The organism is Pseudoclavibacter sp. RFBA6 (assembly GCF_002931575.1).
Lineage (GTDB): Bacteria > Actinomycetota > Actinomycetes > Actinomycetales > Microbacteriaceae > Pseudoclavibacter > Pseudoclavibacter terrae.
Genome location: NZ_PSUA01000013.1, coordinates 1 through 55796, shown reverse-complemented (window position 1 = coordinate 55796; position 55796 = coordinate 1). Strand labels below are relative to the sequence as shown.

Below are 55796 nucleotides of genomic sequence, written 5' to 3'. Positions count from 1 at the left end.
GCGAACACGTCCTGGACTCCGTGAACAAGCGTCGAGCCTCCGGGGCCCGCCTCGGAGGACGACCACGGAAGATCACGGACAGCCAACTGCGCAACGCTGCCCAGTTGATCGCCGCCGACGTGCCGGTGGCCGAAGTTGCCCGGAACCTCGGCATCTCACGCGCAACGCTGTACCGGCGACTACCAGAGACCAAACCAGCAGTCGTGGAGCTGCCTGAAGTCGCAGGGGGAACGCACCCTCCGGCACTTCACGGCCTGACTTAAGCGCCTGTAACCACATCACAGGCGGACACCACCCTAACCGCGCGCCGTTCAAGGCAGAGCATGCCCGGGCTGTCTCGAAACTTCGCTGCGTATGAGACACATGAAGACAGACTCCTGCATGCTCGGAGGAGGATGTGTTTTTGAGCTAGTGGCCGTTGGCGCGGGCGATCATGTCGCCAATCGCGCTCAGAACCGCCACGACGCGCTCGACGGGCTCACCGCTGGGTCCGAAGACGAGCATCGCGAGGAACGCGACGACGACCAGGAACACTCCGATGAGGGTTGCGAGCAGCGCGGTGGGGTTCACCTTGCCGACGAGCTCAGGCAGCAGGTTCATCATGTGGACCTCCACTGAGTTCGGCGCACGAGCGTGCGCCAGGATTCACCGCCTGGGACGGGCGGTGAGCTTGTCGAATGCTCGGCACTAAGCAATCGTGAATTCGGGGCTTCCGTCTGCATGACAGAAGAGCGAGCCAGCAGGGCCGCCTGCGCCCGAGCATGAAAAAAGCCGACACGAGGTGTCGGCGTCGCATCCGCGGGTAGACGGATCATCAATACAAAAAGAAAGTGCCGGGTTTGCCACTTTTCCGGTAGCCACACAGCTCCATGCTCACGGTAGGAAGTCGGTGCCGAGCAAGAGAACCTCGGGCCGTTCCTGAGGAACTGTGGCATCTGGCCCGTTCGGGGAGACGTCTCCCCGGAAGCTCGATCATCGCTCGAAAGGCAGTCACACTGCAACCCCCGCTGCGGATCGCCTCATCTTGAAGCTACTGGGTGACATCGCTCACGCGTCAAGACCTGCACCGATCGAGCTGGCAACGAAAAAGGCCAACCGCGAGGTTGGCCCTAGGCGGAGCGAACCAGCAATTCTATTGCAGAGGTGCGACATCCGCGCAAACAGTGGGATGTCTATCCCTCACATCTTCAACGTACTGGGTGAAGACAGTGGGGCGTCAAGGTCGCCCTGGAACGAGAAGAGGCCAGCTCGTGGCTGACCTTTGAGCGCAGAAATCCGCGTAGGGAGATTATCGCTCGATTTCCGCGGCGACGTCAAGACTCAACCTCGAGGCTGCGCTCGTTAGACCCGTGCGTGGAGAGCTTCGACGCGGGCGTGGATATCGTCGCGGACGAGGCGCATGCGGTCCATGCCTTCGATTCCGCGCTCGGCGGGCTCGCCGGTGATCCACGTCTCGATCACGACGCCGGGCGTCTCGGGGACGCGTGCTTCTGCGCCGAGCACGACGATGAGGTCGGCCGCGTCGATCATCTCCGGGGTGAGCTGCTTCGGGTGTTCGTCTCCGACGCTCACGCCGATCTCGGCGAGCGAGTCCACGGATTGCTGGTTGAGGGCAGTGCCGGGCTTGGTGCTCGCGGAAGTGACGCGCACCTCAGGGCCAGCGACGGAGCGCAGGAGAGCTGCGGCCATCTGGGACTTGCCGCCGTTTTTCTGGCAGACGAAGACGATGTTGCGGGGACTGGAGGTCATCGGGTCGCTCCGGTGATTTCGTTGCTGGTGAGGAGGCGGCGAGTGAGTCGAGCGCGCCGGGAACGAGGCTGAAGTAGGCCCACGAGCCGCGCTTCTCGCGGGCGAGAATGCCCGCCTCGACCAGGATCTTCAGGTGGTGGGAGACGGTGGGCTACCCGAGTCCGAGCGGCTCCGTGAGGTCGCAGGCGCACGCCTCCTCGTCGAAGGTGAGCTCGGTCACCTCTGTCTAACGTGTGGACTGCACAGCGAGTCGGGTTGCTCCGAAGGTCTGAAGCAGCTGTGGTGCCCCTGATAGGCGGATGCCTCTGATGCCTCAGCTGTGGCCTATGCATCACGCTGGCGCCACCAGCAGCTTCACCAGGACTAGCCGCGTAACCTGCGCCGCGCAGTCAGAGCGCCGCGTCGCTGCTGCGCTGTTGACGCGCCTCGGCTGTGCTTTGAGCGAGGCGGGGTCCTGCTGGCTACTCGTCTGAGATGTTTGCGGAGCTTTCCAACAGATCTTGGACGAATGACTTGTCCTCCGCTGAAACATCGGCCGTCCAGTGGATGATGAAGATCTCTCGCACCTGTATGTCGGTTTCTATCTTTTCCTTCGAGGCGTCCCGGCCCGAGGCGTATCTGAAAACTTCCGCTTGATCGCTCTTCGAGGCTTCAACGCAGGTGCTTGTGACGCCGCAGACTTCCGACGTGACATCCCGCTGAGAAGTCAGAATAGTGGGAGCCTCCGTGTCCCAGACTCCAGCCAATGTGACCTCGTGGCGCAACGGGCGCTTCCGTTCGTGGTCCATGCCGGGCCAGCGAAAGAGGGCGTTGCCGACACGAGGCTTGCACCGACCGCCCCAGCCGCCGGCTCAGCCCACCTTCGAATTGTGAAGTTCATATGCACCTATCGTTGGCGGCCGCCACTTCAAGTGCTAAGGAAACGGCGCGCCACTGTATCTTCCGCGTTGACGATCGACGGGCATCAGTGCCATGAAATATTCGGTACTTCTGTCCATGTGCCGAACTCGCCGGATTCGAGACGAATTGCGGTTTCCAGGACCTTCGATCGCACCAAGCCACTCGTTCAAGTACGGCCAGGGAAACCCTGTGGTCTGATCGATGACCCGAATGCCTTGTCTTGGGCCTCTCGTTTACGCCTCGGAAGCCAGGGCTTTGAGATCGTTGACGGATTTGCTGGAATGCTTGCCCGGTGGGACCGCAATAGCACCAGCCTTGTGGACCTGGTCGCGTGAGGTATCGAGTGGCCGTCTCGATGGTGCCGGACGAGTTCGTAGGGGCTGCCCAGCCAGCTGGACTACGATTCAGCTCAGCAAGGTCGCCCAGCCCCCGCGGCCAGGTCTGCTGCGAGCGAAGATGAGCTCGCGCAACCTGCCCCATCCATTTCGTGGAGCTGTGCCTGAAGGCGGACTCGACCCCCGTGTTGAACATTGATCCCTGCTGTGCAGCTGTTCCCCTCGTGGCGGCTCGACCGTCGCTGTTGTTGCGACTCCACCAGGCGTCGGCAGGCCGCCCACTGGTGATGGCAGCACGCGTCCCCGCAATGCACAGCGCCGCACTCAGGGCTGTCCTTGACCGACAGGACGCAAAGCGCAGGAAGAGCCGGGCCACAGGACGGGACCGCATGACGGTCGAAGGGATTCTGTGGTCCGTGTTCCACGAAGAGGGCTCGTGTGCGCTCGTGCGCCTTGGGCGGCTCGTCGTCACCCGGCGGATTGCATCCGATCCGGGTTGTGGCGTCGGTTCCGACATCCGCGAAGGGTCCAGTCATGGAACCTGTCGCAGTCGGGCTGTCCGAGCCTGTGCGCAGGGGCATCCTACGATGACCGCGCCGCGATGTCTCGGCCCGCCGGCTACGCCTGACGGGTAGTGCTGCGGGCCAGCTCGGAACGCTCTCCAGCTGCTGTACCCGTCAGCCACTGTTCGGATGGACAGTCTGTGAGCGGCGGAAGGGTGAATTCGTATCTGACGGTTTGTTCGGCCCGGTTTTCTATGGATCTCACGCTCAATTGAGTTCCATTCCTTATTGTGCCATTTTGGGCTTATCTGCGATCTTTTTGAATAGATGTCAAAGTAGCGAAGTCTGGTTATTCTTCTCTCATGCGAGTAGGGTTTTCGTAGAGCATCAGGTTCCACAGGTGGGGTGGCATTCGGGGGAATGCGCAGCCTGCGCCCGGCGCTCTGTGGGTGGATCTGCTCCGTTCAGATCCACCCACTTCATGGGTGTTGGATCGGAAGCGTTCGCAGCTCGGGTCCTTCTGTATGCATCGTCTCGATGCTGTGTCACTTGGGCGCGAACGCTGCGATTCCGCCTGGCCCGTGTGCATCGTTCGGCTTCTGCTTCGGAGAGCCAACTCAGTGTTCTGCGTGCCGCGTCCGGAGACCGGACGGCTGGAGCTGCCGATGCGCACGGTCGGCGCCGATGACCCGAGTGGCGTGGCCGCGATCAGGGCGTTGGTCGAGGAGGTGACCGGATGCGCGGCCGGCCTCACGTTCGCGGGAGCAGTGAGGAACGTTGTCTCGTCGCCGCGGGACGGGTACGAGTGCCCGACTCCGAACGCCTACTTCGGAGTCTGGGCTTCACCCAGCGAGCCGAGCGTCGACGGTGAACGGCTTGCGGTCGGTGTGAAGTCGAAGCTGCGCGGAGCGGTGTCGCTCGTTGCGCCCGAGGGAGAGCTGGGTCGCGCTTGGGGATCGTCTAGGTTTGTCCGGTGATGATGATGTCGAGGTGGGCAGCGTGTGCGCTCCTCGTGTCGCTTGCCGCCGGAGTCCTGGCGGTAGTGCTTGCCGCGTCTCGCCTGGACTGGGCGACGGGACTCGCAGTGTCCGTCGCGCTCGCGGCTGCCTGGACTTCCGTCTGGCTGGTGCTCGGCGACCACAAGCGCGATCGGGAACGGCTCGAGGACGTCACCGAGCTCAGCACGAGGCGCGCCGACCAGGCGTCGGTGCTCAGCCACGAGCTGCGCACCCCGCTCGCGGTCATCCAGGGGGCCGGCGAGCTGCTGGCCGAGGAGAGGGCTGGTCCGCTCACTGAGAAGCAGGCGGTGTTCGTGCACCGGATCGTCGACAACGCGGTCCGCATGCACAACTTCTCGGAGCAGCTGCTCACCCGCGCGCGCCTCGAAGCGGGCCTCGTGTCCATTGAACGCACCTGGGTGGATCTTCGGGTCCTGTTCCGCGGCGTCGTGGAGGAGCTGTCCGAGATCTCGGACGTCACGGTGGTGCTGGATGCGCCCGGCGCCCCCGTGAGCGCGTTCGTCGACCCGCAGCTCACGCGCCAGGTCATCACGAACCTCGTCAACAACGCGGCGAGAAGCGAATCCGCTGGCGGTCGCGTGGAGGTGCGTATCGTTCCAGGGGACGACGAGGTCATGATCTCCGTCAACGACGGGGGTACCGGCATGAGCGAGACGCAGCGGGAGCGGCTGTTCAGCCGTTTCTCGAGCGGTCGGCCGCTCGGCAACGGAACCGGGATCGGCCTCTTCATCTCGCAGCAGTTCGTGGAGCTCCAAGGGGGACGCATCCACGTCGACACGATCTCCGGGAAGGGGACCACCATGATGTTCACGCTGCCGCTGGCCGACCCGTCGCTTCGGCGGCGACGGCGGCGGCGATGACCGCGCAGAGCAGCCTCGCGTTCGTCGTCGACGACGAGCCTGCGATGCTCGACATCGTCACGTTCGCGCTCGAGACGCAGGGGTTCACGACCGAGTCGTTCCGTTCAGCGGAGGCTGCCTGGTCCGCGCTCGAGCGATCGCGCCCCGACCTCGTGGTGCTCGACATCATGCTGCCGGGCATCTCCGGGATCTCTCTCTGCCAGCGCATCAAGGCCCGATGGGAGGTGCCCGTCATGCTGGTCACGGCGAAGGGCGAGGTCTCTGACCGCATCGCCGGTCTGGAAGCGGAGGCCGACGACTACGTCGCGAAGCCGTTCCACCCCCGCGAGCTCGCCCTTCGAGCGCAGCGACTGGTGCGGCGCACGGACTCGTCCCGCATCGTCGTCACCGCTGGCATCCGCCTCGAACTCGACCCTGGCAGCCACGACGTGATCGTCGGGACCGAGCGGGTGTCGCTGACGAACACCGAGTACAAGCTGCTTGCCGCGCTGATCGCCCACCCGAATTCGCCGCTCGACTTCTCGCAGCTCCTGCTCATGTGCTGGGGCGAGTACGACCGCCACGGCGACCGGGAGATGATCAAGGCTGCGATCTACCGGATGCGCCACAAGCTCGAAGCCACGGTGCCTGGCAGCGCCGCGGCCATCGAGAGCGTGCGCGGCACGGGCTACCTGCTGCGTGCCGACCGCTGACGGCTGGCGACTCCCGCCGAGCGCCGGCCCGCATCCGCTTGGTGACGAAGCTGTCACCGAGCATCACCAAGCTGTCACGGACGCAAGCGCGCCCCGCTCCTAGCGTTGGCATGGTCAGGCACAGCGCCCTGATGCTCGACAGCACGGAAACAAGAACAAAGGAGTTCTCCCGCATGCAACGCAAAATGCTTCCCCTCGCGGTCGCGGCCACCGCTGCCACCGCGCTCCTGGCCGGTTGCTCGGCGGGCGCAGGCACTGAGGCTGGCGGCTCGAGTGAACCCGTCACGTTCATCTGCAGCCCGCAGGAGGACTGGTGCCAGCTCATCGCCGCCGAGTTCACGGCCGCGTCCGGGATCCCCGCGAACTACGTCCGCCTGAGCGGCGGCGAGGCGGTCGCGCGCCTCAGCGCGACCGGTGAGACTCCCGAGTTCGACGCGTGGTTCGGTGGAGGCGCCGAAGGTCACCTCGCCGCCGACGAGTCGGGGCTGCTGGAGACGTACACGTCGCCGAACGCCGAGCAGATCCCCGACGAGTACAAGGACGCCGACGGCACCTGGACCGGTGTATACGTGGGCGCGCTCAGCTTCTGCTCGAACACGGACGTACTCGAGGAGATCGGGGCCGAGGCGCCCACCTCATGGGAGGACCTGCTCGACCCCAGGTTCAAAGGCAACATCGCGATGGCCCACCCCGGAACCTCAGGCACCGCCTACCAGGCGCTGTGGACCGAGGTCGAGCTGAACGACGGCGACCAGGATGCGGCGATCGACTTCTTCGGGAAGCTCCACTCGAACATCCTTCAGTACTCCAAGAGCGGCAGCGCCCCCGGCCAGATGGCGGGCCGCGGCGAGGTCGCCACCGGCGTGATCTTCGCCCAGGACTGTCAGAAGTTCGTGAACGAGGGCTTCACGAACCTCGAGACGACGTTCCCGTCCGAGGGAACCGGCTACGAGGTCGGCGCCGTGTCCCTCATCAAGAACGCCAAGAACCCCGAGGGTGCCAAGGCGTTCATCGACTGGACGCTGACGGCCGAGGCGCAGGACCTCGCCGCGACGGTCGGCAGCTACAGCGTGCCGACGAACCCCGACGCGACGATCACCGAGGACATGGTCGACTTCGACACGCTCAAGCTCGTGCACGCCGACATCGACGCGGCCGGCAAGGCACGCAACGAGCTCACGGGCCGGTTCGACGCGGAGGTGGCGCCTGCTCCGAAGGAGTAGAAGCGCAGACGAGCAATGACTTCCACACTCGAAGCAGTCGCGGGCGGCGTCACGCCGCCCGCGACCCCTGCTGCCGCCAGGCGCGGCAAGCGCCCAGCTCCCCGAACTCGCGCTCGCGCAGACCGCAGCGTCGTGATCCTCGGTCTCGTCGTCGCCCTCATCCTCCTGCTGCTCATCGGCTACCCGGTGGTGAGCCTCCTCTCTGCGGCGTTCGCCCCGGACGGCCTCGCCGTGCTCGGCAGCATCGTCACCGACCCCGTCAACCACCGGATCATCCTCAACACCCTCACCCTCGGGCTCATCGTCGGCGTGGTGGGGACGATCATCGGCTTCCTGTTCGCCTTCGCCCAGGTGCGGGTCGCATTCCGCGGCAAGCGAGCGCTGCACCTGCTCGCGATGGTCCCGATCGTCGCACCGCCCTTCGCGGTCGCGACCGCCGTCATCACGCTCTTCGGGCGCAACGGCGCGATCAGCAACGGCATCTTCGGCATCAAGGGCGACATCTACGGCCTCACCGGCCTCGTGATCGTCCTCTCCCTCTCCTTCTTCCCTGTCGCCTACATGAACTTCCGGGGCATGCTCGAGTCGCTCGACCCGAGCCTCGACGAGGCTGCCGCCGGTCTCGGCGCGAGCAAGCTCAAGGTGTTCTTCTCCGTCACCATCCCCATGCTCGTCCCGGGCTTCGCAGGGTCCTTCCTGCTGCTGTTCGTGGAGTCCATCGCCGACCTCGCAAACCCGCTCGTCCTGGGAGGTGACTACACGGTCCTCGCCAGCAGGGCGTACCTCGCGGTCACGGGCGACTACAACACGAGTGCCGGCGCCGCCTACTCGCTCACCATCCTCGTCCCAGCGCTCCTCGTGTTCCTCGTGCAGCGCTACTGGGTCTCCAAGCGGAGCGTGGTGACCGTGACAGGGAAGCCCACCGGGCGGTCCGAGCAGATCACGGCCGCGAGCATCCGCGTGCCCATCCTCCTGCTCGTCGGCTCGATCAGCGCGCTCATCGTCACCATCTACCTGACCGTGCTGTCCGGCGGCTTCATGAAGGTGCCGGGCGTGAACAACGAGTTCACCCTCGAGCACTTCCAGTTCGTGCTCACGGGCATTGGCTCGAAGGCCATGACCGACACGGCGACCCTGGCCCTCATCGCGGCACCCATCGCGGGAATCCTCGGCATGCTCATCGCCTGGCTCGTGGTGCGCAAGCTTCGGCGCACGGCTGGCATCCTCGACTTCGTGGGGATGCTCGGGCTCGCCGTGCCCGGGACGGTGCTCGGCATCGGCTACGCGCTCAGCTACATCACGCCGACGACGATCTTCGGCGTGCAGATCCTGCCGGCGCTCGCGGGGGGCAGCGCCGCCTTCGCCGGTGGCATCGCGATCGTGATGGTCTACATCACGAGATCGCTGCCGTCCGGTCAGCGCTCGGGCATCGCGGCTCTCAACCAGATCCACCCCGCCATCGAGGAGGCCTCCACCTCGCTCGGCGCGGGATCCGGCACGACGTTCCGCAAGGTCACGCTGCCGCTCATCCAGTCGGCCCTCCTCACTGGCCTCACGTTCGCCTTCGCGCGGTCGATGACGACTCTGTCGCCCATCGTGTTCCTGACCACGCCCGGCATCAAGATCATGACCTCGCAGATCCTCGCCGAGGTCGACTCCGGCCGATTCGGGAACGCGTTCGCGTACTGCACGGTGCTCATCCTCATCGTGCTGACGCTCATCCTCATCATCAACTTCCTCGTCCGAAAGGTGATCTTCCGTGGTCGCACACACCGTCGTTGACTCCGTCGATGGCCTCGCCGAGGCCGTCGGCATCGACCCAGAGGCCGCGCTCGGCCGCATCACGCTCCGCAAGCTGACGAAGCGGTACGGCACGAGGTCCGACGATCCGCTCGCCGTCGACTCCATCGACCTCGAGATCGAGCCTGGGGAGTTCATCACCCTCCTGGGCCCCTCGGGCTGCGGCAAGACCTCGACGCTGCGCATGATCGCCGGCTTCGAGGAGCCGACCTCCGGTGAGCTGGAGCTCGATGGGGCCGACATGATCCGCGTCGCCCCCAACCAGCGACCCATGTCGATGGTGTTCCAGTCGTACGCGCTGTTCCCGCACCTGTCGGTGCGCGAGAACGTCTCGTACGGGCTGAAGCTCAAGAAGATGCCGGCGGCGCGGATGCGCGAGGAGGTCGACACCGTCCTCACGATCATGAACCTCATGAACTTCGCCGACCGGGCCCCTCACCAGCTCTCCGGCGGCCAGCAGCAGCGCGTCGCCCTCGCCAGAGCCCTGGTCATGCGGCCGAAGGTGCTCCTCTTCGACGAGCCCCTGTCGAACCTCGACGCGAAGCTGCGCGTGCTCATGCGCAACGAGATCCGGCGCCTCCAGCGTCGCCTCGGCATCACGAGCATCTTCGTCACCCACGACCAGGATGAGGCGATGACGCTCTCCGACCGGATCGTCGTGATGAACCGGGGCCGGATCGAGCAGGTGGACGTGCCGGACACCGTCTACCGTCGCCCGGAGTCAGTGTTCGTGGCCGACTTCATCGGCCGCGCCACCTTCCTCGATGCCACCCTGCTTGCCGAGCCGGGCAACGGCCGAGCACGCGTCGTCGCGCTCGGGCGCGAGTTCGAGACCGACTGCCAGGACGGGGTCACGATCGACACCGAGGTGCTGCTCATGATCAGGCCGGAGTCGGTTCGCCTCTCGGAGCGGGTGGAAGCGGCAGACGTGCACGGGGACATCGGTCGCGTGCTCAACGCGATCTTCCACGGCGACAGCGTCGAGTACGAGATCGAGACGGACACCGGCACCATCGTCGCGCAGGTGTCCGACCCCTCCGTCGAGGACATCCTCCGGCCTATGGACTGCGTCCGCGTCACGATCGCGCCTGACCGCGGGTGGCTGCTGCCGAAGACCGATTACGAGGAGGACGCCGCGGGGCACTAGTCACGTCGGCACCGTGAACTCGGGCCGTCTGCTCCTCGTGGAGCGGGCGGCCCGATGTTCGTCGCGGCGCTCACGTGGGCGCTCCGGGCGAGGTTCTTGCCCGTATCCGAACGGCTATAGTCGCGATCATGGAGCCAGAAGACACCTCGCCCGTGGGCATGGCCGGCATCGCCGCCGCCGCGGGCGTCTCCGTCTCCACCGTCTCCCGGGCGCTCAGCGGCGTGCCCGGTGTGTCCACTGCGAAGCGCGCGGAGATCCGCAGGATCGCGCGGGCCCGGGGGTACCTGGCCGACGATGCCGGCCGGGAGCAGAACCGGGATGCGCGAACCGCCGGGCGGATCACGGCTGTCATCCCAGAGCCCGACCGCTGGGTCTTCGGCTCCATCCTCGCTGGGCTGCACGACGTGCTCACCCCGACGGGCGCGACGCTCACCGTCTACCAGGGTCTCTCCGGGCGCGAGCGGGCGAAGCTCTTCGAAGCCACCGCGCTCTCCCGCAGCAGCGACGTCGTGGTGCTCGTGCCGATGCCGCATCGCATGCCGGTCCCTGACGTGCGACGCCTCGGCGTTCCCGTCGTCGTGGCGGGATCCGTCGTCGAGGGCATCGCGAGCGTCGGCATCGACGACGTCGTCGTCGGCCAGCAGGCCACGAACTCCCTCATCAACGGCGGATGCACGAGCATCGTCTACGCGTCGAGCACCGACCACGAGGGCACGCCCGGCAACGCCTCCCGCCGCCGAGCAGAGGGCTTCGAGTCGCGCATGCAGCGAGCCGGACTGGATCCGAGCTGGCAGGTGCAGGTGCCGTTCGGCCCGACGGCGGGCCAGGTCGCCGCGGAGCAGCTGCTGGCCGGGGAGCGACTGCCCGACGCGGTCTTCGCGTCGTCCGACGACCTCGCCTCCGGCATGATGTCCGCGTTCCGCAAGGCCGGGGTCCGGATCCCGCAGGACCTCTCGATCATCGGCGTCGACGACAGCCCCATCGCGAGCCTCATGCACCTCACCACGATCGCTCAACCAGCTCGCCAGCAGGGACACCTGGCCGCGTCGATGGCGTTGCGCGCCCTGCAGGGCGACCCGCCGAGCGAGGCGGTCACACTCGAGACGCGCCTCGTCATCCGCGAATCGACGGGGCACCCGACCGCGAGATAGCGCACGCTTCGCGGTATTGCGGGGTGCCCCGGCTTGTTGCGCAAAGACACGCAACAGTCGCGCAACCGCGCCGAATCACGTCGACCGCGGTCCTAGGCTTCTGCCGATGCGTACTGAATCCAACGGCGGCTTCCAGCAGAGCACCGTCTACCAGATCTACCCGAAGTCCTTCCTCGACTCCACGGGCAGCGGCGTCGGCGACCTCCGCGGTGTGATCCGGAAGATCCCGTACATCGCGTCGCTCGGCGTCGACATGGTCTGGTTCAACCCGTTCTTCGCGTCGCCGCAGGCCGACAACGGCTACGACATCTCCGACTACTACCGCATCGACCCTGAGATGGGCACGATGGCGGACTTCGAGGAGCTCGTCGCCGGCCTCAGGGCAGAGGGCATCGACGTGATGCTCGACATGGTGCTCAACCACACGTCGACGGAGCACGAGTGGTTCCAGCGGGCGCTCGCGGGCGACGACGAGTACCGCGACTTCTACTTCGTGCGGCCGGCGGGCGAAGACGGTGGCCCCCCGAACAACTGGGTCTCGAAATTCGGGGGAGCGGCGTGGGACCGCTTCGGCGACACCGACGAGTACTACCTGCACCTCTTCGACCGCACGCAGGCGGACCTCAACTGGCACAACCCTCGGGTGCGCCTCGAGATGGCCAAGATCGTCGAGTTCTGGCGCCTGAAGGGCGTGCGCGGCTTCCGCTTCGACGTCATCAACCTCATCTCCAAGCCCGTCGACCTGCCCTCAGCGCCCGAGGGTGCCGACGACCGGTACCTGTACACCGACGGCGAGCTCGTCACGACGTTCCTGCGCGAGCTGGCGGAGGCCTCCTACGGCAGGGACGCCGGATGCGTCACGGTCGGCGAGATGTCCTCGACCTCGATCGAGCGCTGCGTCGAGTACTCGCATCCCGAATCCGGGGCCCTCTCCATGGTGTTCAACTTCCACCACCTCAAGGTCGACTACATCGACGGCAAGAAGTGGTCGGTCGGGCGTTTCGAGCTCGACGAGCTGCGCCGTGTGCTCATGGAGTGGGCCGACGGGATGCAGGCTGGCGGCGGCTGGAACGCGCTGTTCTGGAACAACCACGACCAGCCTCGCGCGCTCAACCGCTTCGGTGACGCGGGCCGGTTCCGGGTCGAGTCGGCGATGATGCACGCCACGCTCCTGCACCTGTTCCGCGGCACACCGTACGTGTACATGGGGGAGGAGATCGGCATGACCGACCCCGAGTACACGTCGATCGACGACTACGTCGACGTCGAGGCGGTCAACGCGCACACGGCGCTCGTCGGCACCGGCATGTCGGACGAGGATGCGCTGCAGATCGTCCGCGCCAAGGCCAGAGACAACGCCCGCACCCCCATGCAGTGGGAGCCCGGCCCCACCGCCGGCTTCACCTCGGGCAGGCCGTGGCTCCGGCCCACGAACGCAGACCTCATCAACGTGGCTGCCGAGGAACGGAACGGGCGCATCCTGCCCTACTACCGCCGACTCATCGAGCTGCGGAAGGCGCACCCCGTCATCAGCCACGGCCGGATAGCCGGGTATGCGCCAGAGCACCCGCACGTCTTCGCCTACGAGCGCACGCTCGGCGAGACGCGCCTGCTCGTCCTGGCGAACTTCCTCGACAGCCCGACGCGCATCGACGTGCCGGCCGAGTTCACCTCGGGTCGCGTGCTCGTCTCCACCACCGACCGCGCCACCGCACCGAGCTCGCCCGACGTCGAGCTCGCGCCGTACGAGGCGCTCGCGATCCTCCTCGAACCTTCCGAACGCTAGGAGCAGCAATGTCCCAGACCGAACTCAGCGGAGGCATCGTCGCGCCGCTCGCCGGCACGATGGTCGCCATCGCCGATGTCCCAGACCCCATGTTCGCCTCGAAGGCCATGGGTGATGGGTTCGCCGTCGCGCCCAACGCAGACGATGTCGTCGCGCCGTGCAGCGGAACCGTCATCATGGTCGCCAAGACCGCTCACGCCTTCGGGATCCGGACTGACGACGGCCTCGAGGTGCTCGTGCACATGGGCATCGACACGGTCGAGCTCGAGGGAGCGCCCTTCTCGATGCACGTCGACGTCGACGACCGCGTCGAGGCCGGGCAGCCGCTCGGGCGCATGGACCTCGCAGCCGTCGAAATCGCGGGCAAGAGCACCATGACCATGGTGATCTTCCTCAACCTGGCCCAGAAGAAGGGCTCCGTCGAAGCCGCGACCGGCCCCATCGGGCTCGGCGAGCGGGCCGCGACCCTCGACATCCCCGAGCAGGATGCGGCAGCGCCGGCGACAGCGGATGCGCCGGCGGCAGCGGCACCCACGGAGGTGTCAGCGCAGAGCGCGGCTTCGCCCGCGACTGCGAAGACCGCCGCGGCCACCGGGCACGCCTCCGGCGCGACCGGATTCGACGCCCTCGCCTACGACATCGTCGAGGGCATCGGCGGCAAGGACAACATCCGCAACGTCGTCCACTGCATCACCCGCGTGCGCTTCACGCTGAAGGACACGGAAGCGGCCAACGACGACCTCGTCAAGAACCTCGACGGCGTCATCGACGTCATCAAGGCAGGCGGCCAGTACCAGGTCGTCATCGGCCCGGCCGTGGAAGACGTCTACGACGCCGTGGTCGGTGTCATCGGCGGCACGGGGGAGGCGTCGCCCGACGACGAGCCGGTCGAGCGGCCGACGACCGTCGTCGGGTGGTTCCAGTTCGGCTTCAGCTCGCTCATCGGCGTCATCACCGGCTCGATGATCCCCGTGATCGGGCTGCTCGCCGCATCCGGAATCCTGAAGGGCATCCTGGCCCTGCTGACGCAGTTCGGGGTCGTCGCGAGCGACAGCTCGACCTACGCGCTCATCGACGCGATGTCGTCGTCGATGTTCTACTTCCTGCCCATCATCATCGGGTTCACGGCGGCACGCAGGTTCGGCTCCGACCCCATCATCGTCGCCATCATCGGCGGCGTGCTCGTGTTCCCCTCGGTCGTGTCGATGTCGGACCCTGAGGCCGATGGCTACACGGTCGTCAGCCAGCTCGGCAACACGATCTTCAACGCCGACTTCTTCGGCATCCCCGTGGCGCTCCCGCAGGGCAACGCCTACGCGTACTCGATCTTCCCGATCATCGTCGCCGCCTACCTCGCGTCGCTGCTCGAGCCGCAGCTCAAGAAGCACATTCCGGCGGTCGTGCGGATGATCTTCGCACCGCTGCTCGAGGTCTTCATCATCTCGACCGTCATGCTCGTGGTCTTCGGCCCCATCATCATGACCATCTCGGGCGGCATCGCGAACGGCATCAACGGCGTGCTCGAGGTCAACTACGCAATCGCTGGCCTCATCATCGGCGCCCTCTACCAGTGCCTCGTCATCTTCGGCCTGCACTGGGCGGTCATCCCGCTCGTCGCCTCGCAGATCGCGATCGACGGATCGTCGCCGCTCAACGCGATCATCTCGGCGACCATGGTGGCGCAGGGTGGCGGCGCGCTGGCGATCTGGATCCGCACGCGCAGCCAGAAGATCAAGACCCTCGCGGGCCCCGCGACCATCTCAGCGTTCTGCGGCATCACGGAACCGGCGATGTACGGCTTGAACCTCAAGTACGGTCGGGTCTTCATCACCGCGTCCGCCGGTGGCGCGGTCGGCGGCTTCCTCACGGGGCTCATGGATGTGAACATGTACGGCTTCACGGGAGCGTTCGTCGGCTTCCCGTCGTTCGTGAACCCTGCAGGGCTCGACCACAGCTTCTTCGGATTCCTCATCGCCTCCACGGCTGCACTCGTGGTCTCGTTCACGCTCACCTACTTCTTCGGGTACAGCGACGACGACCTCGAGACGGAACGCGCCGTCAAGAAGGTTCGCCTCGGGAAGCGCGAGCCCGCCGGCGTCTAGAGTTCCCGCGCCGCCACGTCGTTGGCGGCGCGGGGCGACAGAGCGGAGACCCCGGTGGTCACCTCGAGGATGCGCCCTCGAGGTGGACACCGGGGTTCTTCGGTTGAACGGGGCGGCACTGACCGGCGCCTACTCGCGTTTCTTCTGCGTGTAGGCGACGGTGGCGGCGGCCGCGAGCGAGGCGCCGATGGCGACGAGCACCCCGCCGCCCCCGGTGAGCGGGGTGAGAAGCCCAGCCCCGGCCGGGATGAGCGACTGTGCGAGCCGATTGCCGACGAGTCGGAGCGAGAGAGCGAGGCCGCGCTGATCTTCCGGCGCCACGTCGGTGAGCCAGGCCATCGTGATGGGCTGCGTGACACCGATCGCGAACCCGTAGAGCACGGCCGCGACGACGAGCCAGATCGGGCCGATCGGGAGGCCCGTGAGGGCGAGCGTCACCGCCGCCGCTCCCAGCGAGATCAGCAGCAGCATGCGTCGGGAGAGCCGTCGACTGAGCGCGGGGAGGGCCGCTCGGGAGGCGAGCGTCGCGAGGGCGCGGCTCGTCAGCATGAGGCTCACGAGCGCCGCGGAGATACCAGGCTGCGTGCTGAGCGCGGGCCAGAACGCGAGCGTCACGTCGACGGAGGCGATGGCGATCCCGCCCGCGACGACGGCCCGGAACGCGCCTGGCTCGCGCAGGATCTTCCGGCTCGACGCGAACGACCCCGGCCGCTTCGCGGTGCTGGCGCCTCGCGACCCGCTCCCCAGGAAGAGGCTGGCGACGCCGAGCAGGACGGCGGCTCCCACGGCGCACCAGAACACGAGCGAGAGGTTCGGGCCAGGGCCGGCGGGGTTCGGGATGGCCAGCAGCAGCGGGCCGAGCGTCTGGCCGATGGATGCGGCGAGCGTGTAGAGCCCGAACGCCGACTCCCGAGACCCCACCTTCGAGCGATTGGCGACTGCGGTCTGCTCGCTGATGATGCTGAGCAGATGTCCGACGCCGAGGACGAGGGCCGCGACCATGAGGCCTGCGACGCTCTGCAGTGACACCAGCGCGATGCTGATCGCGGCGACGAGCAGGACGCTGCCGAGCACCGCGATGGTGCGCTCACCGCGCCCATCCGTGAGCCGACCGGCTGGCAGGGCGAGGAGGAGAGCTGGGAGCGCGAACGACGTAGCGAGCAGGCCGATGACGGCTTCCTGCCCGCCGGCTTCGAGCACTGCGAACGAGAGTCCGGGGCGAACCGCGTACGTGAGCACCTGGATGAGCACGGCGTGCACGATGATCCACGGCCACCGCGAGCCGGGTGTGCCCGGCATTCAGCGCACCTCCGACGGGCGTGTCACTCCGCGGTCTCGGAGTCGCGCGCAGCGCTCGGCTCGAGGGTGCCGATCGCGCGACGCCCGAGGCTGTGCGTGATGTGCTTGCGGGAGCGCTCGCGGGCCAGCTCCGGATCGCCGGCGACGATCGCGTCTCGGAGGGCGGTGTGCTGCCGGTGCACCCGTGCCCGGTCCTCCGCCGTCGGGGACCAGGCGCGCAGCGCCCGCTGTCGGTAGAGGTCGGTCTTGTCCCAGAGTCCCTCGAGGATGCCGAGGAGTGTCGGGTTGGCGGCGGCCTCATAGATGGCGAGGTGGAAGCGGCGGTGGGCGTCAAGCGCGTCCGGGGACGCGACCCCGGTGAGCGGTTCGAGTTCGCTGAGTGCCGCATCGATGCGCGCGATGTCGGCGTCGTCTCTGCGTTCCGCTGCGAGACCGCATGCGAGGGGGTCGGCGGCAGCGCGCACTTCGTACAGGTTCTGTGCCTCCGCTTGGGAGAGCGGGACGACCCGGGCATCCCGGTGCGAACCGAGCTCGACGAGTCCTTCGGTGGACAGGCGTTTGAGGGCTTCCCGCAGCGGGGTCGTGCTCAGGCCGAGTTCGGCGGCCAGCTTCGTCTGCCCGATGACGTCACCCGGTTCGATGACACCGGTCAGGATGCGGCGGCGGAGTTCCTCGTAGGCGAGTTCGCTCTTACTTCGGAACAGCGGCTGCAGTGGGGATGCAGGGGCGGGCATACGCCGATGGTAGCAACTACCACGGCATCGTGTAGCATCGAGCCTATAACCTACGACGTGGGACGAGACGGAGGAAGCGTGCTGACGGACGCCGAGACGACGACGGTCCTCGCCACCGCATACGGCGACCTCGAGATCTGGCCCCTCGCGGCGGTCCCCGGTGCGGAACGACTGCCGTTCGCGCACCGCATCATCCTCGAGAACCTGCTCAGGCACCAGGACGGTGAAGTCGTGACGCAACGTGACATCGACGCGCTCGTCTCCGGGGGAGCTGGCACGCACGATATCGCGTTCCATCCCTCTCGCGTCTTCCTGCACGACACCAACGGCGTGCCCGTGCTCACCGACCTGGCGGCGATGCGAGACGCCTTCGCGGCCAGGGGCATGGACCCAGGGCTGCTCGACACTCAGGTTCCAGCGCAGCTGACCGTCGATCACTCCGTCGTCACCGACTTCTTCGCACGGCCGGATGCCCCAGCACTCAACGTGCGCCGCGAGTATGAGCGCAACGCCGAGCGCTACCGCTTCATCAAGTGGGGCCGCGAGGCCTTCTCCGGGCTGGAGGTCGTCCCGCCGGGAGCTGGCATCATGCACCAGGTCAACGTCGAGTATCTCGCCGACGTCGTCACGGTGCGCGACGGCCGCGCGTTCCCCGACACCGTCGCGGGCACCGACTCCCACACCACGATGGTGAACGGCCTCTCCGTCCTGGCGTGGGGCGTCGGCGGCATCGAGGCGGAGGCCGCCATGCTGGGCGAGCCCGTCACAATGCTCATTCCGCCCGTCGTGGGCGTCGAGCTCATCGGGCGCCTTCGACCAGGCGTGACGGCGACGGACCTGGTTCTGACGCTCACCGAGCGGATGCGGGCACTCGGCGTCGTCGGGAACATTGTCGAGTTCCACGGGTCGGGGGTCGCGGAGGTCTCGCTCGCGACGCGCTGCACGATCGCCAACATGAGTCCCGAGTTCGGCTCCACCTCCGCGATCTTCCCGAGCGACGACGCGACGATCGAGTTCCTGCTCATGACGGGGAGGAGCGAGCGGCAGGCGAGCCTCGTGGAGACCTACGCTCGGGCACAGGGGCTCTGGAGCGACCCCGCCAACCCTGCCGAGTACAACCGTCGGGTCGTCGTCGATCTCGACAGCATCACGCCGAGCCTGGCGGGCCCGCGGCGCCCGCAGGACCGCATCGAGCTGGCAGATGCGCCCGCCGCGACTGCGCGTGCCCTCGCGGAAGCCCACCAGGTCGCGCCGCTCACCTCCGTCGAGGGCGAGCGTGCCGTTCCAGACGGCGCCGTCGCGATCGCCTCCATCACCTCCTGCACCAACACGTCGAACCCTGCGGTCATGATGGCCGCCGGACTGCTCGCTCGAAACGCCAGGGCGCGCGGCCTGCAGTCGAAGTCGTGGGTCAAGACGAGCCTCGCACCCGGGTCTCGTGTCGTCACCGACTATCTCGCGAAGGCCGGCCTCATGTCGCCGCTCGAGGAGCTCGGGTTCGGGCTCGTCGGGTTCGGCTGCATGACCTGCATCGGCAACTCGGGTGACCTCCTCCCCGAGGTGCTCAGCGGTGTCGAGCAGGACGGCATCGTCGTCGCCTCCGTGCTGTCGGGCAACCGCAACTTCGACGGCCGCATCAACAACGACGTCGGCATGAACTTCCTGACCTCGCCCCCGCTGGTCGTCGCCTACGCGCTCGCCGGCACGATGCACGTCGACCTGACCCGGGACCCGCTCGGGTACGACGGGGCGGGGGCCCCGGTCCACCTCGCCGACATCTGGCCAAGCGACCAGGAGATCCAGCAGGCCGTCTCGAGCTCCATCGACCCCGAGATGTACACCGACGCCTACTCGACCATCTTCGACGGCGACGAGAACTGGCAGGGTCTGGATGCTCCTGGCGGCGACGGCTTCGACTGGGAGGCGGATTCGACCTACCTGCAGCGGCCGCCCTTCCTCGAGCTCGGGGCCGCCGCGGGCGGCGCCGACATCGAGGGCGCGAGAGTGCTCATGTTCCTCGAGGACTCGGTGACGACCGACCACATCTGCCCCGCGGGGCGCATCCCGGCCGCCAGCGCGGCGGGCCGACACCTGACCGAGCTCGGGGTCGGCGCCCGAGACCTGAGCAGCTACGCCTCGCGGCGCGGCAACTGGCGCGTCATGAAGCTCGGCGGGTTCACGAACACCCGCCTCGTCAACCGCCTGGTGCCAGCAGGCAACGGCGGGAGCACCCGCGACTTCCTCGCGGGTGAGCCCGCGGCGACGGCGCCCATCCGCGAGATCCATGCCGTCGCAGACGCCGCGGCCGACGCGGGGGTGCCGCTCATCGTGCTCGCCGGGCGTGAGTACGGAACCGGGTCGTCCCGGGACTGGGCCGCGAAGGTCACCCGCCTGCTGGGGGTCCGGGCCGTGATCGCGCAGTCCTTCGAGCGCATCCACCGCTCCAACCTGGTCGGCATGGGCGTGCTCCCGCTGCAGTTCGAGGACGGGACGAACGCCGACACGCTGGGGCTCGACGGCAGCGAGTGCTTCAGCATCCACGGCCTCGCGGCCGACGCCGACGTGCCCGACCGTCTCGAGGTGGTGGCGGTGCATCCCGAGACCAGTGCGGTCACCTCGTTTGCCGTGCGCGCACGCGTCGACACCTCGCTCGAGCAGCGCTACCTCCGTTCGGGCGGCGTGCTGCCGTACGCGCTCGAGCGGGCGGCCTCGCGCCACGAGCAGAACCTGGCAACCTCCGAGAAGGGCGAATGAAGATGGCAGACAGTGCCCACGTGAGCACAACCGATCTCGTCGACGAGCACGAGGACAGCATCCAGTCGTGCGACGTGCAGCTCCGCGACCTCGGCGGACTTATTCGGTTCTCCGGACGCATCGCGACGTTCCGCTCTCCCGTCGACAACCTCCAGCTGAAGGCCATCGTCGAGGAGCCTGGCGACGCCCGCGTGCTGGTCGTCGACGCCGGAGGGTCGCTGCACGCCGCGATGGCGGGCGGGAACATGGTCGCGAGGGCCGCGGCCAACGGCTGGGCGGGGCTCGTCGTGAACGGCGTCGTCCGAGACACCGAGGAACTCGCCGCGCTGCCCATCGGCGTCAAGGCGATCGGCACGAACCCGCGGCGCTCGACGAAGAACGGCCTCGGTGAGCGGGACGTCGAGGTCGAGTTCGGCTCGGTCGTGTTCCGACCGGGGGAGTTCCTCGCCGCCGATGAGGACGGCGTCGTCGTCCTCACCACACCAACGGGCTGAACCGCCCACGCCACCCTCCCCACAGGAAACAACGGAGTTTCATGTCCAAGACACCCAGAACACCGCTCCGACGCGTCGTGAACGTCGTCGTCGGAGTCTGTGCCGTCGCGATCGTCGCCTCGGCCACGGCGCTCTCCATCAGCCGTTCATCGGCGGCGGAGGACGTCAGCGCGAACCTCACGCTCATCGCTCCAGCCGGTCCTGGAGGCGGCTGGGACGGCTTCGCCCGCGAGCAGCAGCAGGCACTGCGGGCGACTGGCCTCGTCGGCAACGTGCAGGTCGTCAACATCCCGGGTGCCGCCGGAACGATCGGGCTCGGCACGTTCACGACGATGACGGGCCGCAGCGACACCCTCCTCGTGACCGGGTCGGGAATGACCGGCGGCATCGCGCTCAACGATTCACCGGTCGGCTTCGACGACGTCCAGCCGGTTGCGAAGTTCGCCGAGGACTACGACGTGATCATCGTGCCGGCCGACTCCCCGTACACGACCCTCGAGGAGCTCGTGGATGCGTGGGCTGCCGACCCGAAGTCCATCCCGTGGTCGGGCGGCTCAGCCGGCACCATCGACCACCTCCTCATCGCCGAGCTCGCGCAGGCCGCTGGCATCCAGCCTGCGGAGCTGACGTACATCCCGAAGTCGGGCGGTGGCGAGGCCATCCAGGCGCTGCTCAATGGAACGGTAGACGCGGTCGCCACCGGCTACAACGACGTCTCCGACCAGATCGAGGCCGGTCGAGTGCGCGCGCTCGCGGTCAGCGGGGCGGAGGAGCTGGAGGGTGTCGACATCCCGACGATCATGTCGCAGGGGTACGACGTCGAGGTGGCCAACTGGCGCGGACTCCTCGCGGCCCCGGGGGTCAGCGATGAGGCCTTCCAGCAGCAGCTCGAGATCTTCAGCGAGCTGCGCGAGAGCGACGAATGGCAGGAAGTGCTGACTCGCCTGAGCTGGGAGGACTCCTGGCTGACGGGGCCGGAGCTCGACGCCTTCCTCGTCGAGGACATGGCGCGAACCGAGGCACTGCTTGAGGAGCTGGGACTGTGACCGCACACACCGAGACGCATCTCGACGACTTCGACACCGGAGGCGCCCAGCAGAGCTGGTGGACCGGCCGGTCCGGGCTCATCTTCCCCGGCATCCTGGCGGCCTCCGCCAGCTACCTCCTCTACGGGCAGCTGACCATGGACGTCGCGCCGGACACGGACCCACCCGGCCCCGGGTTCTTCCCCGGCGCGATCATCGCGCTCCTCTACCTGTTCGCGGTGCTGCTGGCCATCGGCATCATCCGCAAGCCGCAGCTGCCGGAGGACGTGCACAGCGACCTCCGCACCGCGGAGATCAGCGTGCTCGGCCAGGGCGGTCCGCGCTGGTACAGCGACTGGTCCCGCGTCGCGTGGGCCGTCGGCGGGTTCGTGGCCTTCATACTGCTGCTGCAGCCGCTCGGCTGGATCATCGCGGCCGGCCTGCTGTTCTGGACCATGGCGCGAGCGTTCGCGTCACCCACCCCCGTGCGGGACATCCTCGTCTCGCTCACCTTCTCATCAGTGCTGTACCTGCTGTTCGCCGGGCTCCTCTCGGTGAACCTGCCAGCCGGATCGATCTTCGGCGGAGGGATCTGACATGGACATCATCAACAGCCTCCTCGGCGGCTTCGAAGGGGCGCTGACCCCGATCAACCTCATGTGGGTGCTCATCGGCTGCCTCCTCGGCACCGCCGTCGGCGTCCTCCCCGGCCTGGGTTCATCCATGGCGGTCGCGCTGCTGCTGCCGATGACGTTCGCGCTCGACCCGACCGGGGCGTTCATTCTCTTCGCCGGCGTCTACTTCGGCGGCCTCTTCGGCGACTCCACGATGGCCATCCTCATGAACACGCCAGGGTCCTCGTCGGCGATCGCGTCGACGTTCGAGGGGCATGCCATGGCGAAGGCCGGGCGGGCGCCACAGGCCCTCGCGACGGCGGCCATCGGCGCCTTCATCGGCGGCTTCGTCTCCTCGATCGCGGTCGTCTTCCTCGCACCGGCGCTGGCGGAGCTCTCGTCGAACTTCGGGCCAGCCGAGTACGTCGCCCTCGCGCTCTTCGCGTTCATCGCCACGTCCTCGATCGTCGCCGAGTCGGTGGTGGCAGGACTGGCGAGCCTCACGCTCGGGCTCGGCATCTCCGTCATCGGCATCGACTCGGTCACGGGCACGGAGCGCTTCACGGCTGGCGTGCCCGAGCTGTTCGACGGCATCTCGCTCGTCACGGTGACCGTCGCCGTGCTCGCGCTCGGCGAGGTCTTCCGTGTCGCCTCCCGGGCCCGCCGCGAGCCGGCGAACGTCTCGATGATGTCGAGCCGCACGCCGCGCCTCTCACGCGTCGAGTTCTTCAACGCGCTCCCAGCGTGGATCCGAGGGACGGGTATCGGCCTGCCCTTCGGCGTCATCCCCGTCGGCGGTTCTGAGGTGCCGACGTTCATGGCCTACAGCCTGGAGAAGAAGATCGACAGCCGCCGGAAGGATCCCGAGTTCGGCATGGGCGCCATCCGCGGTCTTGCCGCGCCGGAAGCGGCAGGCAACGCGACGACGGGCACCGCCATGGCCTCGCTGCTCGCCCTCGGCCTCCCGGTCTCCTCGACCGCGGCGATCATGCTCGCGGCCTTCCAGCAGTACGGCATCCAGCCTGGGCCACTGCTCTTCGAGCGGGCGCCCGACCTCGTCTGGGGGCTGCTCGCGAGCTTCTTCATCGCCATGATCGTGCTGCTGCTGCTCAACCTGCCGCTCGCGCCGCTCTGGGCGAAGCTCGCCGACATCCCGAAGCAGTACCTGTACCCGGGCATCGCAGTGTTCTGCGCGATGGGCATCTTCGCGACGTCCGCCTCTATCTTCGACCTCTGGATGCTCCTGCTGCTGGCGTTGCTCGGCTTCGCGATGCGCCGGTTCGGCATCCCGCTCGCACCGCTCATGATCGGGATGGTGCTCGGGCCGCTCATGGAGACGAACGTGCGGGACGCGCTCCTCAGCTCAGGCGGCGACTACTCGGTCTTCTTCTCGAGTCCCATCGCCGTCGCGCTCTACATCGTGCTGGCAGGCGTCATCGCCTTCACGATCGTCGGACGGGTGCGCTCGTACCGGCCGAAGAACGTCGAGTTCCAGACCACGCGCGAGACGAACTTCGAGGTGTCAGGCAAGAAGCGCCGCGACTGACGTCCGAGGCGAGGCCGGCAGCGCATGCTGCCGGCCTCGTCACGCCTTTGCCCACTCGCCCCGCACGTGCCCGATGTGCCGCGCGACGATCTTCTGCATCCGCTCGCGGTCGCCGTCGAGGGCCGCCTCGATCATCTGCTCGTGCTCGAGGGTGGATGCGGTGAGCTGGCCAGCCTCGGCGAGCGGCACCAGGTTGTGGAGGCGACTGCGCTCGCGGGCGCGACGCACGATCTGCACGAGTTCGGGGTTGCCGTGAATGGCGAGGAACGCGGTGTGGAACTCGGTGTCGGCCGTGAGGTAGGCCACCATGTCGTTGGCCTCCTCCGCCCGCTTCATCGCCTCCACGAGAGGGCGAAGCGATCGGATGCGCGTGGCGTCGTCGTCGCTGCGGAACTCGGCGATGTCGCCCATGACAGGCGCCTCGAGCAGCAGGCGCACCTCCGCGAGGTTGTCGAGCTCCGCGCGTGTGACCTCCGTCACCCGGAAGCCGGTGTTCGGAACGACCTCGACCATCCCGTCGCGCGCCAGGTCGAGCATCGCCTCGCGCACGGGGGTCGCCGACGAGTCAAAGCGCGCGGCGAGGGCGGGCGCCGAGTAGACCTGGCCTGGTGCGAGCTCCCCGCCGACGAGCGCCGCCCGCAGCTCCGCCGCCACCCGCTGTCGCACGGAATCTCGGCGGCCCCCGCCGGAATCGCTGGAGCCGGCCGGGCTCATCCTCGGCGCCCATCGGCGTCGGCGATCGCCTGCGCGAGCACGAGGTCCTCCCACGACATGCCGGCGCTCTTGAACACGACGGGCCGCCCGCCGCGAAGGCCGCGGCTGCCTCGCACGAGGTCGCCCATCGGGATGAGGTCGTCGGCAGCGAGGTGCCCCTCGTCGATCGCCAGCACCACGTCGCCGCACTCGCGGAGCGCCGCGCCGATGTCCTCCACGATCACGTCCGACCGGCCGAGCAGGGCCCCCGGCAGCTCGCGCGCATCCGGCGAGTGCGAGCCCACGGCGACGACGACCGCGTCGTCGCGCACGACCTCGTCGTCGAACAGCGGAGTCGAGGCGGTCGTCGTGCAGAGGATGAGCCCCGCGGCACGGGTCGCGGCCACGGCCTCCTCGCTGCCCGCCGCCACGACCGCATCGAAGTCGGCACCCGTCGTCACGCGGGCGGGGGAGCGGACCACCGAGGTGACGCTGCCCACGAGTCGAGTGCCCTCGAGCACCGCGCGGACGGTGCGCACGTGCGCTCGGGCCTGCGGGCCCGCCCCGAACACGACGATGTCCAGCGTTCCGGAGTCACGCTCGAGCGCATCCCTGATCGCCGCGACCGAGACCGCGGACGTGCGGATGTCGGTGAGCGCGGGCCCGTCGATGAGCGCGCGCGGGCTGAGCGTCGCCGAGTCGAACAGCACGTAGAGGCCCTGGATGCGCGCGAGGCCCCTCGCAGGGTTGTCGGGCGCGATCGTGAGCACTTTGATGCCGGTGCTCGTTGCCGTCTCCGCGGGCATGAGCAGGAACTCGCCGCCATCGAGCTGCTCGAAGATGCGCGCGTGGTCGGCCTCGGGACGCAAGCCGTCCGCGAGGGCACGGCGCAGCGCATCCACGGCTGCCGTGGGCGTGAGCAGGGCCTCGACATCGCTCGCGTCGAGGAAGGGGATGCCGGCGCTCATCGCAGCACGAACCCGGGGGTCATCTCGTCGCTCGGGTCGACCTCGAAGACGTGCTCCCCGGTCTTGTGGGCGATGCCGGAGACCTGGGTCGTCGTCGCCCGGTGGCCGGCCTCGACGCCTTCCGCCACGACCCGAGCCAGGAACCGCGAGCCCACGATCGAGTCGTGCACCAGCTCTGCGCCGACGGGCAGCGTGCCCTCCTCGGTCAGCGTGGCGACCCGCGCGCACGTGCCGGACCCGCACGGCGAGCGGTCGAGCTCTCCGTCCGCGAAGATCGTCGCGTTGCGCTGGTGCACGACGCCGTCCGCGCTGTGGTCCGAGTACAGGATCGTGCCGTAGATGCCGCTCAGGCGTCGGTCGCTCGGGTGCTCGGCGTGCGCCGAGTCGTTCAGGAGCCACTTCACCTCGCGGCCGAACGCGATGACCGCGCTCACGTCCTCCGGCTCGATGGACAGCCCGACCGCGGTCGCGTCGACCTGCGCGTAGATGGCCCCTGCGAAGGTGATGTCGGCGAGCACGTCACCGCGGGATGTCTGCACGGGCACCCGTCGCGCGAGCACGTACCCGGGCACGTTGATGAAGTCGGCCCCGGTGACGGTGCCATCGGCGGCTGTGCGGACCCGGGCCGTCACTCTCCCCGAGGGGACGTCGATGATGACGTCCGTCGTCCCGCTCTCGTGGGCGGCCACGAGTCCGCTCTCGATCGCCCACACGCCGAGAGCGATCGTGCCGTGTCCGCAGGCCGTCGAGAAGCCGTCCTTGTGCCAGAAGAGCACCCCGAGGTGAGCGCCGGCATCGTCCGGCTCGACGATGAATCCGCCGTACATGTCGGCGTGACCTCGCGGTTCGAAGCAGAGGAGGCGACGGGCACGGTCGACCTCGGGGGAGGCTGCGGCGAAGACGCGCCTGCTGGCGACGTCGTCGCCGTCGATCGGGATGCCGAGGTCTGGGACGATGCGGAACGGCTCGCCGGCCGTGTGGTAGTCGATCGTCGCGAATCGTTCGCGCATGATGCCTCCCCCTCGATTGCAATTGCAATAACACTACGCGGTGTCAGGCGCACGAGCGAGGGGGCTGACACGCGACGCGCGCGTGCTTCGAAGTTGACCTAGAACATAGGTACGATGGCGGGGTCATGAACTCGTACCTGCTCCATGCCGACGCCGATGCGTTCTTCGCGTCGGTCGCCCTGCGGGATCGGCCGGAGCTCGCGGCCAAGCCCGTCGCCGCAGTGGCGCACCTCTTCATCGCGAGCGCCAACTACCCGGCCCGCGAGTACGGCATCCACGCGGGCATGCTCGTGACCGAAGCGCGAGAGCTGTGCCCGCGCATCCTCCTCGTCGAGTCCTACCGGCAGGAGGTCGAGGCGGTGGGGGATGCGCTCTTCGCCCTCTTCGACTCGGTCGCCAGAGGTATCGAGCCCGGCTCCATCGAGGAGGCGTTCCTCGATGTCGGAGCGACGACGCCAGAGGCAGCGCTCGAGGTGGCGCACGAGCTGCGACGGCGTGCCGCCACCGAACTGCGCATCCCGGTCAGCGTCGGCATCGGCCGCACGAAGCTGATGGCGAAGCTCGCGTCACGCAACGCGAAGCCCGACGGGGTGCACGTCATCGACCCGGTGCGCGAACTCGAGCTGCGCACGGAGCTGCCCATCGGCGACGTCTGGGGCATCGGATCCCGCACCGAGGCGAGGCTCATCAAGCTCGGCGTCGCGCGCATCGGCGACGTCGACGTCATCCCGCGCGACGAGCTGCTCCGCGTGTGCGGCACGGCCATGGCGAGACGGCTGTGGCGCATCCGCGCCGGCACCGACGAGGCCATGATCTCGCCCATCAGGCACCGAACGACGCTCACCTCCGAGTCGTCGACATCCGGGTACGCCCGCGCGGATCGCACGCCCGTCGAGGTCGTCGAGGGCTGCGTCGAACGCGTCTGCCACCGCGCCACCCGCGCCGGCCTCAGCGCGACCGGCATCAAGCTGGAGCTGCGCCCGACCGGTCTCGGCCCCATTCGTGAGAAGTACCAGGGCATCGACTCCAGCGCTTCGTTCGACGTGTGGATGCCCGTGGCCGAGCGGCTGCTCGTCGCCTCGAAGGCGACCGAGATCGAGTCGGCCAGCGTGACCCTCACGGGCCTCCTGCCCGTCGAACTGGTGCAGCCGACGCTCTTCTGAGGCATCCGCGCGGTTTCGTCCGCCCGCCACCCTGCCTCTACGCTGAACTGCAGATCGCGGGATGCGCGAGCGGATGAGACGAGGACCCCACGATGAGCAGCACCGTCGAGCCGCGCGAGCGCATCCTGCGCCCCATCTCGGCCGGCGTCGTGTCGGCGCTCGTCGCGTTCACGAGCTCGTTCATCGTCGTGCTGACCGGCCTGACCGCCGTCGGCGCCAGCGCAGACCAGGCATCCAGCGGGCTCCTCGCCGTCAGCGTCACCATGGGCCTCGGCTGCATCCTCCTCGCGAGCTGGACCCGCCTGCCCATCACGGTCGCCTGGTCCACGCCCGGAGCGGCGCTGCTCGCGGCGACGGGCACGCTCGAGGGCGGGTGGCCCGTCGCCGTCGGCGCGTTCCTCGTCACGGGCATCCTCATCATCGTCACGGGCCTCATCCCGCAGCTCGGCGCCGTGGTGGCGCGGATCCCCGTCTCCGTCGCCCAGGCCATGCTCGCGGGGGTGCTGTTCCAGCTCTGCCTCGGCCCGATCACCGGCATGGCCGAGAACCCGCTCGCCGTGGCGCCGGTCGTCGTCGCCTGGCTGCTCGCGCTGCGCTTCCTGCCGCGCTGGGCCGCGCCCATCGCGTTCCTCGTCGCCGCGATCGTCATCGGCGTGCACATCGTGGCCTCCGGGGCGTCGATCGACGCCGCTGACCTGGCGCCGCGCATCCAGTTCACGGCACCGGAGTTCTCCGTCACCGGGATGATCGGCATCGCGCTTCCCCTGTACCTCGTGACGATGGCCTCCCAGAACGTGCCAGGCGTCGCCGTCATGAAGGGGCTCGGCTACGACGTCCCCTGGCGTCGCTCACTCCTCGTGACGGGCATCGGCACCGTCGCTGGAGCCCCGGCAGGTGGGCACGCCATCAACCTCGCCGCCATCAGCGCCGCCCTCGCGGCCGGCCCGGAGGCCGGAGAGGACCGTTCGCGCAGGTGGATCGCCAGCGTCACCAACGGGGTCGTCGTCATCGTCCTCGGCGTCGCGTCCGCTGCGTTCGGCGCGCTGGTGCTCCTCGCCCCGGCCGGTGTCATCGCCGCCGTCGCCGGACTCGCGCTGATCGGCACGCTCGCCTCCTCGCTCAAGGCCGCCCTCGCCGAGACCGGGGAACTCGTGCCGGCCGTCGTCGCGTTCGCGACCGCCGCGTCCGGCATCGCCATCGGGGGCATCAGCGCCGCCTTCTGGGCGCTGGTCGCTGGCCTCGTCGTGCGCTTCGTCGTGCGCCCGCGCCGTGCGCCCGCCCAGGGCTGAGTTGTGGTCGCCACGATCGCGGAATGACGACCAGAAGTCCGCCGCGGACTGGTACCGACCGAGGCGACGCGCTCAGTCGTTGCGCGGCGCGGTGAGCCTCACGACGACGAGGAAGACGGCGAGCGCGGCGACCGCACCCACGATCGCGGAGGTCCAGTTCGGCAGGGAGAAGGGGTCGCTCGTGCTGCTCCAGAAGAGCACGCTGCCGAGCCAGCCGCCGAAGAGCGCACCCAGCGCGCCGACGAAGAGCGGCGCGATCCAGTCGTCCCGACGGCGAGACGGGAGGAAGCGCTTCGCGACCACCCCCGCGAGGAGGCCGATGGCGAGAAAGGCGAAGTAGCTCACGCGTGCTCCTGAGGTTCTTGGGACGATTCGATGGGCTTCAGCTCCCGGTACGCGAACGGCGGGGGCTCTGCGACCGGAACGAGGACGACATCCCGCAGCTTCCAGTCGAGCCCACGACAATCCTCCGTGAGGCGCTGCAGTTCCGCCAACTCGAGTGCAACGCCGTCGCGCGGCACGATGAACACCTCCGCCTGCAGCTCATGCCCCTGGTCGCGCACCCGGCACCCGACATCCGCCACCCAGTCGCGCGCCTCCACGAACGTGTTGAGCTGCCCCGCCAGCGGGTGCGGGCGCTCCCCGTCGTAGGTGCGCGCCTGCTCATCCATGAGGTCGAGCACCGCGATGCGGAGGTTGCGAACCCCGTCATAGAGGATGCTCGCCGAGATGAAGAGCGCCGCGACGGAGTCGAGCCACCAGATGCCGATGCCGATCCCCGCGACCCCGACGGCCGATCCGACCGCCGTCTGCCAGTCGGCCTTGTTCATGTCGGCGTCGGCGTACAGCACCTTGTCGTGCAGCTTCGCGGCGAGCTTCATCTTGTGGTGCCCGATGATGACCGGTGGCCACGCGATGAAGAGCATGACGCCGATCATCAGCCAGCCGAGCCAGATCTGCTGCCCGAACAGCTCAACTGAGCCGATCGTGGGGTGCTCCTGTGCGAGCAGCCCGGAGCTCGAGTCGACGATCAGGAACACGGCCATCGAGGTCAGTGCGATGCCGGACACGAGGTGCCCGATGCCCACGGCCCGGTGGTAGCCGTACGGATGCTCGACCGTCGCGGCCCTTCGGCTGATGCGAGCGGCGAGGAGGAACGCGAACGGCGGGATGAACGACAGCATGTCCTCGAGCCAGGCGGCTTTCATGGCCTGTGAGTTGCCGAGCACCAGGTAGACGAGTGTGACGGTGACGGCCAGGAAGCCGATCGTGATCCACTCGAGCCGGATCGCCTTCCTGCGGACCTCGTCGTGGGCGTCGCTCATGAGGTCGCCTCGGCGAGGTACGTCTCGAGTTCGACGAGGAAGGCGTTCTCGCCCATGGGGGTGAGCATCACGTGGGAGACCTTGCCGCCCGCGGCGTCCTCGGTCTCCAGGAACGGCTGCGTCGAACCGGCCTTGTCGACGTAGAGGGAGTCGTCGCGGAAGCCGGCGATTGCGAGGTCGAGCGTGCCGTCCTCGAGCCCCTGGACGAGCGCGGCCTCGGAGCCGTCGACCCACGTGATCGAGGCGCCGAGCTCGTCGGCGAACGCCTCCACGAGGTCGACTTCGACGCCGGTCGGGTCCGCCCCCTCGGCGATCCCAGTGAACGGAGGGTTATGGGAGATGCCGACGCGGAGCTCACCGCCACGAACCCGGTCGAGGGTCCCGTCCGGGTCGGTCGGGACGCTCATCCCGCACCCGCACAGCATCAGCACGGCGGTCGCGACCGCCACCACCGCGGCGATCGCCCGCCGCACTCTCGTCAACTCCCAGAAGCGCAGAGCCATGTCATCAGGTTAGGAGTTGTCGCTGTGCTCGAGCTCAGCACTCCGCGGCTGGCCGGGTTCCTGGACGACGACGCATGGCTCGTCGCCGAGACCGCCCTCGAGGAGGCCGAGCTCGCGAAACGCCCGCAGCCAGCCGACCATCGGCCACACCCGCCAGCGCTCGCGGAACAGGTTCGCGTTTCGTGCGATGTCGTGAAGGTGCTGAACCGGCGGATTCGAGGTGGGGTGCCACTGGTGGTAGGCGCGCGCACCGCCGACCCAGGCGAGCCCCACGCCCAGGTTCCCCGCGACTCGCGCGAAGTCGGTGTCCTCGGCGCCGTACCCGCGGTAGCCCTCGTGGAAGCCGCCGATGCGACGCCAGTTGTCGGCGGTCACGGCGAAGGAGAGCGACCAGAAGAGGTTGCGGTCCTCACCGAGCTGCACCTCGCCAGCCGCCGGGGCGGGGCGAGCGGGATGCGGGGCGTCCTTCAGCTCCACGCGTTCCGCGTCGTAGCCGTTCGGCCCAGGGGGCTCGAGGTAGGTGACCGGGCCGCTGAGCAGGCTCGACGCCCAGCGCGGATCCTGCGCCGCGTCCTGGTAGGCCTCGACGAGCCCACGGCCGGGGATGCAGTCCACGTCGAGGAACACGAGCAGCTCGGCTCCCCGCTCCAGTGCGACCCGCGCGCCTTCGTTGCGCGCGGCGGCGAGGGGGAGCACGCTCGCATCTGCGGGCATCTCGACGGTCGTTCCGGGCAGCAGGCCGTCGGAGATGAGCTCAGCGATCTGCGGATCGCCCATCGCGATGACGATGGCATCGTCCGCGGGCACCGACTGCCTGAGGAGCCCCCGTCGCTGCTCCAGCAGATGACGATGGCGCCCGTGCGCCAGCGTGATGGTGGCGGTCTTCACCGGCTCGCCATCCGATCGAGCAGCGCGGCCGCTCGCAGCGCGCCGCCCCCGTCGTTCCACGTCGCCCACTGTCTGCCGTCGAGCTTGGACGCGTCGTCGAGGAGCCCCGCCCAGTCGTCGCGGTCGAACGTCTCGGCCACGATGACCGGCAGGTTCGGCGTCGCCGCGAGCACGCGCGCCGAGGTGATCTGCTCGTCGTGAGGTCGGGGCTGCGGCACGACGACCGCGGGAACCTGCGCCGCGGCGACATCCGCGATCGCACCCTGGCCCGCGTGCGTGATGACCAGCGACGCCTCGCGGATGCGGGGGCCTGGGTCGGCGACGCGGTTGCCCGGCGTCGTCCCGATCTCGTCCCACTCGACCCCCGGCGTCTGTCGTTTCGCTTCGCGGATCTGCGCCGACGTCATTCCGCCGCCGCCCGAACCGGCGAGCACGAGCACGCGCCTGATGGGGCCGGGCCCAGCGCCGTGGCCTCGCTCAGCAGCCGAGATCGCGCCGACCTGGTGGATGCGCGCTTCGATGTGGGAGGGAACGCCTGGCAGCATTCCGGTGATGCCGACGGGCCAGGCCGCGAGGATCGCATCGGACAGGCCGAAGCCCAGCGTGTGCGGCGCGTCGGTGCGCACCCCGGGGAGCGCCACCGAGACGACGGGAACCCCGTGGAGCCTCGCCAGCGCGGCCACCTCGACGGAGACGTCGGAGACGAAGACGGTGGGTGCGGTCTCTGCGATCCAGGCGGAGATGCGGGCCATGCGACGCCGCATGCCCTCGTCGTCGACGGGTGCCCAGTGCAGCGCGCCGTTCGCGGTCGGCTCGAGGGGCGAGAGCGCCATGTCGTCGCGCTCGAGCCGAACCCAGGGTCCGAGCCAGGCGTCGGGCTTCGCGAGCGTCGAGAGCCCGGTGACCGGGAGCGAGCACTCACGGGCGATGGCGAGCGCACGGCGCGCGTGCCCGCCGCCCTGATGGTGGACGTAGTAGCCGATGATGCCCGTGGCCGCCGAATCGCCGGTGTTCGCGCCGTTCGCGCCCGAGATGGTCATGCGGCTACCCGCCCTTCTGTCACCGAGCGCAGCAGCGCTTCGTACTCGTCGACCATCCGCTCGAGCGAGCAGAAGGTCACCGCGCGTTCCCGCGCGCCTGCTCGGGGCAGGTCCGCCGCCTGCAGCAGGGAAGCTGCGAGTGCGTGGATGTTGTCAGCGGCGGCGAGGCGTCCGCTGCGGTCGTCGAGGATCTCGCGCAGCGCACCGCGGTCGAACGCGGCGACGGGGGTGCCCGCGGCGAGCGACTCAGCGGCCACGAGCCCGTACGGTTCGTCCCAGCGCGGGGTCACGAGCGTGACGCTCGCCCGACGGAGGTGCTCGAAGAGAGCATCATGGTCGAGGTGCCCGAGGTAGCGGACGCTCTCGCTGAGTCGCGGGCGGATCGCGGACTCGAAGTAGCCGCTGTCGTAGGCGGGCCCCGCGATGTCCAGTGGGACGCCGGCGAGGTTCGCGGCGTCGATCGCGAACTCGAGTCCCTTCTCCGGCACGATGCGCCCCGACCAGAACGCTGGCCCGCCTCCGTCGCCTGGACGAAGGCGCTCGGTGTCCACGCCATTGAGGATCACCGAGCAGTCGATGCTGTCCGACCACGCCTCCCGCATGTGGGAGCTGACCGCGACGAACGTGCTGGCGGACCCGTCGACCCGAACCGCCGACTCGATCCAGCCGACGGGGGGAGTGTGCAGCGTGGTGACGACGGGAACATCGAGCAGTCCCGACATGGCCACCGGGAGGTGGTGGATGCTCACGTTGAGGACCGCGTCGAACCGGTCGCCCGAGTTCCGGGCGAGATCCACCATGAGCGAGAGGTACGCGTGATGCTCGCTCATCCACTCGGCCGGCATGGCCCCGACGTCGCGCCGTGCGGTCTCGCTCATCGAGAAGTCCGCGACGTCGAGGAATTCCACGCCGAGACTAGGGTCGGAGCCGGGGGCCGCGAACAGCGTGACCTGGTGACCGCGGCGCTTGAGCGCTGTGATCAACGCGTGCGTGTGCGCCTCGAGACCACCGGCGAATGGCTCTCTGATGGGGAAGCGGGAGGGGCCGATGACGCAGATCCTCATCGGGCCACCCGCACTCGAGTCAGCACTGCGTCGTAGATGTCGGCATGTGCGGCCGCGATCTCATCTCGCTGCGACGCCCGGAACTCAGGGGCGTGGCGAGGCGTGACGGCTCGTGACGCGGCGAGCACCGCGTCCCGCAGCGAATCGGCGTCGAGTGCGTCGGACGCGCGCCGGTACGTGAAGACCGGCCCCTGATCGTCGTAGAAGCCCACGTCGGGGGCGATGACGGCCGTGCCGAGGTCGAGGCACGCCTCCAACCACCCCGAGTGCGTCCCGAAGCGGTAGGGGAGCACCGACGCGTCGAGCGAAGCCAGGTAGCGCCACAGCTCGGCGTCGCTCAGATAGTCGTGGATGCGCAGCCTGATGCTGCCCGAGTCCGCGAGCTCCCGCAGACGCGAGGCGAGCGTCTCTTCGTACTTGGCCCCATCCGAATCGAGGATCTCACGGTGCCCGTTGACGTGGATGACGATCGAAGGCTCGACACGCGCCAGCTCGGCGAGCGCCTCGACGACGGGTAGCGGCTCCATGCTCGCCCGCAGGCTCTTCGCGTGCACGCCCACGTGGAACTCGCCGCTCGTGTCTGCACGCTCCGCAAGAGCGGTCTCGACTTCAGCAGGTTCGACGATGTGCGGGTGAGGGATCACGACCGGTCGTCTGCCCCACCGTCGTTCGATCTCGTCCGCAGCCCCTTCCGTGAGGGTGATGAGCTCATCCGCCGCGGGGATCAGGATGTCGAGGTGCGCGATGTGGGCCTCGGGCGTCGCGTGGTGCGGGTTCGTGAGGTCGTGCACGGTGTACACGAGCGGCTTGCCTTCGCGGCGGAGTGCATCCACGATCTCCGCGAGCACATCCTGCGAGAGCGCGTCGAACCCGAAGTGCACGTGGAAGACGTCGAACTCGTCGGCGTGGTCCGTGATCCACTCCGGCTCCAGCATGCGCGGTGGCCACCAGCGCTCGGCTGCGATCCGGGCGGAGCCATCGGGGTGGGGGTCCGGGAGTCGGACGATGGTGGCGCGCGATGGATCTGGCGTGACGGTCGAGAGGTGCCTGACGTAGACGTGTCCTGCGGGGACGCTCGCAATCCGGATGGTTCGACGGAGGTCGTCGTCGACGTCTGAGCTTCTGGGGGATGGCACCCCTCCACCTAAACAGCTTCAACAGGGGAGCGTCGCGCTCTTGACAGTCCTTAACCATCGTGCATGCGTCCGCCCGGTCCTGTGGGCCGGCCCAGATTCGGGTCAGTCGCCCGGGTTCGGCTCCACGATGACGAGACCGACGCCGGGGCCGACGAGCAGATTCGCTGGCTCGAGGCGTCCTTCACCGCGGTCACCGCGCACCCAGAACCACTCTCCGCTCGCGACGCGAGCAAGGATCTCGGCCCGGAACGTCTCGATGTCGTCGACGAGCTTCGAGAACGTCTCGCCCTGGTAGAGGAGCTCGATCCTGGTCTGTCCGTTCATGACGCCCTCTCTGCGGGTTCAGCGATCACGGCCAGGCCGGCCTGCGAATTGGCGCCTTGCACCAGTGCCTCAACCCACGATCGATTGATGTGCACCTGACGGCTGCCGAGGAACTTGAAGCGGATGGGGACTGCCGGGTGCATCCAGACGGTACTGCGACCGTCGCCACCTGCGTTGTTGTCCTTCCAGCTGAAGAAGAACGACTCGCCGCGGCGCAGCTTCGTGCCGATTGCGAGCTGAAGGTGCGCAAGCAGTCGGTCCTCGAAGTCGACGGTGACTTCGGAGTTGTAGATGAACTTCCCCACGCTGAACCCTGCTTTCTGGTCTGTCGCGCATTGTGTGCGCCGTCCATTATCACTGTCTCGGAGTCGACATTTCGACAGCTCGGTATCTAGAGCTCGTCGAGCCAGTCGGGATGCGGCACGCGCGGGTCGTTCGACGACCCTTCTTCGACGAGCGCCTCCGGCGCCCCGTGCTCTTCGGCGAGCCCTGCCCGGAGCCTCTGGAAGGTCGCGAGTGCCTCGCTGTCGTCGAACTCCGGGACCTCGGAAGTGACCGTCTCGGTTGCGATCTGACTCGAGGGCCCGACCAGGACGGAGAGCATGTTGTCCGAGCCGTCAGCGTGGCGCACCGGAATCTCGACGATGCCTGCCTGCTGGACAGCGGCAAGCGCAGCCGCATACTCGACCAGCTCTTTCGCGATCCTCGTGCTCGTGAAGTAGACGCCACCTGCGTAGTGAAGTTGGTCCATCGTTTCCCCAGACGGTCGCGTGCGTGCAGAACCCCTTGAGTGTCCCAGGCCGAGTTGGGTGCGCTCGGAGTATTGCCTTCTGAACCGTTGTATGAAGCGGCGGCATGTGTTTCCCGAATGGAAACGCGGAATGAGGCCGCGTAACGCTACGCTCAGTGCAAATCCCATGCCTGGCAGTGCCTGATTGGAGTCCCTGATGTCTACCCCTCAGCTCGACGCCCCGCTCTACCCACCGCTCTACGGAGCCAGCTTCGGTCAGGCGGTGAAGCGGTTCTTCAAGAAGTACGCCGTCTTCTCGGGCCGGGCCAGTCGCAGCGAGTACTGGTGGTGGTGGCTGTTCGGCGTACTGGTCAACGCCGTGTTCTTCCTCATCGGCTCGCTCCTCGGCGGGCCTGGGACCATGGACTCGTCGGGTCAGTTCACGGGCGCGAGCGCCGGGTACACAGTGGTCTCCGTGATCCAGGGAATCTGGGGACTCGCGATCCTGATCCCAGGTTTCGCGCTCCTCTTCCGTCGCCTCCACGACACGAACCGCTCGGGCTGGTGGTGGCTCATCGGTCTCATCCCGCTCGTCGGTGCCATCGTGCTCCTCGTCTTCGTGCTCGGCTCTTCGCGCCCTGAGGGTGCACGCTTCGACACGCAATAGCGGGCGGGAGAGATGCACAGAACCGCCGCCCTCGCGTGAGGGCGGCGGTTCTGTGGTCTGCGAGCGGCTTGCCTGCCCCTCAGCGTTCGGGGGCCACGGCTTCCGCCACGGCGCCGAAGCGACCGAGGAGGCCCGAGAACACGCGCAGCTCCTCCGGCGTCCAGTCCCGCAGCACAGCGTGCAGGCGGTGTCGGTTGCGGGCACGCACCTCGGTGACCCGTTCGACGGCGAACGGCGTCGGCGTCAGGATGCGCGCCCGCCCGTCGTTCGGGTCCGACCCGACCGTCAGCAGCTCGAACTCCTCCAGCATCCGCACCTGCCGGCTCATGACGCTCTTGTCGACGGCGAGCTGCTCGCCGAGCGTGCCGGCGTGCGCCGTGCCGTGCTGCACCAGCGCGGAGAGGATCTTGTAGCCGATGGGCTGCAGCGACGGGTGCACTGCGACGGCCGACTCGCTCCACGTGGTGCGGACACGGCGGTAGAAGGTGCCGAGTTCCGTCTCCACCGCGGCGATCGCCTCCGTGAAGTCGGCGTCGTCTGGGGACTCTGGCATGGTCGCCATCTTAGGTGCGGTCCGCCCGCCGCCCCGAGTCGCCGAGGATCGGGATGGCCCCGGTGCGGGGGATGCCGACCACGGCCTCGGCGACCTCCACGAGGTCCTCCGATGCCGACTCCGCACCCGCGTGTCCGCTGGGGTTCTCCTCGCCCTTCGCCCGCTGCACGGCATTCTGCGTGCCGAGCTGCGCGTTCGGGAGGAACGAGACCGCGACGAGGGTGACGATCGCGAGCGGCAGCGCTGCGAGGAAGATGGCGCCGACCGAGGTGCCGTAGGCGTCCTCGACGAGGATCCGCAGCCACTCCGGGAGCGTCGCGAGCTGCGGGATGCTGCCACCCGCGAGCGACTGCGCGGCGAGGGCCTGCTGCTCAGGTGGCAGGGCGCGGACGCTCGTCGAGATCGTGTCCGCGACGACGGTTCCGAGAATCGACCCCATGACCGAGACGCCGATCGTGCCGCCGAGGCTGCGGAAGAACGTGACCGCACTCGTTGCGACGCCCATGTTCTTGACCTCCGCCTTGTTCTGCACGACAAGCACGAGGTTCTGCATGACCATGCCGACGCCGGCACCGAGCGCGAACATCGAGAGGCCAACGTAGAGATACGGGGTGTCGTAGTGGAGGCGGCTCAGCAGGAAGAGGCCGACGACCATGAGCGCGCTGCCCGTGACGACGAACGCCTTCCACTTCCCACGACGGCTGATGAGGTTGCCCACGATGGTGGAGGCGACGAGGAGGCCCGCCATCATCGGGATGGTGAGGATGCCCGACTCCGTCGGGGTCGCCCCTCGCGCGAGCTGCATGTACTGGCTGAGGAAGACGCTCGTGCCGAACATGGCGACGCCGACCGAGACGCTCGCGACGACCGCGAGGGTGAAGGTGCGGTCGCGGAAGAGCGTGAGCGGGATGAGCGGCGCCTTGACGCGCAGCTCGACGAGGACCGCGATGACGAGCAGCAGGACGCCGCCGCCGACCATGAGCCAGGAGGGGAGCGAGTTCCACTCGAACTGGGAGCCTGCGAGGGTCACCCAGATGAGGAGCAGCGAGACGCCGCTCGAGATGAGCACGATGCCGAAGTAGTCGATGCTCACCTTGCGCTTCTTCGGCTTCGGCAGGTGCAGCGTCACCTGCAGGAGGATGAGCGCCACGACCGCGAACGGGAGCCCCACGAAGAAGTTCCAGCGCCATCCGAACGCGTCGGTGATGACACCGCCGAGCAGGGGTCCGCCGACTGTGGCGAGCGCCATGACGGCACCGAAGAAGCCCGCGTAGCGGCCGCGCTCGCGGGGGCTGAGGATGTCGGCCATGACGATCTGGCTGAGCGCGCCGAGGCCACCGGCGCCGAGGCCCTGGAACACGCGCATCGTGATGAGCATGGACGTGTCCTGCGCGAAGCCGGCGATGGCGGAGCTCACGACGAAGATGACCAGCGAGATCTGCAGCAGCAGCTTGCGGTTCGTGAGATCGGCGAGCTTGCCCCAGATGGGGGTCGAGACGGTGGTTGCGAGGAGGGTCGCGGTCACCACCCAGGTGAACGCACTCTGGTCGCCCTTGAGGTCGCTGATGATGAGCGGCAGGGACGTGCTCACGACGGTCGATGCGAGCATCGACACGAACATGCCGAGCATGAGGCCCGAGAGGGCCTGGAGCACCTGGCGGCGGCTCATGCCTGACTCGGTGAGCGCTGCTGCTGGCTTGGTGCTGGGTCTGGGCTTCTTGCTAGACGACATCGACGCGGGGCCTCCTGATAGTTGACGACGGTCAACCATACATACATGGTTGACCGTCGTCAACTACCAGAAAGGGCCCCGCGAACGGGGCCCTGATCCTGCGTGCTGACGACTGCGGCGCAGTGCCTAGTCGATCTTGCGCTTGAGGTTGTCGAGGCCCTCCTTGGCGCCGTCCTTGACATCCTCGACCTTGTCCTTGAACCCGGCCTTCGCCTGGTCGGACCGGCCTTCGGCCTTCAGCGACTCGTTGCCGGATACCGCTCCTGCGGCTTCCTTCGCGCGTCCGCCGAGGTCTTCTGACTTGTTCTCAATTCGATCGTCGATTCCCATGGGGGGATGCTCTCAGGACAAGTTGGGTGCAGGCTGAGGCGCGGTCTGGACGACACTGCCGGGCGAGGATGCCTGAGCGAGGTCAGGCCCGCGGGTGCTGCTCGGCGGAGACCGACAGCGCCTCGAACACGGCGGCGACCGCCTCGTCGTCGCTGACGCCCAGCTCGCGTGCCTCGACCGCGAACGCACGCGCAGCTGCCGTGAGCCGCACATCCCCGTTCCGACCATCGGCAGTCACGAACGTGCCGGCGCGCCCGCGGCCCTCGACGACGCCCTGCTCCTCGAGCGCCGTGTAGCACTTCGCGACCGTGCCAGGCGCGACCCCGAGGGTCTCCGCGAGTGAGCGCACCGGGGGAAGTCGCTCACCAGGCTGGAGGTCGCCGCGCTCGACGGCGAGGATGATCGCGTCACGCAGCTGCCTGCCCGGCGCCTTCGACGAGTCGCCGCCGATCGCGAGGTGCTCGAAGAAGTCACCGGTGCTCATGCGCGAGGCCGCTTGCCTGGGCTCGTGTTCTCGTCGATCGCGGTCTCCGAACCCAGCGAGATCTCCTCGTCGTCATCCGGCTCGACCAGGTCATCGAACATCGCCGCGCTGACGGCCTCGTCGTGCTTCTTCGCACGCTGCGGGCCGAAGCCGAGCCACTTCCGAGTCGGGTAGTGGAGCTTCTCGCGCCGCCACCACAGCGTCGCGAGCACCAGCGTCGCGACGCTCGGTACGAGCGCCAGCCACGCGCCGTACGCAATCGGGTACTGGCCGTTCGCCGCATCCACACGCAGCGTCGCGAAGACGAACAGGAACAGGATGCCGAGCGTCGCGAGGGCGGCGTAGACCTGGAGGATCTTGGCCGAGATCACCGCGACACCGGAGATCCGCAAGATCAGCACCACGACGAGGCCGAGCAGGGGAATGGTCGGGACGAGCCCGAACAGGAAGGTGCCGAACCAGTTGTAGCCGAGCGCCTCGTCCATCTGGCTGAGGCCGGTGCCCGCCACGAACAGCTGCCAGCCGTTGAGCGTCGGGGCGATGCGGTTGAGGGGGATCTCGGAATTCCACCAGGGGAAGAACATCGTCACGAGCAGCAGCACCGCCAGCACGCCGAACGCGATCTGCTTGGGGCGGTAGGCCGGGTACGACGACATCGCCGCCGTGTCCTCGACCAGCGAATCGTCGTCCTGCGCAGTAGCCATGCCCCCAGCCTACGAGGCAGGTTCGCAATCGTGGCTCCGAACGCGCAGACTGGATGCGGCCCCTCACGAGGCCGAACGGTCTCAGGCGGCGAGAGGGGCAGCATGACGGAACGACACCACAGGCCCGTGCGCGTGCCATCGCAGGCGTTCGAAGCGCTCATCGGCGCCGACGACCCCGCGGCGGTGAGCCGCGTCGCCCACGACACGGCCAGGGCGCTGCTGCAGCGCGCGCGCGGCGAGGGGGACCAGGCCGTCGTCGCGCGTCTTGTCGCCTATGCCGACGAGCACGGCATCGACGAGATCGCCGAGCTCTGGGCCGGCGCCAGCTCACGATCGCTGCCGGGCGCACTGTGGCGTCTCTACCTGCTGCGGCAGGCCGTGCGAGCGAACCCCGCGGAGACGAGCTACCTCTTCCGTCGCGGCTACGAAGTCGACCGCTCGATCAGCTCCGTCGTCGCGGGAGCCGCCACACCGACTGGCCCAGAAGAGGTCGTCGCCCTCGCAGACCTCATCCTGCACGGCGCCTTCTCCGGAGACTTCGCGCTCGCGCTCGAGCGAGCAGCCGCCTTCTGCCGCGTCATGTCGCAGGGCGCGACCAGTCTCGCGAAAGACGAGGAAGGGCCCGCGCCGGCTCGGGCCAGGCAATCGACGCGTCGCGCCATCCGCTACCTCGAGATGGGCGACGACCTGCACGCCTCCGCCGGCATGTGGCGCCTCGACACCCTCGACTGAACTCTCACGCACGCACGCGCACGGGGCACCCGCCGGTTCCGCCCGCGACTTCGCCCGAATGGCTGTCAGAGGAGCTCCCGGACCACCCTTTGGGGCACGTCGCGTCCAGAGCGGGCGTCCGAGCGACCCTTTGCGGCGACTCGAATGCGGCATGACGCAGGACTTGTTCGCGGAGAGCCGATCCGGCTTCCGATGAGCCCGAGGTTCGGTAAACTCGACGTCGCCGGGCCGCAGTAACCCCGGGCTCCAATATTCGCCGCTGCGAGCGGCCTTCCGCCGAGAGGCGTTCCTGCGGCCTGGCTTTTCTCTTCCCCGCGGCCGCGCACCGCATCCGTCGTCTCGGGATGGAAACCTCGCATCGTTGCGGGAAGTTCTCCAGCACGAAGCGAGAATCCCACCCCGAGTCGCCGAGTCGCCGCGTCGCCGCGTCGCCGCGTCGCCGCGTCGCCTCGACGGCCGCGCGGTCCATCCGTCGTTTCGAGATGGGTTTCGCGCCTCGGGATGCGTTGCAACCCATCTGCATGCGCGCAACCCATCCGGAGTCGGGGAGATCGAGGAGCGGCCGCCGCGAGCGACGACGGAATCGGGGAGCGACGCGGCGCGCAACGAAGGCCCCGGCGAGATCGCCGGGGCCTTCGTCGTGATGTGGGGGAGTGCGGCCTAGCCGAAGCGGCCCGAGACGTAGTCCTCAGTCGCCTGGACGGAGGGGTTCTCGAAGATGGTCTTCGTCGTGTCGTACTCGATGAGCTTGCCCGGCATGCCGGTGCCCGCGATGTTGAAGAAGGCGGTCTTGTCGGAGACGCGCGACGCCTGCTGCATGTTGTGGGTCACGATGACGATCGTGTACTCGGTCTTGAGGTCCTCGATGAGGTCCTCGATGGCGAGCGTCGAGATGGGGTCGAGCGCCGAGCAGGGCTCGTCCATGAGGAGCACGTCGGGGGAGACGGCGATCGCGCGGGCGATGCAGAGACGCTGCTGCTGGCCGCCGGAGAGTCCGGACCCGGGGAGGTCGAGGCGGTCCTTGACCTCCTTCCACAGGTTGGCTCCCTGGAGCGACTTCTCGACGAGTGCGTCGGCGTCGCTCTTGGAGATCTGCGTGTTGTTGAGCTTCACTCCGGCGAGGACGTTCTCGCGGATCGACATGGTGGGGAACGGGTTCGGGCGCTGGAAGACCATGCCGACCTGACGTCGCACGAGGACGGGGTCGACGCCTGGGCCGTAGAGGTTGTTGCCGTCGATGAGGACTTCGCCGTCGACCCACGCCTTGGGGATGACCTCGTGCATGCGGTTGAGGGTGCGGAGGAAGGTCGACTTGCCGCAGCCGGATGGGCCGATGAAGGCGGTGACGCTGCGGGGCTCGATGATCATGGAGACGTCTTCGACGGCCTTGAACTTGTCGTAGTAGACGTTGAGGTCGTTGACTTCGATGCGCTTGGACACTGTATTTCCCTAACTTCCTGGCTGGTCGGCCTGGTCAGTCTGACCGGTTAGCCCTTGGGGGCGAAGAACTTGGTGATCATGCGTGCGAGCAGGTTGAGCAGCATGACGATGATGAGGAGGACGAGCGCGCCCGTCCAGGCGAGGTTGAGCATGTTCTCGGCTCCCGCGCCGACCTGCTGCGTGTACGAGCGGTAGACGAAGACGGGGAGGCTCATCATGGCGCCCTGGGTCATGTTGTAGTTCATGTAGATGTTGAACCCGGCCGCGATGAGCAGTGGCGCGCTCTCGCCGATGACGCGCGAGATGGCGAGCATGACGCCGGTCGTGATGCCGGCGAGCGCGGTGGGGAGCACGACCTTGGAGATCGTGAGCCACTTCGGCACGCCGAGCGCGTAGGAGGCCTCGCGGAGCTCGTTGGGGACGAGTCGGATCATCTCCTCCGAGGAGCGCACGACGGTCGGGATCATGAGGACGGTGAGGGCGATCGAGCCGGCGAGTCCCGTGCGCACGTTGGTGAGCGGGATGCCGAGCGTCTGCAGGATGAGCATGATCATCGTGTAGGCGAACAGACCGGCGACGATCGACGGAACGCCCGTCATGACGTCCACGAAGAAGTTGATGGCCCGGGAGAGGCGGCCCTTGCCGTACTCGACGAGGTAGATCGAGGTGAAGAGGCCGATCGGCACCGAGATGAGTGTCGCGACGAGCGTGATGAGCAGCGTGCCCACGATGGCGTGGATGCCGCCGCCGCCTTCTGTGACGACGCCGACCATGGAGGACGAGAAGAAGGTCGGGTCGAAGCGGGCGACGCCGTTCGCGACGAGGGTGAACAGCAGCGACAGCAGCGGGACGAGGGCCAGGACGAATGCTGCGGTGACGAGCGAGGTCACGAAGCGGTTGGTGGCCTGGCGGGAGCCTTCGATGATGCGGGCGATGACCCACTGGCCCGCGATGTAGAAGATCGCGCCGAGGACCGCGAAGCCGGTCCAGTTGAACTCGCCTCCGCCTGCCGCGAGGAGCAGGGTGATGGCGGCCGAGAGCGCGAAGCCTCCGACGAGGATCGCGTACGGGCCCCACTTGGGGAGGCGGCCGTGCGTGAGCGGGTTGATCATCTCGGGAGCCGACTGGTTCTGGGCTGGTTTCTGCAGTGTTGAGGTCATCAGTTGGCTCCTGAGAATTCCTTGCGGCGGCTCACGATCCATCGTGCGAGGGAGTTCACGAGGAGGGTGATGGCGAAGAGCACGAGACCGGATGCGATGAGCACGTTGATGTCGAGGTTCGACGCCTCTGGGAAGGAGAGTGCGATGTTGGCGGCGATCGTCGACGGGTTGGTGTTCGACGTCAGCTGGAAGGTGATCACGCCGGTCGCGGAGAGCACCATGGCGACGGCCATGGTCTCACCGAGGGCGCGTCCGAGGCCGAGCATGACGGAGGACACCATGCCGCCGCGCGCGAAGGGCAGCACGGCCATCTTGATCATCTCCCAGCGGGTGGCGCCGAGGGCGAGCGATGCCTCTTCGTGGAGGCGCGGCGTCTGGAGGAAGACCTCGCGGGTGAGGGCGGTGACGATGGGGAGCACCATGACGGCGAGCACGATGGCGGCGGTCAGGATGGTGCGTCCCGTCGCCGAGACCTGCCCCTGGAAGAAGGGTAGCCAGGAGAGGTTCTCGTTGAGCCAGACGTAGAAGGGCTGCACGAACGGTCCGAGCACGGTTGCGCCCCAGAGGCCGAAGACGACTGAGGGAACTGCGGCGAGCAGGTCGATGACGTAGCCGAGGGGGGCTGCGAGCTTGCGCGACGCGTAGTGCGTGATGAAGAGGGCGACGCCGATGGCGACGGGGACTGCCATGAGCAGCGCGAGCAGTGAGGCCCACAGTGTTCCGAAGATGAGCGGCAGCACGTACCAGAAGAAGTTGCCTTCGGCGTCCGGCTCGGCGAGGTTGCTCGCACCGGCGACGAAGTGGCTGTTCTCGGCCGCGTCGGGGAAGAAGGCCGGGAGTCCCTGGAAGAGCAGGAAGAAGAACACGGCGGCGAGGATCGCGAGGATGAGCGATCCGGAGAACGTCGAGAGGAAGCTGAAGACGCGGTCGCCAGGACGCGACTTGGCCTTCACCGATGTGCCCGCATCTGGGGCGAGTTCTGCAGTCATCTGCTGAGGGTTTCCCTAAGTCATTTGGGTGGAGCGGGGCGAGGAGCTGAAGAGAGCCGAATCGCCCGGTGCCATGCTTTCACAGCACGGCACCGGGCTGAAACGGAACTTCAGTCCGCGCGGACTACTTGATGGCGTCGACTGCTGCCTGTGCCTGGGTGCGCAGGTCGTCCGAGATGGGCGCGGAGCCCGCGTTCTCGGCTGCTGCATCCTGCGCTTCGGGGCTGATGACGTAGTCGAAGTACGCCTTGACGTTGGCGCCGACGGCCGGGTCCGTGTACTCGGCGCAGCCGATGAGGTAGGAGACCAGGACGATCGGGTAGACGCCTTCAGCGGAGCGGTCGAGCTCGAACGAGAGGTCGGTCGCTGCGCGGCCTTCCTCGAGCGTGGAGTTGTCGACGACGGCGGCTGCCGCCTCGGGGGAGAGCTCGACGAACTCGGAGCCGGTCTGGATGGCGGCCGTGCTCAGGTCGCCGGCCGCGGATGCGTCGAGGTAGCCGATGGTGCCGTTGCCGGAGGTCAGCGCCTGCTGGACGCCGGGGGTCTCCTGGGCGCCTTCGCCGCCTTCGATGGGCCAGTCGTCGCTGTCCTCGAAGGTCCACACGTCGGGGGCTGCCTCGACGAGGTAGGACGTGAAGTTGCCCGTGGTGCCCGAGGTGTCGGAGCGGTGGACCGGCGTGATGGCGAGGTCGGGGAACGTGACGCCCGCGTTGAGCGCGGCGATCTCGGGGGCGTTCCAGTTGGTGATCTCGCCCTTGAAGATCTTGGCGAGGGTCGCGGGGTCGAGGTTGAGCGTGTCGACGCCCTCGACGTTGAATGCGACGGCGATGGGGGAGATGTAGGCGGGGATCTCGACGAGGTCGGTGCCGTCGACGCAGTTGCCGAAGCCGCCTGCTTCGATCTCTTCCATCTTGAACGCGCGGTCGGAGCCGATGAAGGCGGACGTGCCGTTCGTGAAGTCGGTGCGGCCGGCGCCGGAGCCGCCACCCGCGTAGTTGATCTGGATGCCTGGCTCGACCGCGGCGAAGCCGGCGATCCAGGAGGTCTGGGCGGTGCCCTGCGACGAGGCGCCGGATGCGGCCAGCGTGCCCGTGAGCGATCCTGCGCCCTCGACTGCGGTTCCCGGCTCTGCTGCGGTTGGCTCGTTGCTGGCGCAAGCCGCAAGCGTGAGTGCGGCGATTGCGGCCATGGCGACCGATGCGCCTACTCGCGTGAACTTCATGGAGTTTCCCTTCGGGGACAGGTGACATTCCGTTGGATCAGTTGCGATCCGTCGGTGACGCTATGCGCGAAGGGTGACGAGGAGGGGCGGGGAAAGTGAACGGAGGGTGAACGGGCTGGGAATGCGCGCAGATTTCACCCGCATCCGCTTACTTCATCTGCTCCAGGACGGGTTCGATCTGCGCCCGGAGGGTGGCGGAGATGGGCGCTGATCCGGCAGCCGCTGCCGATGCCGCCTGCCCTTCTTCGCTCACGACGTAGCTGAAGTAGGCCTTCGCGTTTGTGCCCTCGTCGGCGTCGGCGTACTCGGCGCAGCCGATGAGGTAGGAGACGAGCACGATCGGGTAGACGCCCGGCGTCGTGCGGTTGAGCTCGAAGGCGAGGTCGGTCGCGGCACGCCCGTCTTCGATCGTCGAGTTGTCGACGACGGCTGCGGCGGCTTCTGGGGAGAAGGGCACGTACTCGCCGCCGGTCTCGACTGCCGCCGTCGTGAGGCCGTCGGCCGCGGATGCATCCATGTACCCGATCGTGCCGTTGGCGCGGAGTGCCTGCTGCATGCCTGCGCTCTCCTGCGCGGCTTCGCCGCTCTCGACGGGCCACTCGTCGACTTCGCCGTAGCTCCAGGCGTCGCCGGCGGCCTCGTCCAGGTAGGCGGTGAAGTTGCCGGTCGTCCCGGACTTGTCCGAGCGGTGCACGGGGGTGATGGCGAGCGACGGCAGGGTGGCGTCCGGGTTCAGGGCGGCGATCTCCGGCGCGTCCCACGAGTCGATGTCTCCGGCGAAGATGCCAGCGATCGTCGCCGCGTCGAGGCGCAGCTCGTCGACGCCCTCAAGCGCGAAGGCGACGGCGATGGGAGAGATGTAGGCGGGGATCTCCACGAGATCGCTGCCCTCTGCGCAGGTCCGGAACGGGCCCTCCTCGATCTCCTCGATGTCGAAGGCGCGGTCGGAGCCGATGAACGCGGAGGTGCCGTTCTGGAAGTCGGAACGCCCGGCGCCCGAGCCACCACCCGCGTAGTTCACTCGCACGTCAGGCTCGATGGGATAGAAGCCCGCGATCCACGCGGTCTGCGCGACGCCCTGCGAGGAGGCGCCAGAGGCGCTCAGCACGCCGGAGAGGTGCTGCGAGCGCGGGTCCTTGCTGACCGAGATCTCGTTGAGCGCGCATCCGCTCGTCACGAGAACGGTGGTTGCGAGGAGCGCCAGGGCGGCGAGTGCTCGGGAGTGGTGCATCGAGTTCCTTCTGCCATCAGGTGTCAGGCGATCGCAAGATCCGCCTGCATCAGTATGGACGAGAAGTCGACGGGACGTGACGCGCGGGTGAAGGGATGGGCCCCCGCGCAGGCGCATCCGACGGCATGGATCAGGTGATCGGACCGTGCGTCTCGGCGGCGACGACACCCGCCCTCGGGTGGTTGACGGGCACGTGGATCACGGAGCACTCACCGGTCGAGAGCATGGCGTGACGCGCGAGCGAGCTCGGGCGCGTCGCCGTGTACAGGGCGATGGAGCGGACGATGGCGGGCATGACCGGGGAATGACTGCAGATCACGGTGCTGCGGCGCTTCGCGATGAGCTTCCGGACGACCTCGTCGAGCTCCTCTTCGTCTCGCGTGTAGGAGCCCTGCGCGATGCTGCGCTCGACCTGAGGCGTCAGCCCCAGGAGCGAGCTGATGGGGGCGACCGTCGAGCGGCAGCGGACCGCATTCGAGGTGATGACGGCCTCGGGCCCGAACGCCCGGAGGATCGGCACGACGGTCTCGGCCTGCTCGAGGCCGCGCGCTGTGATCGGGCGGGAGTCGTCGTCGCCCGGCCACGACTGCGGGGGCACGGCCGTCGCGTGGCGCAGCACGAGGATGGCGAAGGTCCGGTGCAGTCCGCGACGGTACCTGTCGGCGAAGACCTCGAGCAGCTCGCGGTCCCTGTCGTAGCTGAGGAGCTTCTTGGCCTTCTTGAGGGAGACCCACTCGATGGCGTCCACCTCGTCGTTCGGTTCGAAGACGTGCGCCTCGAAGGATGCTTCGTCGACCTCCGCGGTCCAGTAGTGGACCTCTTTCGGTCGGCCGTTCGGCATGACGTACTCGATGTATCCGAGCGGCGCGCCGAGCTTGGCCTCGTAGCCGGTCTCTTCCTCGACCTCGCGTGCGGCGGTCTCCGGCAGCGTCTCGCCGGGGTCGACCTTGCCCTTCGGCAGCGAGTAGTCCCCGTGGCGCCCACGATGGATGACGAGCACCTTGAGCTTGTCGTCCGCAACGTCCTCGTGCCACAGCACAGCGCCTGCCGCGTAGACGGTGCGCGAGGCGGCAGGGGTGTCGATCGTCATCCGGTCAGGCCAGCGTGGTGGGCCTGCGACGCTTGCTGATGCGTCGCATCATCTCGTCGTGGAGGTCGGTGAGGCGCTGCCCGTTCTCGTCTCTGGCGTGGCGGACCCATTCGGCATCGGAACCGAGGTGCCAGGTCGCGGTCGTGTCGTCCATCGCGAGGTCGAACATCGCCGCGATGTCGGCGGCGTGGTGCTCGTCGATGATGCGCACGAGCGCTTCGATGCGGCGGTCGAGGTTTCGGTGCATCATGTCGGCTGAGCCGATGAAGACGCGTTCGTCGCCGTCGTTCGCGAAGCAGAAGATGCGGGAGTGCTCGAGGTAGCGGCCGACGACGGAGCGCACACGGATGGTCTCGCTGAGGCCGGGGACTCCTGGGCGGAGGCCGCAGATGCCGCGGACCCAGATGTCGACGGGCACGCCCGCCTGGCTCGCGCGGTAGAGGGCGTCGATGATCTCCTCGTCGACCATGGAGTTGACCTTGATGCGGATGCGGCTCGGCTTGCCGTCGAGCGCGTTCTTGCGCTCCTTGTCGATGAGGTTGAGGAGTCCCGGGCGCAGGTGCATGGGGGCGACGAGGAGTCGCGTGAACTTGCGCTCGATGGCGTAGCCGGAGAGCTGGTTGAAGAGGCGCGTGATGTCGCGGGAGATCTTCTCGTTGCAGGTGAAGAGGCCGAGGTCCTCGTAGATGCGGCTCGTCTTCGGGTTGTAGTTGCCCGTGCCGATGTGGTTGTACATCTTGAGCTCGTTGTCTTCCTTGCGGATGACCTGGAGGAGCTTGCAGTGGGTCTTGAGCCCGACGGTTCCGTAGACGACGTGCACGCCGGCCTTCTCGAGCTTGCGTGCCCAGACGATGTTGTTCTGCTCGTCGAAGCGCGCTTTGATCTCGACGAGGACAAGCACCTGCTTGCCGGATTCGGCCGCCTTGATGAGGGCGTTCACGATGGGGCTGTCGCCTGACGTGCGGTAGAGGGTCTGCTTGATGGCGAGCACGTTCGGGTCGGCTGCGGCAACCTCGAGGAAGGCCTGCACGCTCGTGGAGAACGCCTCGTACGGGTGCTGGACGAGCACGTCGCGGCGCGCGATCGCACCGAACATGTCCGGCTTCTCGTCGCTTTCGGACGTGCGGAACGCCGCTGCGGTGACGGGCACGTGCGTCGGATACTTCAGGTCCGGCCGGTTGATCGCGCCGAGCGCGAAGAGGCCGCCCAGGTCGAGTGGGCCGGGGAGGACGTACACCTCGTTGTGGGTGATGTCGAGCTCGGTCATGAGGAGTTCGAGCGTCTCGTCGTCCATGTCGTTGGACACTTCGAGGCGGATGGGCGGGCCGAAGCGGCGCCGCAGGAGCTCCTTCTCGAGGGCCTGCAGGAGGTTCTCGGTCTCGTCCTCCTCGATCGTCATGTCCTCGTTGCGGGTGAGGCGGAACGCGTGGTGATCGAGGATCTTCATGCCGGGGAAGACGTGACCGAGGTGCTGCGCGATGAGGTCTTCGAGCAGGATGAAGCGCGCCTTGCCGTGGTCGGACTGCAGCGGGTAGAACCGCGGGAGCACGGGCGGCACCTTGAGGCGCGCGAACTCCTCCTTCTCGCTGCGCGGGTTGTAGACGCGCACGGAGATGTTGAGGGAGAGCCCCGAGATGTAGGGGAACGGGTGCACCGGGTCGACGGCGAGCGGCATCAGCACTGGGAAGATCTGCTCGTCGAAGAGGTCGCCGAGCTCGACGCGTTCGGCGTCGGAGAGCTCGTCCCAGCTGACGATGTGGATGCCCTGGTCGGCGAGCTCCGGGCGCACGCTGTCGTTGAAGATCGCCGCGTGCCGCTTCTGCAGCTCGTAGGCCTTGGATCGGATGGTGTCGAGGGCCACCTGCGGCGGGACGCCGGCTGGGGTCGGGACGGCGAGGCCGGTCGCGATGCGGCGCTTGAGACCGGCGACGCGCACCATGAAGAACTCGTCGAGGTTCGAGGAGAAGATCGCGAGGAAGTTCGCCCGCTCGAGGAGCGGCGTCGAGGGGTCCTCGCCGAGCTCGAGCACACGCTGGTTGAAGGCGAGCCAGCTGAGCTCGCGGTCGACGAAGCGGCTACGCGGCATGTCCGGCGAGTCTGCGGCGGCCTCGGGTGCGCGGAGTTCGATTGTCATGCGGTCATCCTTGCAGGTGTGCGGTGAAGAACGGTGCCTCGATGCGACGGTCCCGCAGGATCGAGATGATCCTGTGGGGGTGAAGCTCAGCAGACCCATTCAAACGGTTCATGAACGGCGGTGTCGGTACTGCACGTCGATCGAGAGCTGCTCGTAGCCGAGGGAGCGGTAGAGCGCGAGCGCTGCCGTGTTGTCGCCCTCCACGTACAGCGAGGTCTCGCTGGCGCCCGTGGCGTGCATCCGCTGCAGGCCGGCCTGCATGAGGGCACGGCCGAGCCCGCGGCCCGCTGCCTCTGGCGCGATGCCGACGACGTAGATCTCGACCTCGTCGACTTCTCGCTTGAGCCAGTTGTAGCCCAGGAGTGCGCCGTCCTCGTCGCGCAGGAGCAGGAAGTCGTCGGCGTCGAACCAGTCGGTCGACCGTCGGGCGTCGAGGCCTGCGGCGTCGAGCGCGCCCTGTTCTGGGTGACTGCGGAACACGATGGCGTTCAGCGCCAGGAAGTCGTCGGCATCCGCGTCCGTGAAGGGCGCGATCGTGAGCCCGTCGGGGAGAGGGGTCGCACCGGCGTCGGCATCGGTGATCGGCCGCCCGAGCTTGAGGAGCGTTCGCACGGCCTCGAGTCCCCGGCTCTCGGCGAGCGCCGATGCGCCTGGCAGGTTCCCGTGGGCCCAGAGGACCGGGGGAGCTTCGGCCGAGGAGACTGCGTCGTAGAGCCGTCCACCGAGGCCTGCTCGGCGATGCGCTGGATGCACGACCAGCTCGCCCTCGACCGTCCCGTCGCCGAGGTCCCTCGTGAGCGCCACGGCGACGAGCTGACCCGAGTCGTCGATGGCGGCGATCCGCCGAGCGTCGAGCGACAGCATCGTGTCCTCGTTGAACGGGGAGACACCGTCCGCGGACAGCGCGGCGTCGGCGATGGCGCGGATCTCGTCGCCGCGAGCGTCGGCCGACGCCGTGGTGGAGATCTCGGGGGTTTCGGGCATCTCGGCTCCTAGGCCTTGGCGGTCGCGTCGTCTGCCTGGCCCGTGGCCGAAGGCTCGTCGCGTGAGGCCTCGCCCCCGCGCAGCAGGCGATAGCCGACATTGCGGACCGTGCCGATGACGCTCTCCTGGTCTCCGAGCTTCGCGCGGAGGCGCCGTACGTGCACGTCGACCGTGCGCGTGCCGCCGAAGTAGTCGTACCCCCACACCTCGCTCAGCAGCCGCTCCCGCGTGAACACGTGGTCGGGATGCGAGGCGAGGTAGCGCAGCAGCTCGAACTCCTTGAAGGTGAGGTCGAGGGTGCGCCCGCGATACCTGGCGGTGTAGCTGTGCTCGTCGATCGTGAGGGGGCCGATGGCGATCGTGCCGCTCGGCTCCTCCACTGCGGCCTGCGGGCGGAGGAGACGGATGCGCGCATCCACCTCCGCCGGTCCCGCTGTGCGCAGGATGACGTCGCCGATGCCCCAGTCGGAGGAGATGGCCGGGAGGCCGCCCTCCGTGATGGCGAGCAGCACCGGAACCGAGGACTCGATCGTGTTGAGGACCCCGCACAGGCGCTTCGCGCTCGGGAGGTCGCTGGTGCCGTCGATGATGTTGGCGTCGGCTTGTGGGGCCGAGGCGAGGGCGGATGCGGTCGGAGGGAGCACCCGGACGCGGTGCGCCAGCAGAGTGAGGGAAGGGAGAGCGTGCTCGACGCCGCCGGCGCTGAACAAGAGGACGTCTGCCAAATGTGGCCTCCTCGATGTTTGGTCGGACTCGCTCGCTAGTCTACGCACCCTCGGGACAGCTCCAGCGTGCACAATGGGGCAATGACCCGCGAACGAGTGAGCATCGGCATCGTCTGGCTGGCGGCCATCGTCGGAGTATTCGGCGTCGCGGTCCTCGCTGACCCGTCGCGGCATCTGGTCTGGGTGAGCATTCTGATGCTGACGCTCATCTGCCTCACCTGCCTCCTCCAGCTTCGCCTGCAGGAGAGCGACGGGTTCATCATGAGGATGAGCCTCAGCCTCGTCGGGGCGCTTGTCGTGCTCGGCGTCGCGTCCCTCGGCTTCGCGCTGCTCGGCGGAGACGCGGTCGTCGGCACGCCGAGCCACAGCTAGGCGCGCCGCCTCTCGCGTGCATCCGCACTGACTCTCGCGTGCGTCCGCACTGACTCTCGCGTGCATCCGCACTGACTCTCGCGTGCATCCGCACGGCTAAGATGGTCGGCATGGACACCGTGCTTGTTATCGAAATCATCTTCACCGGGCTGCTGGTGCTCGCGCTCGCCGCCATCAGCTTCGTCTCCGTGGTCGTGCTCAAGAACCTCTTCAAGGGCCAGAACTAAGCAGCCCAGCGGAGCGACACCGCAGCCGGATCGAGAGGAAACCCCCGATGGTCTACGACATCCCCACTGACCTCCCGCCCGAGATCGTGCCGCTCTCCTGGCTGCTCGGCGTGTGGGAGGGAACCGGCCACGTCGAGTACAAAGTGGGCGAGGAAGTGCGCGAGCAGGCGTTCCGCCAGCGCGTGAGCTTCAGCCACGACGGCCTCCCCTACCTCAACTACTCCGCTCAGCTGTGGCTCGAGGAAGGCACCGGCGACGAGCCCGTGCAGATCCCGCTCACGGGCGAGACGGGGTTCTGGCGGCTGGCTCGCACCCGGGACGACGGCGATGTCGGTCCCGGCTATCTGCCCCCGACTGCCCCGGCGACGATCACGGACGCCGATGGTGTCGAGGGGCTGCGCGACGATGACCAGGCGTTCCCGCTCGAAGTGTCGATCGTGCACCCGACTGGACTCCTCGAGCGGTACAGCGGCAGCGCCAGAGGCCCGCGCATCGACCTGAAGACCGAGGAAGTCCTGCTCGCGCCCGGCGCGAAGGAGTTCACCGCGTCCACTCGCATGTACGGCTTCGTCGCGGGCGAGCTGCTGTGGGCTTGGGATATCGCAGCCCTCGGCCAGGAACTGGCGACGCACGCGTCGGCGAAGCTGGCCAAGCTTGACTGAGCAGGCGGTTCCGAGCAGCTCGGCGGCTGACGCCGACGAGTCCCAGCCGTATCGCTCGCCGTTCCTCGCCCTTCCCGGCGCGGTGGAGGGCGTCGGCATCGACGCTGGCGTCGCCTGGCACTACGGGCACGTGACGGCCGACCAGCGCGACCTCGCTGCCGGTCGCTCGGTCGTGGATGCATCGCACCTCGGGATCATCCGCCTCACCGGCGGTGACAGGCTCAGCTGGCTCGATTCGCTCACCTCGCAGCGCCTCACGACGCTTCAGCCCGGCGAGAGCGCAGAGACGCTGCTCCTCGACATCCAGGGTCACATCGAGCACGGCGCGGCTGTCATCGACGACGGCACCGCCACCTGGCTGATCACGGAGCGCGACTCTGCCCCCGCCTTCGCGGCATGGCTGAACCGGATGCGGTTCATGCTCGACGTGCAGCTGGCCGAGGTGACCGGCGAGTTCGCCGTGATCGCGACGCTCGGTGAGCTGGACCTCGGTGCAGCTGACCCGAACGGCACCCCACTCGTGTGGAGCGACCCGTGGGCCGCACCGCCGGAGCACGGCTGGAGCTACTCGGCGTACCCGGTCGTGCCCGCCGATGGTGTCGCCGACGCGCACCCGGGGGCCGACTTCCCCGTGAAGCTGCATGTCGTCGAACGGGCAGGGCTGCAGACTCTCGTCGACCGCGCCTCGTCCGGTGAGCTGCCCATCGCGGGCATGCACGCGCTGGAGGCGCTGCGCATCGCCGCCTGGCGGCCTCGCCTCGGTGCCGAGGTCGATTCGCGTGCGATACCGCACGAGTTCGACTGGCTCCGCAGCGCTGTGCACCTGGAGAAGGGCTGCTACCGCGGACAGGAGACCGTCGCGAAGGTGCACTTCCTGGGTCGCCCGCCGCGCAGGATCGTCCTGCTCGACCTCGACGGCTCGCTCGGCGAGCTTCCCGAGGTCGGGAGCACCCTGTCGGTCGAGGGCGACGCCGGGGCGCAGACGGTCGGACGAATCAGCTCCGTGGCCATCCATCACGAGGACGGCCCCATCGCACTCGCGCTGGTGAAGCGCTCCCTCCCGGAGGACGCCACCCTCGTCGCGCACCTCGCTGACGAGCAGCAGGTGACGGCGAGCGCCACGACGATCGTCTCGCCGGGTGCGGGACGCGCGGCCGAGGTACCTCGGCTGCCGCGCCTCGAGCGCCGCGGGCAGTAGACGTGGCGGCTCCGGCTGTCGGCGTCGGGGCCGCGATCGCTCGCGTGCGCGCTTCCCTGCCGGCGGTCGTGCAGATCACGGCTGCCGCGTTCGTGGCCTATGCGATCGCGCACTGGGGGCTGGGGCATCCCATACCGTTCCTCGCGGTGACGGTGGCGATCACGAGTCTCGGGCTGCAGCGGGACGCGCGTCCCCGTCGCGTGTTCGACACGGCGCTCGGCATCACCTTCGGTGTGCTGCTCTCAAACCTCTCGCTGGTCCTCTTCGGGCGCGGTGTCTGGCAGGTCGCGGTCGTGCTCGCGGTCGTGCTGCTGCTCGGCCGGCTCGTGCACCCGAGCCCGGGCTTCGCGATCGGCGCGGCCGTGCAGGCATCGCTCGTGCAGCTCATCCCCGTGCAGGGCGTGGCCGAGTACTCGCGGCTCCTGGACGCGGTCATCGGGGGAGCGGTCGCGATCGCGGCCACGGCGCTCGTGCCGCGAAACGCGGCGGCGCTCGCGAAGAACGAGGCCAAGGGCCTCATCGGGGCGCTGGCGCAGGCACTCGGCGACATCTCGCAGGCGCTGCGTCGCGGCGACAGTGACGCAGGGCTCGCCGCGCTCGAGGAGCTGCGCCGGACGCAGGACACGCTCGACGCCTGGTCGACGGAGCTCGAGAGCGCCGCATCCATCGCCCGCCTTTCGCCGTTCATGCGCCACCACCGAGGGCGAGTCGATCGCCTGGTGGAGCTCCGCACGAGCATCGACCTCGCAACGCGGAACCTGCGCGTGCTCGCCCGTCGCGCCTGGTCGCTGTCCTGGGACGGCCGCCACCGTGAGGAGCTCGCTGACCTCCTCGGCGACATCCAGTCGGGCATGCTCGAGCTGCGGCTCGGCCTCGACGACGACGCCATGCTGCACCAGTCTCGGCAGACGCTGCTCATCGCGGCGGCGCGGCTGGAACCCGACCACCTGCACGGGGCGCAGCTCGCCGATTCCGTGCTGCTCATGCAGTGCAGGCCCCTCGTCGTCGACCTGCTCATCGCGAGCGGCATGGACCCGGAGGCGGCCCGCACGGCGCTCCCCGAGGTCAAGTAGCCCTCCTCACGTCGGTCGCTGCCTGCGCGCGACCTTCTTCCGCACCGCGCGATTTTCCGCCGAGCGCGACGTTCCGCCGCGCTCGCGCGCCGATCACTGCCAGTGAAGTGGCCGTTCTGGCCGGTTCGGAAGGGCCGTTCGGCTGGCAGCGATCAGCGGATGAGGGGCGGACTGCTGGTCGAGGGAACGTGCAACGAGGTCGGGCGCGTGTCGTCCTGGGT

The 55796-nt window shown here is 68.2% G+C and carries 55 protein-coding genes and 1 pseudogene (1 of these 56 running past the window's edge); 23 read left to right on the top strand and 33 right to left on the bottom strand.

Annotation, left to right across the window (positions count from 1 at the left end):
* On the top strand, positions 1–263 hold the 3' portion of the coding sequence (locus C5C17_RS13695) for a recombinase family protein (protein ID WP_104253946.1). It extends 382 nt beyond the left edge of the window; only the last 263 of its 645 coding nucleotides appear in the window; the start codon falls outside the window, past its left edge; the stop codon is at positions 261–263.
* A 145-nt stretch (positions 264–408) separates the two neighbouring features.
* Here the strand turns inward: C5C17_RS13695 and C5C17_RS13690 are convergent, their stop codons facing one another.
* The 4 genes and pseudogenes from C5C17_RS13690 to C5C17_RS13675 all read right to left on the bottom strand — a co-directional run bounded on the left by C5C17_RS13690 (position 409) and on the right by C5C17_RS13675 (position 2537).
* Complete coding sequence (locus tag C5C17_RS13690) at positions 409–603, bottom strand: hypothetical protein (protein ID WP_104253945.1); 195 nt, start codon at positions 601–603, stop codon at positions 409–411.
* A gap of 738 nt (positions 604–1341) precedes the next feature.
* Positions 1342–1749 (bottom strand): low molecular weight phosphatase family protein, encoded by a 408-nt coding sequence (locus C5C17_RS13685; protein ID WP_104253944.1) that lies wholly within the window; start codon positions 1747–1749, stop codon positions 1342–1344.
* Between the two features lie 37 nt (positions 1750–1786).
* Positions 1787–1945: pseudogene (locus C5C17_RS18970) on the bottom strand (ArsR/SmtB family transcription factor); the annotation flags it as partial.
* Positions 1946–2210: 265 nt separating this feature from the next.
* Positions 2211–2537, bottom strand: coding sequence for a hypothetical protein (locus C5C17_RS13675; RefSeq protein WP_104253943.1), 327 nt, complete (start codon positions 2535–2537; stop codon positions 2211–2213).
* A 1615-nt stretch (positions 2538–4152) separates the two neighbouring features.
* On the opposite strand from C5C17_RS13675, the gene C5C17_RS13670 reads away from it, so the two are divergent.
* From C5C17_RS13670 to C5C17_RS13630, 9 genes are all read left to right on the top strand, one after another.
* Positions 4153–4464, top strand: a complete 312-nt coding sequence (locus C5C17_RS13670) for a hypothetical protein (RefSeq protein WP_104253942.1) — start codon at positions 4153–4155, stop codon at positions 4462–4464.
* Positions 4464–5366, top strand: a complete 903-nt coding sequence (locus tag C5C17_RS13665) for a sensor histidine kinase KdpD (RefSeq protein WP_104253941.1) — start codon at positions 4464–4466, stop codon at positions 5364–5366. The genes C5C17_RS13670 and C5C17_RS13665 overlap by 1 nt, the downstream gene beginning before the upstream one ends.
* Positions 5363–6058: a response regulator transcription factor gene (locus tag C5C17_RS13660; RefSeq protein WP_104253940.1), complete on the top strand. Its 696-nt coding sequence runs from the start codon at positions 5363–5365 to the stop codon at positions 6056–6058. The genes C5C17_RS13665 and C5C17_RS13660 overlap by 4 nt, the downstream gene beginning before the upstream one ends.
* Before the next feature lie 173 nt (positions 6059–6231).
* Positions 6232–7281, top strand: a complete 1050-nt coding sequence (locus C5C17_RS13655; RefSeq protein ID WP_219820516.1) for an ABC transporter substrate-binding protein — start codon at positions 6232–6234, stop codon at positions 7279–7281.
* 15 nt (positions 7282–7296) lie between these two features.
* Positions 7297–9063, top strand: a complete 1767-nt coding sequence (locus C5C17_RS13650; RefSeq protein ID WP_104253938.1) for an iron ABC transporter permease — start codon at positions 7297–7299, stop codon at positions 9061–9063.
* Positions 9041–10228, top strand: a complete 1188-nt coding sequence (locus tag C5C17_RS13645; protein ID WP_258066214.1) for an ABC transporter ATP-binding protein — start codon at positions 9041–9043, stop codon at positions 10226–10228. Before C5C17_RS13650 ends, C5C17_RS13645 begins: the two co-directional genes overlap by 23 nt.
* Before the next feature lie 128 nt (positions 10229–10356).
* Positions 10357–11379 (top strand): LacI family DNA-binding transcriptional regulator, encoded by a 1023-nt coding sequence (locus C5C17_RS13640; protein WP_104253937.1) that lies wholly within the window; start codon positions 10357–10359, stop codon positions 11377–11379.
* A 106-nt stretch (positions 11380–11485) separates the two neighbouring features.
* Complete coding sequence (locus tag C5C17_RS13635; protein WP_104253936.1) at positions 11486–13165, top strand: alpha,alpha-phosphotrehalase; 1680 nt, start codon at positions 11486–11488, stop codon at positions 13163–13165.
* An 8-nt stretch (positions 13166–13173) separates the two neighbouring features.
* The gene (locus tag C5C17_RS13630; RefSeq protein WP_104253935.1) at positions 13174–15267 is read left to right on the top strand and encodes a PTS glucose transporter subunit IIABC; all 2094 of its coding nucleotides are present in this window, start codon (positions 13174–13176) and stop codon (positions 15265–15267) included.
* Positions 15268–15396: 129 nt separating this feature from the next.
* Here the strand turns inward: C5C17_RS13630 and C5C17_RS13625 are convergent, their stop codons facing one another.
* Both C5C17_RS13625 and C5C17_RS13620 read right to left on the bottom strand, forming a co-directional pair.
* Positions 15397–16566 carry an MFS transporter gene (locus tag C5C17_RS13625; RefSeq protein WP_104253934.1) on the bottom strand — a complete coding sequence of 390 codons (1170 nt, stop codon included), beginning with the start codon at positions 16564–16566 and terminating at the stop codon, positions 15397–15399.
* 23 nt (positions 16567–16589) lie between these two features.
* On the bottom strand, positions 16590–17300 hold the full coding sequence (locus C5C17_RS13620) for a GntR family transcriptional regulator (RefSeq protein ID WP_104253933.1): 711 nt from the start codon (positions 17298–17300) through the stop codon (positions 16590–16592).
* A 78-nt stretch (positions 17301–17378) separates the two neighbouring features.
* Between C5C17_RS13620 and acnA the strand changes: the two genes are divergently transcribed.
* The 5 genes from acnA to C5C17_RS13595 are packed head-to-tail and all read left to right on the top strand — an operon-like array spanning position 17379 to position 23733.
* The gene (acnA, locus tag C5C17_RS13615) at positions 17379–20054 is read left to right on the top strand and encodes an aconitate hydratase AcnA (RefSeq protein WP_258066213.1); all 2676 of its coding nucleotides are present in this window, start codon (positions 17379–17381) and stop codon (positions 20052–20054) included.
* A 20-nt stretch (positions 20055–20074) separates the two neighbouring features.
* Positions 20075–20548 carry a ribonuclease E activity regulator RraA gene (gene rraA, locus C5C17_RS13610; RefSeq protein WP_258066212.1) on the top strand — a complete coding sequence of 158 codons (474 nt, stop codon included), beginning with the start codon at positions 20075–20077 and terminating at the stop codon, positions 20546–20548.
* A 41-nt stretch (positions 20549–20589) separates the two neighbouring features.
* Positions 20590–21594, top strand: coding sequence for a tripartite tricarboxylate transporter substrate binding protein (locus C5C17_RS13605; RefSeq protein WP_104253931.1), 1005 nt, complete (start codon positions 20590–20592; stop codon positions 21592–21594).
* Positions 21591–22169, top strand: a complete 579-nt coding sequence (locus tag C5C17_RS13600; RefSeq protein WP_104253930.1) for a tripartite tricarboxylate transporter TctB family protein — start codon at positions 21591–21593, stop codon at positions 22167–22169. Before C5C17_RS13605 ends, C5C17_RS13600 begins: the two co-directional genes overlap by 4 nt.
* A gap of 1 nt (position 22170) precedes the next feature.
* Entirely contained in the window at positions 22171–23733 is a 1563-nt protein-coding gene (locus C5C17_RS13595; RefSeq protein ID WP_104253929.1) for a tripartite tricarboxylate transporter permease, read from the top strand.
* 39 nt (positions 23734–23772) lie between these two features.
* Here the strand turns inward: C5C17_RS13595 and C5C17_RS13590 are convergent, their stop codons facing one another.
* From C5C17_RS13590 to C5C17_RS13580, 3 genes are read right to left on the bottom strand one after another with little or no spacing between them, the layout of a single operon-like run.
* Positions 23773–24399: a GntR family transcriptional regulator gene (locus tag C5C17_RS13590; RefSeq protein WP_258066211.1), complete on the bottom strand. Its 627-nt coding sequence runs from the start codon at positions 24397–24399 to the stop codon at positions 23773–23775.
* 44 nt (positions 24400–24443) lie between these two features.
* Positions 24444–25394, bottom strand: a complete 951-nt coding sequence (locus C5C17_RS13585) for an ornithine cyclodeaminase family protein (RefSeq protein WP_104253927.1) — start codon at positions 25392–25394, stop codon at positions 24444–24446.
* Positions 25391–26404: a proline racemase family protein gene (locus tag C5C17_RS13580; protein WP_104253926.1), complete on the bottom strand. Its 1014-nt coding sequence runs from the start codon at positions 26402–26404 to the stop codon at positions 25391–25393. Before C5C17_RS13580 ends, C5C17_RS13585 begins: the two co-directional genes overlap by 4 nt.
* Before the next feature lie 125 nt (positions 26405–26529).
* Between C5C17_RS13580 and C5C17_RS13575 the strand changes: the two genes are divergently transcribed.
* Positions 26530–27567: a DNA polymerase IV gene (locus tag C5C17_RS13575; protein WP_104253925.1), complete on the top strand. Its 1038-nt coding sequence runs from the start codon at positions 26530–26532 to the stop codon at positions 27565–27567.
* Between the two features lie 92 nt (positions 27568–27659).
* On the top strand, positions 27660–28856 hold the full coding sequence (locus tag C5C17_RS13570) for a benzoate/H(+) symporter BenE family transporter (RefSeq protein ID WP_104253924.1): 1197 nt from the start codon (positions 27660–27662) through the stop codon (positions 28854–28856).
* Between the two features lie 72 nt (positions 28857–28928).
* Here C5C17_RS13570 and C5C17_RS13565 read toward each other — a convergent pair whose 3' ends face one another.
* The 10 genes from C5C17_RS13565 to C5C17_RS13520 all read right to left on the bottom strand — a co-directional run bounded on the left by C5C17_RS13565 (position 28929) and on the right by C5C17_RS13520 (position 35887).
* Positions 28929–29201, bottom strand: a complete 273-nt coding sequence (locus C5C17_RS13565) for a GlsB/YeaQ/YmgE family stress response membrane protein (RefSeq protein ID WP_104253923.1) — start codon at positions 29199–29201, stop codon at positions 28929–28931.
* Complete coding sequence (locus tag C5C17_RS13560) at positions 29198–30181, bottom strand: cation diffusion facilitator family transporter (RefSeq protein ID WP_104253922.1); 984 nt, start codon at positions 30179–30181, stop codon at positions 29198–29200. The genes C5C17_RS13565 and C5C17_RS13560 overlap by 4 nt, the downstream gene beginning before the upstream one ends.
* Positions 30178–30684: a transporter substrate-binding domain-containing protein gene (locus C5C17_RS13555; RefSeq protein ID WP_104253921.1), complete on the bottom strand. Its 507-nt coding sequence runs from the start codon at positions 30682–30684 to the stop codon at positions 30178–30180. Before C5C17_RS13555 ends, C5C17_RS13560 begins: the two co-directional genes overlap by 4 nt.
* Before the next feature lie 9 nt (positions 30685–30693).
* Entirely contained in the window at positions 30694–31572 is an 879-nt protein-coding gene (locus C5C17_RS13550) for a glycosyltransferase family 2 protein (protein WP_146079181.1), read from the bottom strand.
* On the bottom strand, positions 31569–32612 hold the full coding sequence (locus C5C17_RS13545; protein WP_104253920.1) for a glycosyltransferase: 1044 nt from the start codon (positions 32610–32612) through the stop codon (positions 31569–31571). Before C5C17_RS13545 ends, C5C17_RS13550 begins: the two co-directional genes overlap by 4 nt.
* On the bottom strand, positions 32609–33676 hold the full coding sequence (locus C5C17_RS13540) for a glycosyltransferase (protein WP_104253919.1): 1068 nt from the start codon (positions 33674–33676) through the stop codon (positions 32609–32611). The genes C5C17_RS13545 and C5C17_RS13540 overlap by 4 nt, the downstream gene beginning before the upstream one ends.
* Entirely contained in the window at positions 33673–34812 is a 1140-nt protein-coding gene (locus tag C5C17_RS13535) for a glycosyltransferase (RefSeq protein WP_181028605.1), read from the bottom strand. The genes C5C17_RS13540 and C5C17_RS13535 overlap by 4 nt, the downstream gene beginning before the upstream one ends.
* 102 nt (positions 34813–34914) lie before the next feature.
* A complete protein-coding gene (locus tag C5C17_RS13530; protein WP_104253918.1) occupies positions 34915–35136 on the bottom strand; it encodes a hypothetical protein in 222 nt (73 codons plus the stop codon).
* The gene (locus tag C5C17_RS13525; protein ID WP_104253917.1) at positions 35133–35441 is read right to left on the bottom strand and encodes an ATP-dependent DNA ligase; all 309 of its coding nucleotides are present in this window, start codon (positions 35439–35441) and stop codon (positions 35133–35135) included. Before C5C17_RS13525 ends, C5C17_RS13530 begins: the two co-directional genes overlap by 4 nt.
* A gap of 86 nt (positions 35442–35527) precedes the next feature.
* A complete protein-coding gene (locus C5C17_RS13520) occupies positions 35528–35887 on the bottom strand; it encodes a hypothetical protein (protein ID WP_104253916.1) in 360 nt (119 codons plus the stop codon).
* Between the two features lie 196 nt (positions 35888–36083).
* Here C5C17_RS13520 and C5C17_RS13515 point away from each other — a divergent pair, with 196 nt between their 5' ends.
* The gene (locus C5C17_RS13515; protein WP_104253915.1) at positions 36084–36533 is read left to right on the top strand and encodes a DUF805 domain-containing protein; all 450 of its coding nucleotides are present in this window, start codon (positions 36084–36086) and stop codon (positions 36531–36533) included.
* Positions 36534–36612: 79 nt separating this feature from the next.
* Here C5C17_RS13515 and C5C17_RS13510 read toward each other — a convergent pair whose 3' ends face one another.
* The 5 genes from C5C17_RS13510 to C5C17_RS13490 all read right to left on the bottom strand — a co-directional run bounded on the left by C5C17_RS13510 (position 36613) and on the right by C5C17_RS13490 (position 40336).
* Positions 36613–37086, bottom strand: coding sequence for a MarR family winged helix-turn-helix transcriptional regulator (locus C5C17_RS13510; RefSeq protein ID WP_181028604.1), 474 nt, complete (start codon positions 37084–37086; stop codon positions 36613–36615).
* 10 nt (positions 37087–37096) lie between these two features.
* Positions 37097–38755 carry an MDR family MFS transporter gene (locus C5C17_RS13505; protein WP_104253913.1) on the bottom strand — a complete coding sequence of 553 codons (1659 nt, stop codon included), beginning with the start codon at positions 38753–38755 and terminating at the stop codon, positions 37097–37099.
* A gap of 189 nt (positions 38756–38944) precedes the next feature.
* Positions 38945–39148, bottom strand: a complete 204-nt coding sequence (locus tag C5C17_RS13500) for a CsbD family protein (RefSeq protein ID WP_104253912.1) — start codon at positions 39146–39148, stop codon at positions 38945–38947.
* An 82-nt stretch (positions 39149–39230) separates the two neighbouring features.
* On the bottom strand, positions 39231–39632 hold the full coding sequence (locus C5C17_RS13495) for a GntR family transcriptional regulator (protein WP_104253911.1): 402 nt from the start codon (positions 39630–39632) through the stop codon (positions 39231–39233).
* Complete coding sequence (locus tag C5C17_RS13490; protein WP_104253910.1) at positions 39629–40336, bottom strand: hypothetical protein; 708 nt, start codon at positions 40334–40336, stop codon at positions 39629–39631. The genes C5C17_RS13495 and C5C17_RS13490 overlap by 4 nt, the downstream gene beginning before the upstream one ends.
* Before the next feature lie 102 nt (positions 40337–40438).
* Between C5C17_RS13490 and C5C17_RS13485 the strand changes: the two genes are divergently transcribed.
* Positions 40439–41068 carry a DNA-directed RNA polymerase subunit beta gene (locus C5C17_RS13485; protein WP_104253909.1) on the top strand — a complete coding sequence of 210 codons (630 nt, stop codon included), beginning with the start codon at positions 40439–40441 and terminating at the stop codon, positions 41066–41068.
* Between the two features lie 660 nt (positions 41069–41728).
* Here the strand turns inward: C5C17_RS13485 and pstB are convergent.
* The 9 genes from pstB to C5C17_RS13440 all read right to left on the bottom strand — a co-directional run bounded on the left by pstB (position 41729) and on the right by C5C17_RS13440 (position 52043).
* Positions 41729–42508 (bottom strand): phosphate ABC transporter ATP-binding protein PstB, encoded by a 780-nt coding sequence (gene pstB / locus C5C17_RS13480; protein ID WP_104253908.1) that lies wholly within the window; start codon positions 42506–42508, stop codon positions 41729–41731.
* A 47-nt stretch (positions 42509–42555) separates the two neighbouring features.
* Positions 42556–43668, bottom strand: coding sequence for a phosphate ABC transporter permease PstA (pstA, locus tag C5C17_RS13475; RefSeq protein ID WP_104253907.1), 1113 nt, complete (start codon positions 43666–43668; stop codon positions 42556–42558).
* Entirely contained in the window at positions 43668–44657 is a 990-nt protein-coding gene (pstC, locus tag C5C17_RS13470) for a phosphate ABC transporter permease subunit PstC (protein WP_104253906.1), read from the bottom strand. The genes pstA and pstC overlap by 1 nt, the downstream gene beginning before the upstream one ends.
* 124 nt (positions 44658–44781) lie before the next feature.
* On the bottom strand, positions 44782–45879 hold the full coding sequence (locus C5C17_RS13465; protein WP_104253905.1) for a phosphate ABC transporter substrate-binding protein PstS: 1098 nt from the start codon (positions 45877–45879) through the stop codon (positions 44782–44784).
* Positions 45880–46027: 148 nt separating this feature from the next.
* The gene (locus C5C17_RS13460; RefSeq protein WP_104253904.1) at positions 46028–47110 is read right to left on the bottom strand and encodes a phosphate ABC transporter substrate-binding protein PstS; all 1083 of its coding nucleotides are present in this window, start codon (positions 47108–47110) and stop codon (positions 46028–46030) included.
* Positions 47111–47240: 130 nt separating this feature from the next.
* Positions 47241–48200 carry an NUDIX hydrolase gene (locus tag C5C17_RS13455; protein WP_104253903.1) on the bottom strand — a complete coding sequence of 320 codons (960 nt, stop codon included), beginning with the start codon at positions 48198–48200 and terminating at the stop codon, positions 47241–47243.
* 4 nt (positions 48201–48204) lie between these two features.
* Positions 48205–50334 (bottom strand): RNA degradosome polyphosphate kinase, encoded by a 2130-nt coding sequence (locus C5C17_RS13450; protein ID WP_104253902.1) that lies wholly within the window; start codon positions 50332–50334, stop codon positions 48205–48207.
* Positions 50335–50442: 108 nt separating this feature from the next.
* Positions 50443–51318 carry a mycothiol synthase gene (mshD, locus tag C5C17_RS13445; protein ID WP_104253901.1) on the bottom strand — a complete coding sequence of 292 codons (876 nt, stop codon included), beginning with the start codon at positions 51316–51318 and terminating at the stop codon, positions 50443–50445.
* 8 nt (positions 51319–51326) lie between these two features.
* Positions 51327–52043: a winged helix family transcriptional regulator gene (locus C5C17_RS13440; protein ID WP_258066209.1), complete on the bottom strand. Its 717-nt coding sequence runs from the start codon at positions 52041–52043 to the stop codon at positions 51327–51329.
* A gap of 81 nt (positions 52044–52124) precedes the next feature.
* Here C5C17_RS13440 and C5C17_RS18660 point away from each other — a divergent pair, with 81 nt between their 5' ends.
* The 4 genes from C5C17_RS18660 (at position 52125) to C5C17_RS13425 (ending at position 55575) form a co-directional block, all read left to right on the top strand.
* Positions 52125–52415 carry a hypothetical protein gene (locus C5C17_RS18660; RefSeq protein ID WP_167516421.1) on the top strand — a complete coding sequence of 97 codons (291 nt, stop codon included), beginning with the start codon at positions 52125–52127 and terminating at the stop codon, positions 52413–52415.
* Positions 52416–52689: 274 nt separating this feature from the next.
* A complete protein-coding gene (locus C5C17_RS13435; RefSeq protein WP_104253899.1) occupies positions 52690–53304 on the top strand; it encodes an FABP family protein in 615 nt (204 codons plus the stop codon).
* Positions 53297–54502: a folate-binding protein YgfZ gene (locus C5C17_RS13430; RefSeq protein ID WP_104253898.1), complete on the top strand. Its 1206-nt coding sequence runs from the start codon at positions 53297–53299 to the stop codon at positions 54500–54502. The genes C5C17_RS13435 and C5C17_RS13430 overlap by 8 nt, the downstream gene beginning before the upstream one ends.
* 2 nt (positions 54503–54504) lie before the next feature.
* A complete protein-coding gene (locus C5C17_RS13425; protein ID WP_104253897.1) occupies positions 54505–55575 on the top strand; it encodes an FUSC family protein in 1071 nt (356 codons plus the stop codon).
* Positions 55576–55796 lie beyond the last annotated feature (221 nt).

What these genes read in the sequence shown, in the direction of transcription:
- C5C17_RS13690 (WP_104253945.1), bottom strand. Translation starts at nt 603, where the DNA reads ATGATGAACCTGCTGCCTGAGCTCGTCGGCAAGGTGAACCCCACCGCG.
- C5C17_RS13685 (WP_104253944.1), bottom strand. Translation starts at nt 1,749, where the DNA reads ATGACCTCCAGTCCCCGCAACATCGTCTTCGTCTGCCAGAAAAACGGC.
- C5C17_RS13675 (WP_104253943.1), bottom strand. Translation starts at nt 2,537, where the DNA reads ATGGACCACGAACGGAAGCGCCCGTTGCGCCACGAGGTCACATTGGCT.
- C5C17_RS13670 (WP_104253942.1), top strand. Translation starts at nt 4,153, where the DNA reads ATGCGCACGGTCGGCGCCGATGACCCGAGTGGCGTGGCCGCGATCAGG.
- C5C17_RS13665 (WP_104253941.1), top strand. Translation starts at nt 4,464, where the DNA reads ATGATGATGTCGAGGTGGGCAGCGTGTGCGCTCCTCGTGTCGCTTGCC.
- C5C17_RS13660 (WP_104253940.1), top strand. Translation starts at nt 5,363, where the DNA reads ATGACCGCGCAGAGCAGCCTCGCGTTCGTCGTCGACGACGAGCCTGCG.
- C5C17_RS13655 (WP_219820516.1), top strand. Translation starts at nt 6,232, where the DNA reads ATGCAACGCAAAATGCTTCCCCTCGCGGTCGCGGCCACCGCTGCCACC.
- C5C17_RS13650 (WP_104253938.1), top strand. Translation starts at nt 7,297, where the DNA reads ATGACTTCCACACTCGAAGCAGTCGCGGGCGGCGTCACGCCGCCCGCG.
- C5C17_RS13640 (WP_104253937.1), top strand. Translation starts at nt 10,357, where the DNA reads ATGGAGCCAGAAGACACCTCGCCCGTGGGCATGGCCGGCATCGCCGCC.
- C5C17_RS13635 (WP_104253936.1), top strand. Translation starts at nt 11,486, where the DNA reads ATGCGTACTGAATCCAACGGCGGCTTCCAGCAGAGCACCGTCTACCAG.
- C5C17_RS13630 (WP_104253935.1), top strand. Translation starts at nt 13,174, where the DNA reads ATGTCCCAGACCGAACTCAGCGGAGGCATCGTCGCGCCGCTCGCCGGC.
- C5C17_RS13625 (WP_104253934.1), bottom strand. Translation starts at nt 16,566, where the DNA reads ATGCCGGGCACACCCGGCTCGCGGTGGCCGTGGATCATCGTGCACGCC.
- C5C17_RS13620 (WP_104253933.1), bottom strand. Translation starts at nt 17,300, where the DNA reads ATGCCCGCCCCTGCATCCCCACTGCAGCCGCTGTTCCGAAGTAAGAGC.
- C5C17_RS13605 (WP_104253931.1), top strand. Translation starts at nt 20,590, where the DNA reads ATGTCCAAGACACCCAGAACACCGCTCCGACGCGTCGTGAACGTCGTC.
- C5C17_RS13595 (WP_104253929.1), top strand. Translation starts at nt 22,171, where the DNA reads ATGGACATCATCAACAGCCTCCTCGGCGGCTTCGAAGGGGCGCTGACC.
- C5C17_RS13585 (WP_104253927.1), bottom strand. Translation starts at nt 25,394, where the DNA reads ATGAGCGCCGGCATCCCCTTCCTCGACGCGAGCGATGTCGAGGCCCTG.
- C5C17_RS13580 (WP_104253926.1), bottom strand. Translation starts at nt 26,404, where the DNA reads ATGCGCGAACGATTCGCGACGATCGACTACCACACGGCCGGCGAGCCG.
- C5C17_RS13575 (WP_104253925.1), top strand. Translation starts at nt 26,530, where the DNA reads ATGAACTCGTACCTGCTCCATGCCGACGCCGATGCGTTCTTCGCGTCG.
- C5C17_RS13570 (WP_104253924.1), top strand. Translation starts at nt 27,660, where the DNA reads ATGAGCAGCACCGTCGAGCCGCGCGAGCGCATCCTGCGCCCCATCTCG.
- C5C17_RS13560 (WP_104253922.1), bottom strand. Translation starts at nt 30,181, where the DNA reads ATGAGCGACGCCCACGACGAGGTCCGCAGGAAGGCGATCCGGCTCGAG.
- C5C17_RS13555 (WP_104253921.1), bottom strand. Translation starts at nt 30,684, where the DNA reads ATGGCTCTGCGCTTCTGGGAGTTGACGAGAGTGCGGCGGGCGATCGCC.
- C5C17_RS13545 (WP_104253920.1), bottom strand. Translation starts at nt 32,612, where the DNA reads ATGACCATCTCGGGCGCGAACGGCGCGAACACCGGCGATTCGGCGGCC.
- C5C17_RS13540 (WP_104253919.1), bottom strand. Translation starts at nt 33,676, where the DNA reads ATGAGGATCTGCGTCATCGGCCCCTCCCGCTTCCCCATCAGAGAGCCA.
- C5C17_RS13530 (WP_104253918.1), bottom strand. Translation starts at nt 35,136, where the DNA reads ATGAACGGACAGACCAGGATCGAGCTCCTCTACCAGGGCGAGACGTTC.
- C5C17_RS13520 (WP_104253916.1), bottom strand. Translation starts at nt 35,887, where the DNA reads ATGGACCAACTTCACTACGCAGGTGGCGTCTACTTCACGAGCACGAGG.
- C5C17_RS13515 (WP_104253915.1), top strand. Translation starts at nt 36,084, where the DNA reads ATGTCTACCCCTCAGCTCGACGCCCCGCTCTACCCACCGCTCTACGGA.
- C5C17_RS13510 (WP_181028604.1), bottom strand. Translation starts at nt 37,086, where the DNA reads ATGCCAGAGTCCCCAGACGACGCCGACTTCACGGAGGCGATCGCCGCG.
- C5C17_RS13505 (WP_104253913.1), bottom strand. Translation starts at nt 38,755, where the DNA reads ATGAGCCGCCGCCAGGTGCTCCAGGCCCTCTCGGGCCTCATGCTCGGC.
- C5C17_RS13500 (WP_104253912.1), bottom strand. Translation starts at nt 39,148, where the DNA reads ATGGGAATCGACGATCGAATTGAGAACAAGTCAGAAGACCTCGGCGGA.
- C5C17_RS13495 (WP_104253911.1), bottom strand. Translation starts at nt 39,632, where the DNA reads ATGAGCACCGGTGACTTCTTCGAGCACCTCGCGATCGGCGGCGACTCG.
- C5C17_RS13490 (WP_104253910.1), bottom strand. Translation starts at nt 40,336, where the DNA reads ATGGCTACTGCGCAGGACGACGATTCGCTGGTCGAGGACACGGCGGCG.
- C5C17_RS13485 (WP_104253909.1), top strand. Translation starts at nt 40,439, where the DNA reads ATGACGGAACGACACCACAGGCCCGTGCGCGTGCCATCGCAGGCGTTC.
- pstA (WP_104253907.1), bottom strand. Translation starts at nt 43,668, where the DNA reads ATGACCTCAACACTGCAGAAACCAGCCCAGAACCAGTCGGCTCCCGAG.
- pstC (WP_104253906.1), bottom strand. Translation starts at nt 44,657, where the DNA reads ATGACTGCAGAACTCGCCCCAGATGCGGGCACATCGGTGAAGGCCAAG.
- C5C17_RS13465 (WP_104253905.1), bottom strand. Translation starts at nt 45,879, where the DNA reads ATGAAGTTCACGCGAGTAGGCGCATCGGTCGCCATGGCCGCAATCGCC.
- C5C17_RS13460 (WP_104253904.1), bottom strand. Translation starts at nt 47,110, where the DNA reads ATGCACCACTCCCGAGCACTCGCCGCCCTGGCGCTCCTCGCAACCACC.
- C5C17_RS13455 (WP_104253903.1), bottom strand. Translation starts at nt 48,200, where the DNA reads ATGACGATCGACACCCCTGCCGCCTCGCGCACCGTCTACGCGGCAGGC.
- C5C17_RS13450 (WP_104253902.1), bottom strand. Translation starts at nt 50,334, where the DNA reads ATGACAATCGAACTCCGCGCACCCGAGGCCGCCGCAGACTCGCCGGAC.
- mshD (WP_104253901.1), bottom strand. Translation starts at nt 51,318, where the DNA reads ATGCCCGAAACCCCCGAGATCTCCACCACGGCGTCGGCCGACGCTCGC.
- C5C17_RS18660 (WP_167516421.1), top strand. Translation starts at nt 52,125, where the DNA reads ATGACCCGCGAACGAGTGAGCATCGGCATCGTCTGGCTGGCGGCCATC.
- C5C17_RS13435 (WP_104253899.1), top strand. Translation starts at nt 52,690, where the DNA reads ATGGTCTACGACATCCCCACTGACCTCCCGCCCGAGATCGTGCCGCTC.